Source organism: Lachnoclostridium sp. An131 (genome assembly GCF_002160825.1).
Lineage (GTDB): Bacteria > Bacillota > Clostridia > Lachnospirales > Lachnospiraceae > Laedolimicola.
In genome coordinates this window covers 1-57,671 of the sequence record NZ_NFLI01000008.1, presented here as the reverse complement: position 1 = coordinate 57,671, position 57,671 = coordinate 1, and the positions used below count along the sequence as shown (strand labels likewise).

The 57,671-nt window shown below is 51.9% G+C and carries 59 protein-coding genes, 1 tRNA gene and 1 riboswitch (1 of these 61 running past the window's edge); of the genes, 57 read left to right on the top strand and 3 right to left on the bottom strand.

Going from position 1 to position 57,671, the window contains the following annotated elements:
* Positions 1–789, bottom strand: partial view of a pyridoxal phosphate-dependent aminotransferase gene (locus B5E77_RS08005; protein ID WP_087164846.1) — the 5' portion only. Its footprint begins 306 nt before the window's first position; 789 of the gene's 1,095 nt are visible here — the first part of the coding sequence; it begins with the start codon at positions 787–789; its stop codon lies beyond the left edge, outside the window.
* 92 nt (positions 790–881) lie between these two features.
* On the opposite strand from B5E77_RS08005, the gene B5E77_RS08000 reads away from it, so the two are divergent.
* The 31 genes from B5E77_RS08000 to B5E77_RS07850 all read left to right on the top strand — a co-directional run bounded on the left by B5E77_RS08000 (position 882) and on the right by B5E77_RS07850 (position 31,222).
* Entirely contained in the window at positions 882–3,440 is a 2,559-nt protein-coding gene (locus tag B5E77_RS08000) for a DUF5717 family protein (RefSeq protein ID WP_087164845.1), read from the top strand.
* Positions 3,441–3,489: 49 nt separating this feature from the next.
* Positions 3,490–4,590 carry a DUF5716 family protein gene (locus tag B5E77_RS07995; RefSeq protein ID WP_143468602.1) on the top strand — a complete coding sequence of 367 codons (1,101 nt, stop codon included), beginning with the start codon at positions 3,490–3,492 and terminating at the stop codon, positions 4,588–4,590.
* 97 nt (positions 4,591–4,687) lie between these two features.
* Positions 4,688–5,476 (top strand): hypothetical protein, encoded by a 789-nt coding sequence (locus B5E77_RS07990; RefSeq protein WP_143468601.1) that lies wholly within the window; start codon positions 4,688–4,690, stop codon positions 5,474–5,476.
* Between the two features lie 204 nt (positions 5,477–5,680).
* Positions 5,681–6,601 carry a transporter substrate-binding domain-containing protein gene (locus B5E77_RS07985; protein ID WP_087164842.1) on the top strand — a complete coding sequence of 307 codons (921 nt, stop codon included), beginning with the start codon at positions 5,681–5,683 and terminating at the stop codon, positions 6,599–6,601.
* A gap of 9 nt (positions 6,602–6,610) precedes the next feature.
* Positions 6,611–7,294 carry an amino acid ABC transporter permease gene (locus tag B5E77_RS07980; RefSeq protein WP_087164841.1) on the top strand — a complete coding sequence of 228 codons (684 nt, stop codon included), beginning with the start codon at positions 6,611–6,613 and terminating at the stop codon, positions 7,292–7,294.
* Positions 7,295–7,310: 16 nt separating this feature from the next.
* Entirely contained in the window at positions 7,311–8,096 is a 786-nt protein-coding gene (locus tag B5E77_RS07975; protein WP_087164840.1) for an amino acid ABC transporter ATP-binding protein, read from the top strand.
* A gap of 125 nt (positions 8,097–8,221) precedes the next feature.
* Entirely contained in the window at positions 8,222–9,196 is a 975-nt protein-coding gene (miaA, locus tag B5E77_RS07970) for a tRNA (adenosine(37)-N6)-dimethylallyltransferase MiaA (RefSeq protein ID WP_087164839.1), read from the top strand.
* 27 nt (positions 9,197–9,223) lie between these two features.
* Positions 9,224–10,522 (top strand): methionine gamma-lyase family protein, encoded by a 1,299-nt coding sequence (locus tag B5E77_RS07965; RefSeq protein WP_087164838.1) that lies wholly within the window; start codon positions 9,224–9,226, stop codon positions 10,520–10,522.
* Complete coding sequence (locus B5E77_RS07960) at positions 10,426–11,859, top strand: aminoacetone oxidase family FAD-binding enzyme (RefSeq protein WP_330394651.1); 1,434 nt, start codon at positions 10,426–10,428, stop codon at positions 11,857–11,859. Before B5E77_RS07965 ends, B5E77_RS07960 begins: the two co-directional genes overlap by 97 nt.
* Positions 11,860–11,896: 37 nt before the next feature.
* Positions 11,897–13,531: an NAD(P)/FAD-dependent oxidoreductase gene (locus tag B5E77_RS07955; RefSeq protein WP_087164836.1), complete on the top strand. Its 1,635-nt coding sequence runs from the start codon at positions 11,897–11,899 to the stop codon at positions 13,529–13,531.
* 206 nt (positions 13,532–13,737) lie between these two features.
* The gene (locus tag B5E77_RS07950; protein ID WP_087164835.1) at positions 13,738–13,989 is read left to right on the top strand and encodes a DUF4321 domain-containing protein; all 252 of its coding nucleotides are present in this window, start codon (positions 13,738–13,740) and stop codon (positions 13,987–13,989) included.
* 89 nt (positions 13,990–14,078) lie between these two features.
* Positions 14,079–14,777 (top strand): RadC family protein, encoded by a 699-nt coding sequence (gene radC, locus B5E77_RS07945; RefSeq protein ID WP_330394644.1) that lies wholly within the window; start codon positions 14,079–14,081, stop codon positions 14,775–14,777.
* 75 nt (positions 14,778–14,852) lie between these two features.
* Positions 14,853–15,860 carry a rod shape-determining protein gene (locus tag B5E77_RS07940; protein WP_087164834.1) on the top strand — a complete coding sequence of 336 codons (1,008 nt, stop codon included), beginning with the start codon at positions 14,853–14,855 and terminating at the stop codon, positions 15,858–15,860.
* A 12-nt stretch (positions 15,861–15,872) separates the two neighbouring features.
* A complete protein-coding gene (gene mreC, locus B5E77_RS07935) occupies positions 15,873–16,730 on the top strand; it encodes a rod shape-determining protein MreC (protein WP_087164833.1) in 858 nt (285 codons plus the stop codon).
* 15 nt (positions 16,731–16,745) lie between these two features.
* On the top strand, positions 16,746–17,312 hold the full coding sequence (mreD, locus tag B5E77_RS07930; protein ID WP_087164951.1) for a rod shape-determining protein MreD: 567 nt from the start codon (positions 16,746–16,748) through the stop codon (positions 17,310–17,312).
* On the top strand, positions 17,309–20,212 hold the full coding sequence (locus B5E77_RS07925) for a penicillin-binding transpeptidase domain-containing protein (RefSeq protein ID WP_242963671.1): 2,904 nt from the start codon (positions 17,309–17,311) through the stop codon (positions 20,210–20,212). Before mreD ends, B5E77_RS07925 begins: the two co-directional genes overlap by 4 nt.
* A 12-nt stretch (positions 20,213–20,224) precedes the next feature.
* On the top strand, positions 20,225–20,923 hold the full coding sequence (locus B5E77_RS07920) for a septum site-determining protein MinC (protein WP_087164832.1): 699 nt from the start codon (positions 20,225–20,227) through the stop codon (positions 20,921–20,923).
* Between the two features lie 23 nt (positions 20,924–20,946).
* A complete protein-coding gene (minD, locus tag B5E77_RS07915; protein WP_087164831.1) occupies positions 20,947–21,732 on the top strand; it encodes a septum site-determining protein MinD in 786 nt (261 codons plus the stop codon).
* Between the two features lie 18 nt (positions 21,733–21,750).
* Complete coding sequence (gene minE / locus B5E77_RS07910) at positions 21,751–22,032, top strand: cell division topological specificity factor MinE (RefSeq protein WP_087164830.1); 282 nt, start codon at positions 21,751–21,753, stop codon at positions 22,030–22,032.
* Positions 22,033–22,065: 33 nt separating this feature from the next.
* Positions 22,066–23,172, top strand: a complete 1,107-nt coding sequence (locus tag B5E77_RS07905) for an FtsW/RodA/SpoVE family cell cycle protein (RefSeq protein WP_087164829.1) — start codon at positions 22,066–22,068, stop codon at positions 23,170–23,172.
* Positions 23,173–23,187: 15 nt separating this feature from the next.
* Complete coding sequence (mgsA, locus tag B5E77_RS07900; protein WP_087164828.1) at positions 23,188–23,583, top strand: methylglyoxal synthase; 396 nt, start codon at positions 23,188–23,190, stop codon at positions 23,581–23,583.
* 125 nt (positions 23,584–23,708) lie between these two features.
* Complete coding sequence (locus B5E77_RS07895; protein WP_087164827.1) at positions 23,709–24,128, top strand: twitching motility protein PilT; 420 nt, start codon at positions 23,709–23,711, stop codon at positions 24,126–24,128.
* Positions 24,129–24,260: 132 nt separating this feature from the next.
* Entirely contained in the window at positions 24,261–25,718 is a 1,458-nt protein-coding gene (locus tag B5E77_RS07890; protein ID WP_087164826.1) for an HlyD family efflux transporter periplasmic adaptor subunit, read from the top strand.
* 15 nt (positions 25,719–25,733) lie between these two features.
* Complete coding sequence (locus B5E77_RS07885) at positions 25,734–26,426, top strand: YggS family pyridoxal phosphate-dependent enzyme (RefSeq protein ID WP_087164825.1); 693 nt, start codon at positions 25,734–25,736, stop codon at positions 26,424–26,426.
* A 22-nt stretch (positions 26,427–26,448) separates the two neighbouring features.
* Positions 26,449–26,973: a cell division protein SepF gene (locus tag B5E77_RS07880; RefSeq protein WP_087164824.1), complete on the top strand. Its 525-nt coding sequence runs from the start codon at positions 26,449–26,451 to the stop codon at positions 26,971–26,973.
* A gap of 5 nt (positions 26,974–26,978) precedes the next feature.
* Entirely contained in the window at positions 26,979–27,734 is a 756-nt protein-coding gene (locus tag B5E77_RS07875) for a YlmH/Sll1252 family protein (protein WP_087164823.1), read from the top strand.
* Positions 27,735–27,752: 18 nt separating this feature from the next.
* Positions 27,753–28,853 (top strand): 3-dehydroquinate synthase, encoded by a 1,101-nt coding sequence (gene aroB / locus B5E77_RS07870; RefSeq protein WP_087164822.1) that lies wholly within the window; start codon positions 27,753–27,755, stop codon positions 28,851–28,853.
* Positions 28,854–28,857: 4 nt separating this feature from the next.
* On the top strand, positions 28,858–29,379 hold the full coding sequence (gene lspA / locus B5E77_RS07865; RefSeq protein ID WP_087164821.1) for a signal peptidase II: 522 nt from the start codon (positions 28,858–28,860) through the stop codon (positions 29,377–29,379).
* Entirely contained in the window at positions 29,372–30,313 is a 942-nt protein-coding gene (locus tag B5E77_RS07860; RefSeq protein WP_087164949.1) for an RluA family pseudouridine synthase, read from the top strand. Before lspA ends, B5E77_RS07860 begins: the two co-directional genes overlap by 8 nt.
* A gap of 67 nt (positions 30,314–30,380) precedes the next feature.
* The gene (locus B5E77_RS07855) at positions 30,381–31,055 is read left to right on the top strand and encodes a YczE/YyaS/YitT family protein (protein ID WP_087164820.1); all 675 of its coding nucleotides are present in this window, start codon (positions 30,381–30,383) and stop codon (positions 31,053–31,055) included.
* Positions 31,056–31,139: 84 nt separating this feature from the next.
* Positions 31,140–31,222 (top strand) — tRNA-Leu (locus tag B5E77_RS07850).
* Between the two features lie 12 nt (positions 31,223–31,234).
* Here B5E77_RS07850 and B5E77_RS07845 read toward each other — a convergent pair.
* Positions 31,235–31,807, bottom strand: a complete 573-nt coding sequence (locus B5E77_RS07845) for a hypothetical protein (protein ID WP_087164819.1) — start codon at positions 31,805–31,807, stop codon at positions 31,235–31,237.
* Positions 31,808–32,091: 284 nt separating this feature from the next.
* Here B5E77_RS07845 and B5E77_RS07840 point away from each other — a divergent pair, with 284 nt between their 5' ends.
* The 13 genes from B5E77_RS07840 (at position 32,092) to B5E77_RS07780 (ending at position 43,458) form a co-directional block, all read left to right on the top strand.
* Positions 32,092–32,676, top strand: a complete 585-nt coding sequence (locus B5E77_RS07840) for a DUF2625 family protein (protein WP_143468600.1) — start codon at positions 32,092–32,094, stop codon at positions 32,674–32,676.
* Between the two features lie 60 nt (positions 32,677–32,736).
* Positions 32,737–33,051 carry a hypothetical protein gene (locus B5E77_RS07835; RefSeq protein ID WP_087164817.1) on the top strand — a complete coding sequence of 105 codons (315 nt, stop codon included), beginning with the start codon at positions 32,737–32,739 and terminating at the stop codon, positions 33,049–33,051.
* Positions 33,048–33,755 carry a hypothetical protein gene (locus tag B5E77_RS07830; protein WP_087164816.1) on the top strand — a complete coding sequence of 236 codons (708 nt, stop codon included), beginning with the start codon at positions 33,048–33,050 and terminating at the stop codon, positions 33,753–33,755. The genes B5E77_RS07835 and B5E77_RS07830 overlap by 4 nt, the downstream gene beginning before the upstream one ends.
* Positions 33,756–33,816: 61 nt before the next feature.
* Positions 33,817–34,380: a hypothetical protein gene (locus B5E77_RS07825; protein WP_087164815.1), complete on the top strand. Its 564-nt coding sequence runs from the start codon at positions 33,817–33,819 to the stop codon at positions 34,378–34,380.
* Positions 34,377–36,092 (top strand): adenine deaminase, encoded by a 1,716-nt coding sequence (ade, locus tag B5E77_RS07820; protein ID WP_087164814.1) that lies wholly within the window; start codon positions 34,377–34,379, stop codon positions 36,090–36,092. Before B5E77_RS07825 ends, ade begins: the two co-directional genes overlap by 4 nt.
* A 115-nt stretch (positions 36,093–36,207) precedes the next feature.
* Positions 36,208–36,450: a hypothetical protein gene (locus B5E77_RS07815; protein ID WP_087164813.1), complete on the top strand. Its 243-nt coding sequence runs from the start codon at positions 36,208–36,210 to the stop codon at positions 36,448–36,450.
* A 189-nt stretch (positions 36,451–36,639) separates the two neighbouring features.
* Entirely contained in the window at positions 36,640–36,969 is a 330-nt protein-coding gene (locus B5E77_RS07810; RefSeq protein WP_087164812.1) for an anti-sigma factor family protein, read from the top strand.
* Complete coding sequence (gene polA, locus B5E77_RS07805) at positions 36,966–39,638, top strand: DNA polymerase I (protein WP_087164811.1); 2,673 nt, start codon at positions 36,966–36,968, stop codon at positions 39,636–39,638. Before B5E77_RS07810 ends, polA begins: the two co-directional genes overlap by 4 nt.
* The gene (gene coaE / locus B5E77_RS07800) at positions 39,625–40,272 is read left to right on the top strand and encodes a dephospho-CoA kinase (RefSeq protein WP_087164810.1); all 648 of its coding nucleotides are present in this window, start codon (positions 39,625–39,627) and stop codon (positions 40,270–40,272) included. Before polA ends, coaE begins: the two co-directional genes overlap by 14 nt.
* The gene (locus tag B5E77_RS07795) at positions 40,269–41,066 is read left to right on the top strand and encodes an MBL fold metallo-hydrolase (protein WP_087164809.1); all 798 of its coding nucleotides are present in this window, start codon (positions 40,269–40,271) and stop codon (positions 41,064–41,066) included. Before coaE ends, B5E77_RS07795 begins: the two co-directional genes overlap by 4 nt.
* A 40-nt stretch (positions 41,067–41,106) precedes the next feature.
* Positions 41,107–41,376, top strand: coding sequence for an ACT domain-containing protein (locus B5E77_RS07790; protein WP_087164808.1), 270 nt, complete (start codon positions 41,107–41,109; stop codon positions 41,374–41,376).
* Between the two features lie 46 nt (positions 41,377–41,422).
* A complete protein-coding gene (locus tag B5E77_RS07785; RefSeq protein WP_087164807.1) occupies positions 41,423–42,787 on the top strand; it encodes a PFL family protein in 1,365 nt (454 codons plus the stop codon).
* A 35-nt stretch (positions 42,788–42,822) separates the two neighbouring features.
* Positions 42,823–43,458: an HAD family hydrolase gene (locus B5E77_RS07780; RefSeq protein WP_087164806.1), complete on the top strand. Its 636-nt coding sequence runs from the start codon at positions 42,823–42,825 to the stop codon at positions 43,456–43,458.
* A gap of 70 nt (positions 43,459–43,528) precedes the next feature.
* Here the strand turns inward: B5E77_RS07780 and B5E77_RS07775 are convergent, their stop codons facing one another.
* Entirely contained in the window at positions 43,529–44,878 is a 1,350-nt protein-coding gene (locus B5E77_RS07775) for a tRNA(Met) cytidine acetate ligase (protein ID WP_087164805.1), read from the bottom strand.
* A gap of 186 nt (positions 44,879–45,064) precedes the next feature.
* On the opposite strand from B5E77_RS07775, the gene B5E77_RS07770 reads away from it, so the two are divergent.
* From B5E77_RS07770 to B5E77_RS07705, 13 genes are all read left to right on the top strand, one after another.
* Complete coding sequence (locus tag B5E77_RS07770; protein WP_087164804.1) at positions 45,065–45,559, top strand: hypothetical protein; 495 nt, start codon at positions 45,065–45,067, stop codon at positions 45,557–45,559.
* A gap of 124 nt (positions 45,560–45,683) precedes the next feature.
* Positions 45,684–45,926 (top strand): hypothetical protein, encoded by a 243-nt coding sequence (locus B5E77_RS07765; RefSeq protein WP_143468599.1) that lies wholly within the window; start codon positions 45,684–45,686, stop codon positions 45,924–45,926.
* Positions 45,927–45,960: 34 nt separating this feature from the next.
* Positions 45,961–46,659: an alpha/beta fold hydrolase gene (locus B5E77_RS07760; RefSeq protein ID WP_087164802.1), complete on the top strand. Its 699-nt coding sequence runs from the start codon at positions 45,961–45,963 to the stop codon at positions 46,657–46,659.
* Positions 46,660–47,139: 480 nt separating this feature from the next.
* The gene (locus tag B5E77_RS07750) at positions 47,140–48,051 is read left to right on the top strand and encodes a hypothetical protein (protein ID WP_143468598.1); all 912 of its coding nucleotides are present in this window, start codon (positions 47,140–47,142) and stop codon (positions 48,049–48,051) included.
* An 88-nt stretch (positions 48,052–48,139) separates the two neighbouring features.
* Entirely contained in the window at positions 48,140–49,159 is a 1,020-nt protein-coding gene (locus tag B5E77_RS07745; protein WP_143468597.1) for an RluA family pseudouridine synthase, read from the top strand.
* Between the two features lie 90 nt (positions 49,160–49,249).
* Complete coding sequence (locus B5E77_RS07740; RefSeq protein WP_087164798.1) at positions 49,250–51,280, top strand: DNA topoisomerase; 2,031 nt, start codon at positions 49,250–49,252, stop codon at positions 51,278–51,280.
* Positions 51,277–51,942, top strand: coding sequence for an acyltransferase (locus B5E77_RS07735; RefSeq protein WP_087164797.1), 666 nt, complete (start codon positions 51,277–51,279; stop codon positions 51,940–51,942). The genes B5E77_RS07740 and B5E77_RS07735 overlap by 4 nt, the downstream gene beginning before the upstream one ends.
* Entirely contained in the window at positions 51,939–52,685 is a 747-nt protein-coding gene (locus tag B5E77_RS07730) for a TraX family protein (protein ID WP_242963670.1), read from the top strand. The genes B5E77_RS07735 and B5E77_RS07730 overlap by 4 nt, the downstream gene beginning before the upstream one ends.
* A 108-nt stretch (positions 52,686–52,793) precedes the next feature.
* Positions 52,794–52,889: riboswitch (purine riboswitch) on the top strand.
* A gap of 124 nt (positions 52,890–53,013) precedes the next feature.
* The gene (locus B5E77_RS07725) at positions 53,014–54,420 is read left to right on the top strand and encodes an NAD(P)/FAD-dependent oxidoreductase (protein WP_087164947.1); all 1,407 of its coding nucleotides are present in this window, start codon (positions 53,014–53,016) and stop codon (positions 54,418–54,420) included.
* A 158-nt stretch (positions 54,421–54,578) separates the two neighbouring features.
* On the top strand, positions 54,579–55,271 hold the full coding sequence (locus B5E77_RS07720) for an iron-sulfur cluster assembly scaffold protein (RefSeq protein ID WP_087164796.1): 693 nt from the start codon (positions 54,579–54,581) through the stop codon (positions 55,269–55,271).
* A 16-nt stretch (positions 55,272–55,287) separates the two neighbouring features.
* On the top strand, positions 55,288–56,298 hold the full coding sequence (locus B5E77_RS07715) for a GGGtGRT protein (protein ID WP_087164795.1): 1,011 nt from the start codon (positions 55,288–55,290) through the stop codon (positions 56,296–56,298).
* Between the two features lie 169 nt (positions 56,299–56,467).
* Entirely contained in the window at positions 56,468–56,773 is a 306-nt protein-coding gene (locus tag B5E77_RS17785; RefSeq protein ID WP_442911328.1) for a DUF7724 family protein, read from the top strand.
* Positions 56,745–57,026 (top strand): hypothetical protein, encoded by a 282-nt coding sequence (locus B5E77_RS07705; RefSeq protein ID WP_242963679.1) that lies wholly within the window; start codon positions 56,745–56,747, stop codon positions 57,024–57,026. Before B5E77_RS17785 ends, B5E77_RS07705 begins: the two co-directional genes overlap by 29 nt.
* Positions 57,027–57,671: the final 645 nt, after the last annotated feature.

The following is a 57,671-nucleotide window of genomic DNA, read 5'->3' as shown; positions in this document are numbered from 1 at the left end:
CATCAGCTCGCCGGCTGCGGCGGCCAGGCTGCCCACGGTCCAGGGATCCTTGTGGGCATTGATATCCTTCAGAAGATCCATATTTCCGGTAATGGCATAGCCAAGGCGGAGGCCGGGGCTGGCAAAAAACTTTGAGACGCCTCTTAGGATCACCAGATTGTTGTAGTAGCGGGTCAGCGGAACAGAATCTATGGCGTCCATATCCGGCGCGAATTCTACATAGGTTTCGTCTACAATCACGAAAATATCATGGCGCTTGCATTCGTCCAGGATCCGCCTCATATCCTTCTGCGTGACAGAGGTGGAGGTGGGATTGTTCGGATTGCAGATCACAAGCAGATCAAGTGCCTCATTCAGGTGTCTTTTGAAATCCTCCACATCCAGGATGAAGTCATTTTCCTCCTTCAGCGGGTAATAAAGCGAGGTGCCTCCGCCCAGAGAAATCTCCCGCTCATATTCTGAATAGGTAGGGCCTAAAATCAGAGCCTTCTTTGGGTGCTCCATCTGAATAAACAGGGAAATAAGCTCTGTCGAACCGTTTCCCACGAGGATATTCCGGGTGGGAGCTCCTGTGTATTCCCCAATCCGGCTGCGGAGAGCCGTATATTCGCGATCGGGATAGGAGGTGATTACATCGATATGCTCAATGAGCGCGGAACGCATTTTAGGCGAGATGCCCAAGGGGTTCACATTGGCGCTGAAGCTTACAATGTCTTCCTTTCTGATTCCGTATAGTTCTTCTATTTTTTCCAGATCACTGCCATGGAAATGATCCTTGTGTTTTAACATTCCGAACCTCTTTTCTTGTACTTTATTTTAATTAATGCTATACTGAATTATATACAGATTTCAGAAAAAAGCAAGAGCGGGAGGGAGAAGTCATGAGAGCGAAGCTTGAACGGATTGCGGCTGGGAAAATTGAATTTGACAGACCTGTAGTGAGCCTTTCGGATTCTGTCATGACTCTTTCCTGCAGGCCTGGGGAGAAAGCGGAGGGCAGCTTTACGCTGACTGCGGATCGTCCGATCAAAGGAGTTGCCTATGCCTCTACAAGCCGTATGACGCTGGAGCATGCGAGCTTCCACAGCAGGGCGGCCCGCATCTTCTGCGCATTCGACGCGCGGGGCTTCTGGGGCGGAGAAGAGATAGAAGGGGAATTCTGCGTGGTTACAGAGGCCGGAGAGTTTCACATTCCCTATACAGTCCGGATAGAACCTCATCAAGAGACGGAAAAAGAGAGCTATGCTTACTTTATTTCTGCGGATCCCATCGAGCCTCTTCCGGAAAAGCCGGAAGAAGAGAAGGAAAAAGTGCGGACGGTCCTTGAGATTACAGGGAAGGCCGGGCGTGAGCTGACGCAGGAAGAGGCGGGCAGAATGGCAGCGCAGATTCTGCATGGCAGCCATCCGGTGGATTTGGAGTATGCGCGTCTTGAGGAGATATACCATAAATGCGGCAGCAAGGAGATGCTGGCAGACATCTGCGCTCACTTTATTCGAAACGGGCGCACCGATGAGAAAAGCTTCTTCTGGTATAAGCGGGGCGTCCAGTCGGAGCTTAAGATCACAAAGCTTTACGAATATTTTATGAAAGCGGTTCCTGAAAATTATTCGGAGCCCTTCCCGAAAAATCTGCTTCTGTATTTTCAGATGGAAAATACGCTGAACAGCTCGCAGAAGGCCTGCCTTTATGCGAATATTGTCCGGTTTCAGCCTCAGACTTCTGACATATACCGGGCTTACCGGGAGCAGATAGAGGCTTTTATGCTGGATGAGCTGATCAAGCGCCATCTGAGCGAGGATCTGGCTGTGATTTATGACAGGTTCCTTGTGGAGGAGCTTCTGACCATTGATTTTGCGGAGGCCCTGGCAGATATCATGTTCCTGCGCAGAATCCGGTGCAGGGATGGGAGAATCCGTCAGGTACAGGTATTGTATGAGCAGCTCCAGAAGAGGATTACCGTGCCGTTGTCGGGCGGTCAGGCCCTGATTCCGGTCTACACGCCGGGAGCGGTGATTCTGCTGGTGGATGAGAAGGGAAGCTGCTATACCTCCAGCGTGCCCTATACGCTGCAGCGCCTGATGAACGAGAAACGCTATGTGAAGCGCTGTCAGGAGCTGCTGCGGTACCACCAGGGTCTTTACCTCTATCTGTGCGACGGCACTTCCCGTTATCATGTGCTGACTGCGGAGAATATAGAGAACTATAAGCGGGTTCTGAAGATCAGCGGTTTTACAGCCAGATATAAGGAAAATGTCCGTCAGGAGATTCTGCAGTATTATTATGCCAACCATGATCTGGATGAGCTGGATCGGGAGTTTTTCGTATCAGAGACTGCCTGCATGACGCCGAAGGATCGGGCCAAATATACGGAGATTCTGATTCTGAGGGGTCTGTATGAGGAGGCCTGGAACATGGTCTGGCGCCACGGATATTCCATGGTCAGAAGTAAGCTCCTGATTAAGCTGGCGGCCTGGAAGATCCGTGAGAAGGATTACGAAGAGGATGAGTTTTTGGTAAAGCTCTGCCTTTTTATCTTCCAGAACCATAAGTACAACGAAAGCATTCTGGAGTACCTGTCCGGGTATTATGACGGCTCCGCAGAGGTGATGGAAGCCATCTGGAGAGCGGCGAGGGAATTTGAGCTGAATGTGTTTGACCTGGAAGAGCGCCTTCTGGGACAGATGCTTTTTACCGGCCAGCTCCGTGAAAGCGCGTTTGAGATTTTTTGTGATTACCACAGTCTGGGAGGAGACGGACTGGTGAGCCGCGCTTATCTCACCTGGCTGGCGTTTCAGGATTTTGTCCGGGGAGTGCCGGCGCCGGAAGGGACCTATGAATACCTGGAGAAGGCCATTGCCTGGGAGGAAAACCTGGCAGATGTGTGCGGGTTGGCATATCTTAAAGATTTGTCCGTTCGGAAGCACCTGAATGAGCACCAGAGGATCCGCGCGGAGCAGATGCTGGGCGATTACATACGCAGAAGGATGCGCTTTGGTTTTATGAAGACCTTGCTGGAGCGCCTGGGGCGGCCCTATCTGCTGGAAGACAAGTATTTTGTGGAGTATCGGACGAATCCGGCTCACAAGGTTGTCCTCCATTATGTGATTGAGACGCCAAGGGAGAAGAGCTGCAGTTATGTGGCGGAGCGCCTGTATCCTCTGGAACCGGGAATTTTTGTGAGAGAATTTACTCTGTTTTTCGGCGAACGGCTGACCTGGTTTATCACAGAGGTTCAGGATGACGGCACAGAGCTGTCTACGCCGGATCACAGTTATCTGGAGGAGGAAGAGGAAAGGCTGGCCACAGGAACCAAATATGCAGACATTTATGAGATGGCACGGGCTCTTTCCGAGCGGGATCTTCCGGAGCTGGAAAAGCAGATGATGGAATATGGAAAAAAGAATTTTATGGTAGAATCGCTCTTTTCATTGAAATAACAGCTTTCATTGAAATAAGGGCGAGGAAGGCGAAAGAGGAGGAATGGCAGTGGAACCCTTTGCAGTCGGTTTCGATTTGGGAAAGGAATATTCGCAGATCTGCTGCTGGAACACAAAAACAGAAGAGCCTGTCTCCATCTCCGTGATGGCGGGCGCAGAAAAATACAGGATTCCCACAGAAAGCCTGGAGCTGTTTCTGAAGAAGGCCATGCGTTTTTTGAAGCCCTTTGGAAAGGTTCATGAAGCGGAGGCAGTCGTGTTTTCCGTGCCGGAGGCTTCCGAGGAAAGGGTAGAGGAGATCCGCAGGACGGCCATGCAGATTATGGGAGTGCCTGAGAGCCGCATCTATGTGCAGACCAGGGAAGAGAGCTTCTGTTCCTATGTGCTGAGCCAGCCAAGGGAGATCTGGAGGCATCAGGCGGTGCTGTTTGTGTGTGAAGAGGAGCTTCTGAAGGCTACGGTGCTGCATGTCAATACAAGGACGCTGCCTTTTCTGGCGAGGACCGAGAGGCAGGAGGAATGGGAGCGTCCCATATCCGGCCTGGAGCCTGAGGAGAAGGATGAGATTTTGATCTCCATGGCCCGGGAGATCTTTTCCGAGCGTCCGGTATCTTCCGTCTTTCTGGTGGGGGAGGGGTTTGAGGAAAAGTGGTACGAACAGGCCCTGAGGGTTTTGTGCGGCGGCGGAAGAAGAGTGTTTGCCGGAAACAATCTTTTCGCGAAGGGAGCCTGCTGCCGGGCTATGCAGGAAGCGGGACCCGGCAGAGAAAAAACCTACGTGTTCCTGGGGGCAGATAAGATTTCCTACAATGTGGGGCTTCGCACGCCAGGGACGGGCAGGAATGCGGTCTACACGCTGCTGGACGCGGGAGAAAGCTGGTATGAGGCAAAGGCAGAGTGCGAAGCGCTCCTGTGCGGAGAGCCGGCGGTGGAATTTATTCTGAAGCCCATGCAGGGCGGCGAGACGCTGAAGGAGATACTTGCTCTTCCGGGCCTGCCGGATCGGCCTTCCCGGGCCTGCAGACTTAAGGTTTCAGCAGAATTTTTGAGCGTGGACCGGCTGCGGGTCCAGGTAAGCGATATGGGCTTTGGGGAGCTGTTCCCCTCCTCGGATCTGACCTGGTCGGAAGAAGTGGATCTGGGAGGCTGACAGAGGCTCAGAGAGCGGCTTGCGGAAAGACGGAAGGCGGGCGGAAAGGCTGGCCTTGCGGGAACGCCAGGCAGGAAGAAAGAAAGGAGACGTGCCCATGGGAGCGGTGATCATATGCAGAAAAGAGCTGGCGGAGACGCCGTATTATATCGAAAGCATGGGAATTCGGATTTATTCCATGGAGGAGCTGGCCTATTTCCTGTACGAAAATATCTATCTGGTAGATAAAAAAATGCTGGGAACGCGCCTCTGGGAGTGGCTGCGCACGGAGATGCAGAATCCTGAGCTGGCGGACAGGCTGCAGAAGGGGGCGGAAGCGGGAGGAAGCCTTCAGAATATGGTTTTGACCATTCTTCGAAGCGTGGAGTTCTATTCACAGGAGGAGCTGGCCCGGCTTACGGAAAAAATGAAGGTTCTGAACACCTATCAGGAGCAGGAGCGCTTAAAGCTCCGGGCGGACGAGTATTTTGTGGGCGGCAATTATCAGGCGGCCATCTATGAGTACCAGAAGATCCTGGATATCCGCCAGAGCGATCGTCTGGGCGTGGAATTTTACGCCCATGTATGGAACAACCTGGGCGTCTGCTGCTGCCGCCTGTTTCTGTTTGGAAGAGCCGCGCAGGCTTTTCGTACCTCCTGGCAGTACAAAAAGGATCCGGCTGTCCTGAAGGAATATGTCTGTGCCATGCGCCTGGGGCTTTCAGACGAGGACTTTGAAGAAGCCATGGAGCTTCAGAATATACGGGGAGAGCAGCTGGAGGAGCTGACAGAGGAATATGAACGGCTGGAGCAGGAGGCAGAAGAGCATCTCTTACAGCCTGCGGATCTGACAAAAAAGCTGTATGAGCTGGAGCGGGAATACGAGAAAAATACGAGATATGCGTAAGCTTTTCCTGGCGCTGGTTTACAAGGCGGAGGAGCCCTTTGTACACCGGCGCCATTTTTTCTTGACAGGTGTGGCGCCGTATGGTAAAATGCCAACGTGACTTTACTATGGTACAGTGACCAATTGGTAGAGAGAAAAAGCACAATACCTGCGGCCCGTTGCCAGCAGGAATAAACAGCCGCCCGGCGGCAGTGGGAGGAAAATATGAAAAAGAGAATGTTAAGCTTATTACTGTGTGGCTGTCTTGCAGCATCTGTGCTGGCAGGATGCGGTTCTTCCGGAGATGAGGTCGTGACGAATACGGATGCCCAGGATGCGGCTGAGGATGCAGAGGCAGACGCTGAGGACACTGCGGAAGCGGACACGGCAGAGGACACCTCTGACGCCGCCAGCGATATGGAATATGTGCTGGAAAAAGGAACGCTGGTAGTTGGAATTACAAATTTCGAGCCCATGGATTACATGGATGAGAGCGGTGAATGGGTTGGCTTTGACGCAGACCTGGCGAATGCGTTCGCTGAGAGCCTGGGTGTTGAGGCCGAGTTTGTTGAGATCGAGTGGGACAGCAAGATTCTGGAGCTGGACAGCAATGCCATCGACTGCGTATGGAACGGCATGACCCTGACAGACGAGGTGACGAGCTCCATGGAATGCACAGACGCATACCTGCACAATGCGCAGGTAGTTGTAGTGCCCGCTGATGTAGCTGAGGATTATCAGGATGTGGAAAGCCTTTCCGATCTGACCTTTGCCGTAGAGGCAGGCAGCGCGGGTGAGGCAGAGGTAAGCGCTCTTGGTCTTTCTTATACGCCGGTTTCCGCTCAGTCGGACGCTCTTCTTGAGGTGGCTTCCGGAACCTCTGACGCGGCAGTCATCGATCTTCTGATGGCGGCAGCTATGATTGGCGAGGGAACAGGCTATGAAAACCTTACCTATACCGTAAGCCTGAACAACGAGGAGTATGGCGTGGGCTTCCGTCAGGGATCCGACCTGGCAGCAGTTCTGAATGATTTCTTCGCAGCTGCATACGAGGATGGAACCATGCAGGCGACAGCAGAGAAATACGGCGTGCAGGCAGCTCTGATTGGAGCTGACGCTGCGGCTTCCGATACGGCAGAGGAGTAACTGGGCAGCATGGAACTGATAATGGAACAGATGCCGATAGTCATTCGTTCTCTGAACAGCGGCTTTCTGCAGACATTAAAATTGTTTTTCGTGACGCTTGTGGGCGCTGTGCCGCTGGGACTGGTGATAGCCTTCGGTTCCATGTCACGGTTCAAGCCTTTGAGCTGGCTGACCAAATTGATCGTCTGGATCATACGCGGTACGCCGCTTATGATCCAGCTTATGATTGTGTTCTATTTCCCGGGCCTGGTATTTCACAATCAGATCTGGAGAGGAACGGCAGGCCGTTTTGCGGCTGCAGCAGCAGCGTTTATCATCAATTACGCCTGTTATTTCTCGGTTATTTACCGGGGCGGCATTCAGGGAGTTCCGGCGGGCCAGGAGGAGGCCGGCCTGGTGCTTGGCATGACGAAGAGACAGATTTTCTTCAAGGTCAAGCTGCTTCAGATGATTAAGCGCATTGTTCCGCCTATGTCCAATGAGATCATCACTCTAGTCAAGGATACCTCTCTTGCCAACACGATTGCGCTGCAGGAGATTATCTGGGCCGGAGAATCCTTTGTGAAGGGCTCTCAGGGAATTTCGGGTGCAATCTGGCCGCTGTTCTTTACGGCTGTCTACTATCTGATTTTCAATGGCGTGCTCACGGTTCTTCTTGGACGCCTGGAGCGGAAGCTGGAATATTTCAGGTAAGGAGGCGCAAAAAGCAATGGCGATTCTGGAAGTAGAGCATATCAGTAAAAATTTTGAAGATACAGAGGTTTTAAAGGATATCGGCTTCTCGCTGGAGAAGGGAGAGGTGCTGTCGATCATCGGTTCCTCAGGAAGCGGAAAGACGACATTCTTACGCTGCCTGAACTTTCTGGAGCAGCCGGATACGGGCGTGATCCGTGTGAACGGCGAGGTTTTGTTTGACGCATCGGTACGCCAGACGCAGCAGGAGGCGGAGATTCGGAAAAAAAGGCTTCACTTCGGCCTGGTTTTTCAGTCCTTTAACCTGTTTCCGCAATATACGGCCCTGGGCAATGTGATGCTGGCCCGGGAGCTTCTGGCAAAGGAGCAGCCGGACTACAAGGCGCGGAAAAAAGAGATTCACCAGCAGATTGAGGAGGAAGCGAAAGCGCTTCTGGTTCAGATGGGGCTGGGGGACCGGATGGAAAATTATCCCCATCAGCTCTCCGGCGGACAGTGCCAGCGCGTGGCTATCGCCCGGGCTCTTGCCCTGAAGCCGGATATCCTCTGCTTTGACGAGCCGACCTCGGCCCTTGATCCGGAGCTGACCGGTGAGGTTCTGAAGGTCATCAAGGAGCTGGCGGATAAAAAGATGACGATGATCATCGTGACGCATGAGATGGCCTTTGCCCATGATGTTGCCAGCAAGGTGATTTTCATGGACGACGGGATGATCCTGGAGCAGGGAACGCCCCAGGAGGTCTTTGAAAATACCCGCGAAGAGAGGACAAAGCAGTTCCTGGCGCGGTATACAAACGGATAAGAAAAAAAGAAAGACGCTGTGCGGGCGGGGGAAACCTGTCTGCACGGCTTTTTTAATTTCTGGTTGAAATCCCGGACATTTAATACTAAAATAGAAAAGATTCAGCAGCGGAAAGGAGACAGGCCATGGAAGCGCAGAAAACAAGGATTTTTCATAAGGATCCCCTTATCATTCTCACAGGCCCTACGGCTGTGGGAAAGACAAAGCTTTCCATCGCTCTTGCGAAGGCTGTGGGCGGAGAAATTATTTCAGCAGATTCCATGCAGGTCTACCGCCGCATGGATATCGGCTCTGCAAAGGTGAGGCCGGAGGAGATGGAAGGCGTTCCCCATTATCTGATTAATGTACTGGATCCGGCGGAGGAGTTTCATGTGGTCCGCTTTCAGCAGATGGCGAAGGAAGCGCTTCGGAGAATCCGGGAGAACGGTCATATCCCCATAGTCGTGGGTGGAACCGGGTTTTATATTCAGGCGCTCCTTTATGATATTGACTTTACAGAGAATGAAGCGCAGACTGGCATACGTAAGGAGCTGGAGGAGCTGGCGGTCCGGGAGGGGCCAGAGGGCCTTCACGCATTACTTGCGGCAGCCGATCCGAAGGCAGCGGAGGAGATCCATGCCCACAATGTCAAGCGGGTGATAAGGGCGCTGGAGTTCTACCGTCTGACAGGAAAACGGATTTCTGAACACAATGAGGAACAAAGAGGCAAGGAATCGCCTTATCTTTTTGCGTATTTTGTACTGAATGAAGAGAGAGAGCGGCTTTATGAACGGATTGACGCCCGTGTGGATCAGATGATGAAGGAAGGGCTTCTTGAGGAAGTGGAAGCGCTGAAAGAGGAAGGGCTTTGCCGCGGCATGGTTTCCATGCAGGGGCTTGGCTATAAGGAGCTGCTGGGCTTTCTGGACGGAGAGTATTCCCTGGAGGAAGCAGTGAGGATTCTGAAGCGGGACACCCGGCATTTTGCAAAGCGCCAGCTGACCTGGTTCCGGCGAGAGCGGGATGTAATCTGGCTGGACAAGCAGAGATTTGCATATGACGACGCGGCTGTTTTGGAATACATGCTGGAAATATTGAGAGAAAAAGAAATTATTTTTTGAAATCAGAGAGAAGCGGAGGAAAAGAAGATGGAGGGACAGGCAGTGCAGACAGAGGAGATGTACCGGGAGCTGGGCATCCGGAAAGAAGTATATGAATTTGGACAGGCGATAGAGAAAAAGCTGAAGGAGAGATTTGAAGCGATAGACGAGACAGCGGAATATAATCAGCTGAAGGTCGTGGGCGCCATGCAGAAGGCCAGGGTGGAGGCTGCCTGCTTTGCGGCCACCAGCGGCTATGGCTATAATGATCTGGGCCGGGAAAAGCTGGAAGAGGTCTACGCGGCGGCCTTTCACGCAGAGGCGGCTTTGGTGCGCCCGCAGATAGCCTGCGGGACCCATGCGCTGGCGGTGGCCCTGTCGGGAAACCTGCGTCCGGGAGACGAGCTGCTCTCTCCGGTGGGCAAGCCCTACGACACGCTGGAGGAGGTCATCGGAATCCGTCCCTCCAACGGCTCCCTTGCAGAGTATGGCGTTTCCTACCGCCAGGCAGAGCTGAAGGAAGACGGCAGCTTTGATTATCCGGCTATCGAGGCTGCGCTGAATGAAAGAACGAGGCTGGTGACGATTCAGCGCTCCAAAGGGTATCAGACACGGCCGACGTTTTCGGTAAAGCAGATCGGAGAGCTGATTGCCTTTATAAAAGAGAAAAGGCCGGATGTGATCTGCATGGTAGATAACTGCTACGGTGAGTTCGTGGAGCGGATCGAGCCCACAGATGTAGGAGCAGATCTCTGCGTAGGCTCTCTTATCAAAAATCCGGGGGGCGGCCTGGCTCCCATAGGCGGTTATATTGTGGGAAAAGAAAGGTATGTGGAAAATGCGGCTTACCGCCTGACCTCGCCAGGCCTTGGCAAAGAGGTAGGCGCGTCCCTGGGCGTGATGCAGAGCTTTTACCAGGGATTTTTCCTGGCGCCTACTGTGACGGCGGCGGCCTTAAAGGGGGCTGTCTTTGCGGCGAATATCTATGAGAGTCTGGGCTTTCCTGTGATTCCAAATGGTACAGAGAGCCGTCATGATATCATCCAGGCTGTAACCTTCGGAAAACCGGAAGGGGTAATTGCCTTCTGCCAGGGAATTCAGGCGGCAGCCCCGGTAGACAGCTATGTGACGCCGGAGCCCTGGGCGATGCCGGGCTATGACAGCGACGTGATTATGGCAGCAGGGGCCTTTGTGCAGGGCTCTTCTATTGAGCTTTCGGCAGACGGACCGATTAAGCCGCCGTACGCCGTATATTTTCAGGGAGGTCTGACCTGGCCTCATGCGAAATTTGGAATCCTGATGTCTCTGCAGAAGCTTGCGGACGCAGGACTGGTACAGCTGTCATGAAGAGGGTACTTGTAATTGGAGGCGGAGCCTCAGGTCTTATGGCAGCCATAGCCGCCGCTGAGCAGGGCGCAAAGGTCACGCTTCTGGAGCGGAACCGGCAGGTGGGGAAAAAGCTTTTAGTCACAGGAAACGGCCGCTGCAATCTGACAAATCTTGATCAGGAGCTGTCGCATTACCGGGGCGGGGAACCGGGCTTTGCAGCTGCAGTGCTGCGGGAATTCAGTCTTCCGGAGACCTGGTACTTCTTTGAGAGGCTTGGCATCTGTATAAGAAACAGAAACGGTTATCTCTATCCCTACAGTGATCAGGCGTCCTCTGTAGCGGATGTGCTGCGTATGGAGGCGGAGCATCTGGGGGTGAAGCTGGCTCTGGGCAACCAGGTGCTGGAGCTTAGAGCTGTCGGAGAAATGGAAGGGAATAGCAGGACAGAGCGTTCTTCCGGCACGGTACAAAATTCCATGCCGCGGTTTGAAGCCCGTACGGAGAGCTGGACCTATGAGGGCGACGCCTGCGTCCTGGCGGCGGGCTCTGCCGCCGCCCCGGCCACAGGCTCGGACGGCAGCGGCTATGCGCTGGCAAAGAGCCTGGGACACCGGATCATAAAGCCGCTGCCGGCTCTGGTGGCGCTTCGCTGCCGGGAGCGCTTTTTTGAGCGCCTGGCAGGTCTTCGCATGGAGGCTTCCGTGCGGATCCTGGCAGACGGAAAAGAGCTGGCAAGAGACTGGGGAGAGGTACAGTTTACGAAGACCGGAATTTCCGGAATCCCGGTCTTTCAGGTGAGCCGCTATGCGGTACGTGCCCTCGACGAGGGCAGGAGGGTAGAGGCCAGACTGAATCTCCTTCCGCAGCTTGAAGGCGAAGCTTCTCCGATAGAGGGAAGCGCGGGAAAGCCCCGGGCCGCCGAGTGCGGCCCGGGCCTGGAGTACTTCTTTCAGAAGCGTCTGCAAAGCGGCGGATACAAAACCGGGGAGCAGTTTTTGACAGGGCTGTTTCCCGGGAAGATGAGCCTCTGTCTTCTGGAGCGTGCCGGAATCCCAAAGGGGAAGAGAGCGGCAGACTGGAGCAGGGAAGAGCTTCAGGGGCTTTTGCGGCTGATTCGGGATTTCCGGACGGAGATTACGGCAGGCGGAAGCTTTGAGCAGGCGCAGGTCTGCTCGGGCGGGGTGGACACGGCCCAGATTTGTCCGCAGACGATGGAGTCCAGGATCGTGCCAGGATTCTACCTGGCGGGTGAGGCGGTAGATATCGACGGAGCCTGCGGCGGCTACAATCTCCAGTGGGCCTGGAGCAGCGGGTATGTGGCAGGCCTCCATGCGGCTGGACAGGCTGCAACATAGCAGTAAAAGCTGACGGATGGAAAGAAAGGAGGAAGCTATGCTTCGGATCAGTCAAATGAAGCTTCCGGTGACACACACGGAGGCAGAGCTAAGGAAGCAGGCAGCCCGGGAGCTGCGGGTACCTGAGGAGCATATCCGGAATCTGCGCATCAGCCGGAAATCCATCGACGCGAGAAAAAAGCCGGTGATGTATGTCTATACGGTGGAGGTAGAGCTTGCGGAAGAAAAAAAGCTGATGAAGAGGCTGCGGAACCGGAACGTATCCCTGGTTCAGCCGAAAGCCTATGAATTTCCTCCGTCCGGAGGAGAACTGCTTTCCAGCCGTCCTGTGATCGTGGGAACGGGGCCGGCAGGACTTTTCTGTGGCCTGATGCTTGCGAGGGCTGGCTACAGGCCGCTGCTTCTGGAACGGGGTGAGACTGCCCGGAAGAGGAAAAAGACGGTGGACCGCTTCTGGGCGACCGGAGAGCTGGCGGCTGACTCCAATGTACAGTTTGGAGAGGGAGGAGCCGGCACCTTTTCAGATGGCAAGCTGAATACGCTGGTAAAGGATCCGAAGGGAAGGGGACGCCTGGTTCTTGAGACCTTTGTGCAGGCGGGGGCTCCGGAAGAGATTCTTTACTGGAACAAGCCCCATCTGGGGACAGATGTGCTGATTGGAGTCGTGGAGCGGATCCGGGAAGAAATCATTTCCCTCGGAGGAGAGGTACGCTTTGGCGCCAGGATGACAGACCTTCATGTAGAGCAGGGAGCCGTCCGGGGAATCTATGTCAGGACGAAGGGCTTGTCCGAAGGGGCGTCCGGGGCTTTTAAGGAGCAGGAGGAATTCCTTCCCTGCAGTGTCCTGGTTCTGGCCATCGGGCACAGCGCCAGGGATACCTTTGCGATGCTGGCGGAGAAGGGAATCCCTATGGAACAGAAGGCGTTCGCGGTGGGCGTGAGGGTGGAGCATCCTCAGGAGCTTATCAACGAGAGCCAGTACGGGAAGGAGTATCCGCGGGAGCTGCCTGCGGCTGCCTACAAGCTTACCCGGAAGACGGGAAGCGGCAGAGGAGTCTATTCCTTCTGCATGTGTCCGGGAGGCTGGGTCGTGGACGCCTCCTCGGAAGAGGGGCTTCTGGCGGTGAACGGCATGAGCTATCAGGCCCGGGACGGGCGCAATGCCAACAGCGCCATGATTGTGACGGTACGCCCGGAGGATTTTGGAGGAACTGACGTGCTGGCAGGCATGGAATTTCAGAGAAAGCTGGAGCGGGCAGCCTACCGGGCAGGCGGCGGGCATGTGCCGGTGCAGCTTCTGGCAGATTTTCGGAAAAACCAGAGGAGCATAAATCTGGGAGAGGTGGAGCCCTGTATCAAAGGAGCCTGGGAATTCGGCGACGTGCGGGGCATCTTCCCAAAGGAGCTCTCCATGGCTCTTGAGGAAGGAATTCTTGGCTGCGAACAGATCCTTCCGGGCTTCTCCAGGGGAGATGCGGTGCTTTCCGGCGTGGAAAGCCGGACCTCCTCTCCGGTACGCATTTTAAGGAGAGAGGACATGGAGAGTCCGGTAAAGGGGCTCTATCCCTGCGGAGAGGGAGCCGGCTATGCGGGGGGAATCACCTCGGCAGCCATGGATGGAATCAGGACAGCGGAGGCTGTCGCAGCCAGGTACCGCTGCCCCGGGATTTGACGGAGGCTGTCGAAGCCTGGCAGATCTTAAGAGAGTTTAAGGATTTCTTATCTATACAAGAAAGTTCCTTTGTGCTATGATATAATTTGATCTGATTTCCAGAGTCTTGCAGACAGGGAAGCTTATGTAAACCGAAATGCAGAGCTTTTCAGTGGAAATCAAGAAAGCCGTGAGGCTTGCGCATATTACGAAAGACGGAGGGTGACATGAGATCAAAGAACGGCTGGATACTGCTGCTCATGCTTTTGTCCGGCATTGTACTGGGAGGATTTCTCGGAATGCTGACAGAGAATGTATCAGGTCTTAGCTGGCTGAACTATGGACAGGGATTTGGCCTGGAGACGCCTATCGTCCTGGATCTGGGGCTTCTGGTTCTGACCTTTGGCCTGACGATCCGTATCTCGATAGCCAGTATTATCGGAGTAGTGCTTGCGATCATTATTTACAGAAAGCTGTAGAAAAGCGCAGCGGTTCAGTGCCTGAACTGCTGCAGAAGGGTTGTCAGAAGCAGAGGATCCGCTGCCTGGAGAGCAGAAAAGGAGGAGCTGTGAAGACAACGATGAAGGATTTATACAAAGAGGAGCGTCCTTATGAGAAGTGCCTGGCCTGCGGGCCGGAAGCGCTGTCTGACACGGAGCTTCTGGCCGTGATTTTACGGACCGGAACCGCCGGAGAGACGGTCTGCCAGCTGGCGGGACGTATCTTAAGCCTTCCGGACTATGAGGGGCTTCAGGGGCTCTGCAGGATTCCGGCGGAACGCCTGATGGAGTTCAAAGGCGTAGGAAAGGTCAAGGCTGTCCAGCTGAAGTGCCTGGCAGAGCTGGCAGCGCGCATGGCAAAGGCGTCTGCAGGCGAGAGGCTTTGCTTTGATACGCCGGCGACGATCGCCGATTATTTTATGGAAGAGCTTCGGCACAAGGAACAGGAGCATCTGATCGCGCTGTTTCTGAACACGAAAAACAAGCTTCTCCGGGAAAAGCTGATGTTTAAGGGGACTGTGAATGCCTCCATCATATCGCCAAGGGAGATCTTTCTCGAAGCGCTGGAGGTGCATGCTGTGCAGCTGGTTCTGGTACACAACCATCCGAGCGGCGATCCTGCGCCCAGCCTGGAGGATATCCGGGTCACGAAACGGATCAGCAAGGGAGGAGAGCTTCTGGGGATCCAGCTTTTGGATCATGTGATTATCGGCGATCGGTGTTATAGCTCTTTGAGAGAACGGGGAATACTGTCTGATATGGGGTGACTTCCGCATCTGCAGGCGGTAGCAGCCGGTTGATATTTGAATTTAAGGAACAGAAGAAAGAGAGGGAGACGTAAAATGTCCGCACAGAGCTTTGGCTGCGATTTTGGAACAAGCAGCATCAAGATTTACAGCAAGGAAAGCGATACCATTTATTGTGAGAAGAATATGGTAGCGATAGAAGAAAAGAAGGGAATGATCGCCTACGGGGACGAGGCCTTTGATATGCATGAGAAGGCCCCGGCCAATATCGAGGTTCTCTACCCCATGTCCTTTGGCACGGTGGCGAGCATTACCTATATGCAGCAGTTCCTGCGGGCCTTCCTGGAGGAGCGCACGAAGGGCAGCCTGAAGGGAGCGGAATTTATCGTAGCCCTGCCGACCGATGTACAGGAGCGTGATTTTACTATCCTGATCAAGGGAACGGGAATCAAGACAAGGAATGTAGAGCTGATAGATAAGCCGGTAGCGGCAGGCCTTGGCCTTGGCCTGGACGTCAGAGAGGCTCAGGGCGTGATGCTGGTGGATGTGGGAGCCGATACGACGGAGATCTCCATTCTTTCCCTCGGCGGAACCGTGACCAGCAAGCTCATTAAGAATGGAGGAAATAAGATCGACGAAGCCATCTCCAGCGCGATCCGCCGGGAGTATGGATATTTTATCGGGAACAAGACGGCTGAGATCCTGAAAAATGAGCTGGGCTACCAGCCGGGCGACGTCTCGACAAAGCGTGAGATCTGCGGACGCAACATGGCTCTTGGCCTTCCGGCCCTTTTGGAGATCACGGCTGATTTTGTGGCAAACGCCATCGAAGAGCAGCTGAAGTCTATCGTGGATGCCATCAAGATGATCCTGGAGCGCACGCCGCCCGAGCTTGGCGTAGATATCATCCGGAACGGTATTTTCCTGACCGGCGGAGTAGCAAACCTGAAAGGGCTGGACAGCCTGATTGCCGACGCTACCAATATTAAGGTGAATCTGGTGGATAAACCGGAGGAGTGTGTGGCGAGAGGCCTGGAGCGTGTGATTAAGGAGAAGGAATTCCGCAGCCTGACCTTTATCACAAAGGAGCAGGATTATAAATAATTTAGGTGAGATATGAAGAAAAAAAATCGTTTTTCGGTGCCGTCAAAATACATATTTGCGGCTCTGGCGCTTCTGTGCGTGGGGATGATGTTCGCGTCCTACTCCACAGGCTTTGCGGGCGAAACCCTGGGAAGAATTTCCGGCTATCTTTTTGTGCCCTTTGAAAGAGGGATCAATTTCGTGGGCGGCTGGGCCCGTGATAAGGCGGACAGCCTGGAGGATCTGGCGGACGCCCAGGCTAGAAATGAGGAGCTTCAGGCTCAGGTGGACGAGCTTACGCTGGAGAACAGCCGGCTGATGCAGAACCAGTACCGGCTGGAGGAGCTGGAGGAGCTTTACGCGCTGGATCAGACCTACAGCGAGTATAATAAGGTGGCTGCCAACATCATTGCCAGCGATGCGGGAAACTGGTTCAATACCTTTGTCATTGACAAGGGCTCTGCGGACGGCATCGCGGTGGACATGAATGTAATTGCGGGAAGCGGGCTTGTGGGCATCGTCACAAGAGTCGGGGATAATTGGGCGCAGGTCCGCTCTATCATTGATGATATGAGCAATGTAAGTGCGCAGGTTCTCTCCACCTCGGATCTCTGCTTTGTAAAGGGAGATCTGCAGCTGATGGAGTCGGGGCTGATCCAGCTTTCGCAGCTGCGCGATCCGGAGGGAGAGGCTTCGATAGGAGATACGGTGGTGACCTCTCATGTGAGTGACAAATACCATTCGGGAATTCTCATCGGCTACATCAACGAGCTGACGCTGGATTCTAACAATCTGACCCGCTCGGGAACGCTGACTCCGGCTGTGGATTTCGAGCATCTCCACTCCGTGCTGGTTATCACGGATTTGAAGCAGACCATAGAGGAGGAATAGACGGGAGTGAAAGGGATAAGACGTAAAGCGGTCATAGCGCTTTTGATTATCATATGCTTTATCTTGCAGTGCACCGTATTTCAGGCGCTGTCCCTGGCGGGAATTTCTCCAAATCTCCTTTTGATTGTCACTACCTCTCTGGGCTTTATGCGGGGAGAGAAGGAAGGAATGGCAGTCGGCTTTTTCTGCGGACTTCTGGCAGATATTTTCTTTGGCAGCCTGTTTGGATTCTATGCACTTTTGTATATGTTCCTGGGATACGGAAGCGGCCTGTTTCACATGATGTTTTACGACGAGGATATCAAGCTGCCGATGATCTGGATAGCGCTGTCGGAGCTGGTCTATGGCCTGAGCGTATATTTTTTCATGTTTCTTCTGCGAAGCAGGTTTGATTTTGGCTTTTATTTTGCACATATTATTCTCCCGGAGCTGGTTTACACGGTGGTTGTGACTCTGGTGATGTACCGGCTGATCCGGCGCCTGAACAGAATGCTGGAGCGGTGGGAGGAGCCGCCCTCGGAATATTCCGCGTTATCCGGAAAACCGGGCGGCACAGACAAGCATACGGAGGACTTTGAGTGAAACTGTTCAGAGAAATCAGAGACATTCTGTGGAATATCATAAAATCACGGACCTTTATTCTGAGTGCTGTTTTTATTCTGCTTTTTGGAATTCTTCTGCAGCGGGTCTTTTATCTGCAGATTGTAAAGGGCGCGGAATATCAGGAGTCTTTTTCTCTGCGTACGGAGAGAGAGGTATCGCTGGCCAGCACAAGAGGAAATATTTATGACAGAAATGGGGAGGTCCTGGCTTACAGTGAGCTGTCTTATTCGGTAACGATTCTGGACAACGGAAGCTATCCAGATACAAGGACAAAAAATGCGCAGCTCAATGAGACAATCTATAAGCTGATTAAGCTGATCGAGAAAAATGGGGACAGCGTGGTCAGCGATCTGGGCATTGTTCTTCAGAATGGAAGCTATGAATATTCTCTGTCGGGCACGTCGCTGATGCGTTTAAAGGCTGACGTTTATGGAGAGACTTCTATAAACAATCTGGATGCCAGCCAGGAGCTGGCTACTGCGGATGAGCTCATGGAATATATGTGCAGCGACGAGCGCTACGATATCAAGTCTTCCTATACGGAGGAGGAAAAGGAAAGGTACGGGATCTCTGTAGACGGCTATACGCCGGAGGAGCAGCTGCAGATCGCCACGATCCGGTTTGGAATCTCGGCAAACAGCTATAAGCGGTACGTGGCTACGACAGTGGCGACAGACGTCTCGGAGGAGACGGTTGCGGCCGTGCTTGAAAATCAGAATGAGCTGCAGGGAGCGGATATTGAGCAGAGCAGCCGGCGCGTCTATACGGACAGCATCTATTTTGCTCCGTTGATTGGCTACATTGGGAAGGCTTCCCAGGATGAGCTGGACAGCCTGCAGGAGGAGAATCCGGATTACGAGCTCAATGACATCGTGGGCAAGGCCGGAATCGAGCAGTATATGGAGACTGAGCTCCAGGGAACCAAAGGATATGAGAAAATGTACGTGGACAGTGTGGGCCGCGTGCTCGAGGTGACGGAGCAGCAGGATCCGGAGCCGGGAAATGATGTATATCTGACCATCGACAAGGATCTTCAGATTGCGGCTTATCAGATCCTGGAGCAGAAAATTGCGGGAATTCTGGTGTCAAAGATCCAGAATACCAAAGAGTATATTCAGGGAAATGACAGCGCTTCGGAAATCATGATTCCGATCTATGATGTATATTATGCGCTGATTGACAATTATATTATTGACATTACGCATTTTTCCGAGGATGACGCTACGGAGCTTGAGAAAAGCGTATACCAGAGATTCTTAAGCAAGCGGGAGCAGGCGGTAGCCGAGATTATGGCAGAGCTGAACAATGAAAACGCGGCAGCCTATCAGAATCTCTCCCAGGAAATGAAGAACTATATGAGCTATATTGTGTCTGATGTTCTGATGGGAGACAACCAGGTGCTTATGAGCGACGCGGTGGACACCTCCGATGAGACCTATATCGCCTGGACGACAGACGAGGTGATCAGTCTGCGCGAATACCTGCAGTATGCGATCTCCATGAACTGGATCGATGTGACCAAGATATCCGGAGACGATCCGTACCTGGATTCCCAGGAAATCTATCAGCTGGTCCTGGAATATATCCAGTCTGCTCTGATGGAGGATATGGAATTCGGCAAGATGCTTTACAAGTACATGCTGCTGGATGATCAGATGACCGGAAGAGAGGTCTGCCTTCTGCTGTATGACCAGGGAGTTCTGGAATATGACGAGGCGACAGTGGCCAGCCTGCAGTCAGGGTCTTTAAGCGCCTATAATTTTATGCTTGATAAGATCTCGAATCTGGAGATTACGCCGGCTCAGCTGGCTCTGGAGCCCTGCAGCGGCGGAATTATCGTGGTGGATGTAAATACGGGGGATACGCTGGCCTGCGTCACCTATCCCAGCTATGACAACAACCGCCTGACGAACGTGATGGATTCAGAGTATTACAACAGCCTGCGCCGGGATCTTTCCTCGCCCTTTGTCAACCGTGTGACGCAGGAAAATCTGGCGCCTGGTTCTACCTTTAAGCCGATTGTGGCGATTGCAGGCCTGGAGGAGGGCGTGATCACGCCGTCTACGGTCATCTATGGCGCAGGTCAGTTTACAGAGATTACGCCGTCGCCTACCTGCTGGATTTTCAACCAGTATGGAGGAGTTCACGGAAATGAAACGCTGCTGACGGCTATCCGCGATTCCTGCAACTATTATTTTTATGAGGTGGGCTACCGCCTGGCAGGAGGACGCACTGCAGGCGGCTACAACGTAGAGAAGGGCCTGGCGGTTCTTGAAAAATATGCGAGAATGTTCGGACTGGGAGAGAAATCCGGCCTGGAGATTTCCGAGTATGACCCTCAGATTTCCGATGAGGACGCAGTGCGTTCTGCTATCGGCCAGGGTACGAACGCGTTTTCCCTGTCTCATATCGGGCGTTATGTAGCAGCTCTGGCAAACCGGGGAAGCGTTTATAACCTGACGCTGCTTGACCGGGTGGAATCGGCAGACGGAGAGACGGTGGAGAGCTTTGAGCCTGAACTCTATAATCAGGTGGAGATTGCGGACAGCAGCTGGGACGCGGTGCAGGAAGGAATGAAGCTGGTGGCGGACGACACCACCTCCCTGAATGCCCTGAGCGAGTATGGCCTGGATGTGGCAGGAAAAACAGGTACGGCCCAGCAGAGCAGAAGCCATCCGAACCACGCGCTGTTTGTAAGCTATGCGCCGGCGGATGATCCGGAGATTGCGGTGGCTGTACGTATCGCCAATGGATATACTTCTGCAAACGCGGCGGAGGCTGCGGCAGATTTGTATAAATATTATTATAATCTTGTGGATGAGGAAGAGATCCTGACAGGAACTGCCAGCGGATCCTCAGGACAGAATATTGCAGATTAGGAGTGAAGAGGGATGTCGAATCAGTCGGTTGTCATAAAGAGCAATAAGCATGGACTGATTGTCGTTTTGGATGAAAAGACAGATTGGGAGACTCTGAAGAAGGATGTGGCTGAGAAATTCCGTACCTCGGCCAAATTCTTCGGGGACGCTCAGATGGCTCTGTGCTTTCAGGGAAGAGGCCTGTCTTTTGAAGAAGAGCTGGAGCTTTCCGATATTATATCAGCGAACTGCCAGATACAGGTGATGTGCATCGCAGATCAGAATGAGGCTGTGGAGCAGGCAATGAAGCAGGCGCTGGAGAGGCAGCAGGGAGAGGGCGGAGAACTGATGAATCTTCAGGATGGACGCTTTTACAAGGGGACCCTGCGATCCGGTCAGGTGCTGGAGTCTGAGACCAGCATCGTCATTCTGGGAGATGTGAACCCCGGCGCCAGAGTGGTGTCCAAAGGGAATGTAATCGTGCTGGGGACTCTGAAGGGAAATGTCTATGTGGGAGCCTCGGGAAATGAATCCGCCTTTGTGGCTGCGCTGGCGATGGATCCCATGCAGATCCGGATCGGCGATGTGATTGCAAGAAGCTCTGACAGCCGGCCTGTCCGGAATGTCCGCAGAAAGAAGGCGGATGACACGCCGAAAATTGCGTTTGTGGAGGAAGGAAATATTTATATAGAGCCTATCACAAAAGAGGTATTGAATGATATTAATTTATAGAAAAGGGTTTGGAGGAAAAAGCTATGAGTGAAGTGATTGTGATTACATCCGGGAAAGGCGGCGTGGGAAAGACGACCTCCACGGCGAACATCGGTACGGGCCTTGCAAAGCTCGGAAAAAGCGTCGTAATGATCGATACGGATATCGGACTTCGGAATCTGGATGTGGTGATGGGATTGGAAAACCGGATTGTCTACAATCTGGTTGACGTGGTAGAAGGAAACTGCCGTATGAAGCAGGCCCTGATCAAGGACAAGCGGTATTCCAACCTTTGTCTGCTGCCATCCGCGCAGACCAGAGATAAGACGGCTGTAAACCCCGAGCAGATGAAGAAGCTGATCGAAGAGCTGCGCCCGGAGTTTGATTACATACTGCTGGACTGCCCGGCAGGCATTGAGCAGGGCTTTAAAAATGCCATTGCCGCTGCTGACAGAGCCCTGATCGTCACGACGCCGGAGGTGTCGGCTATCCGTGACGCGGATCGTATTATCGGTCTGCTGGAGGCCAATGACATTCATCAAATCAACCTGATTGTAAACCGCCTGCGCATGGATATGGTAAAGCGCGGCGATATGATGTCCATTGAAGATGTGATTGACATTCTCGCCATCGATCTGATCGGCGCTGTGCCGGATGACGAGCACATTGTCATCGCTACAAACCAGGGAGAGCCTCTGGCAGGAGATTCTTCCCTGGCCGGAACCGCCTATATGAATATCTGTAAGCGGATTCTGGGTGAAGAAGTACCCCTGATGAATCTGGAAGCCAATAACGGCTTCTTTGCGAAGATTGCAAAGCTGTTTAAATAAGCGAAGGGGGAAATAATTATGGCTTTGATGGATTTTTTCCGGAAAAAGAGTTCCGGTGACGTGGCGAAGGACCGCCTGAAGCTGCTTCTGATCTCCGACCGGGCAAACTGCTCCCCCGAGGTCATGGAGCTGATTAAAAATGATATTATCAAGGTTATCTCAAAATATATGGAAATTGACTGTGATCATCTGGACATCCAGATCACGCAGACAGAGTCAGACGGCTCAAATGGCCGTGTACCCGCTCTGTGCGCCAATATTCCGATTAAGGATTTAAAGCATTCTTCGGAAAGGAGATAAAGAGATAGCCGGCGGGAAGAATAGAGGAGAATTATGTTAAGACAGTATCGGTTGAGGGATTACAGGTTCCGGCTTGTGTGTTATGTGTTTGCGATTACAATCATAGGAATTCTGGTCATAGGGAGCGCGGAAAAGTCTGTTCAGGATCAGCAGATTTTCGGGATGGTCCTTGGAACGGTGGCAATGGTTGTCATTTCGCTGATCGATTACAACTGGGTTCTGAAGTTTTACTGGCTGATCTATGCATTCAACCTGCTGCTGCTCCTTTTGGTGGAGACGCCCCTGGGAGATGGGGCCAACGGCGCGGTTCGGTGGCTGAACCTGGGGGGCTTCCGTTTTCAGCCCTCGGAGCTGTGTAAGCTCTGTCTGATTCTGTTTTTTGCGAAATTTTTTGAAAAATACAAGGATATCCTGAACACCTGGAAGATTCTCGGACTGTCAGCCCTGTTGTTTGGCCTTCCGGCCTTTCTTGTGGTAAACCAGCCAGACTTGTCTACAACGATCTCACTGTGCGTGATTTTTGTGACAGTGATTTTTGCGGCGGGCTTAAGCTGGAAGCTGATCGGAGGGGCGCTCGTTGTAGGAATTCCTGCAGTCGTGGTTTTCATCAGCCTGATAATGCAGCCTGACCAGACGATTGTGGAGGATTACCAGCGGCGGCGTATCCTGGCATGGCTGAACCCGGCCGTGTATGCGGACGAGGCTTATCAGCAGCAGAATTCGATTACCGCTATCGGATCGGGCCAGCTGGTGGGAAAGGGGCTGAATAACAACCTGGTTACCTCTGTGAAAAACGGCAGCTTTATCGCGGAGCCGCAGACGGATTTTATCTTTGCGGTGGCAGGGGAGGAGCTTGGATTTATCGGCTGCGCAACAATTATTTTACTATTGGCGCTGATTGTGTTAGAATGTATACAGATAGGCAGACGCTCCAGAGAGTTTTCGGGGACCCTGATCTGTTGTGGGGTTGCAGGTTATATCGGGTTTCAGAGCTTTGTCAATATCTGCGTGGCCACAGGGCTGATGCCCAATACGGGAATTCCGCTGCCCTTTGTCAGCTATGGAATGACTTCCCTGGTGACGCTTTTCATGTCAATCGGTTTTGTCCTGAATGTCGGCCTGCAGCCGAAAAAATATTAACTTGGGGGTGTTCATGTGAACATTGGACTAATCGCACACGACGCAAAGAAAAAACTGATGCAGAATTTCTGCATCGCTTACAGGGGGATCCTCTGCAAACATAATCTGTACGCGACCGGCACAACCGGACGGCTGATTGCTGAGGTGACAAATCTGAATGTACACAAGTACCTGGCCGGCCATCTGGGGGGCGAGCAGCAGCTGGCTGCGCAGATCGAGCACAATCAGATGGACTTGGTAATATTCCTGCGGGATCCGCAGAATCCGAAAAGTCATGAGCCTGACGTAAACAATGTGGTGCGGCTCTGTGATACCTACAATATTCCTCTGGCGACAAACCTGGCTACGGCGGAGCTTTTGATAAAAGCCCTGGATCGCGGCGATATGGAATGGAGAGAATTGTATAATTAGTCTAAAGCCGGGAAATAACAGTTGAGTTTTTTGGGCATATAGACTATAATATGGTTATCTGATAGGACGGCGGCGTCCGGGGGACGCTGCCTCAAAAATATACAGGACCCAAGGAGGACATGGCTATGGTACAATTGATTGTAGGAAGTAAAGGGGACGGAAAGACAAAGCATCTGCTGGACAGAGTAAACAGCCAGATTAAGACAGCGTCAGGAAATATCGTATATCTTGACAAGAGCACAAAGCATATGCATGAGCTGGACAATAAGGTACGGCTTATCAACGTAAAGGATTACCCCTTAAAAAACAGCGATGAATTTATCGGATTTATCTGTGGAATTATTTCCCAGGATTACGATTTGGAGCAGATGTATATAGACAGCTTTCTGAAGGTGGCGAACCTGGAGGGAGCGGATCTGACGGATTCCCTGACCCAGCTGAATCAGATCAGCGAGCAGTTTAAAGTCAATTTCTGTCTCAGTATTTCCGTGGAGGAGAAGGACCTGCCTGAATTTGCAAAAGAGCAGGTGATTATTTCCTGCTAAATTGTACATAACGGGGGCTGCCGCAAAAGAGAAGGCTTTGCGGCAGCCTTATCATTACACCGGAAAATTTGTCGGTTTTTCCGGGGATACCGAAATAACAGCGTAAAAACTGCGTATGGAGGAGTTGAGCCAGTGGCGGACGGAAGAAAAAAGAATAAAAAAATTGTCAGATACAGACGCCCGTTCAACATTGGCGTTGTATTTTTTGGATTTATCGCGGTGTATCTGATAGTCTGTGTCTATCTGTATTTTACTTCCGATCACATATCCGGTTACGAGGTGATTAAAGGAAATCTGGCCGCAGATTATCATTATACAGGAGTAGCTCTCCGCACTGAGCAGGTATATAGCGCGGAGAAGGCCGGGTATATCAATTATTATGCGGCGGAGGGAGAAAAGGTATCGGTGCTGTCCACAGTCTACACGGTGGACGAGAGCGGAAGAATGTCTGAGCTTCTGGAGGAGAGCGCCGGGGAGATAAGCCTGGGCGAGGAGGATTACAGCGAGATACGCTCCAGCATCAGCTCGTATCAGAGCAATTATTCGGATATGAATTTTGCGGAGGTATATGATTTTAAGGCGAACGTAGATTCTGCGATTCTGGATCTGGTGAATCAGAATATGATTGAGCAGCTGGACAGTGCGTCGGAAGACGCAGGAGAGCTGTTCACCAGATATAACGCAGCTACGGCGGGAGTCGTGGAATATTACATAGACGGACTGGAGGACGCTACATCAGAGTCTATTGATCCGGCCTGGTTTGACGAAGACGGGTACGAGCGTCAGGATCTGCGCACGGCGGATCTGGTGAGTGAGGGAGATCCGGTGTACAAGCTGGTGACGGAAGAGGACTGGCAGCTGGTATTCCCTCTGGATCAGGAGATGGAGAGCTATATTCTGGACGAGATGGAGGCTAACCAGACGACAGCCGACGACGGAACGGTGACGCAGAATACGACTTATATACAGATCCGTTTTGATAAGGATGACGAGATTGTCTGGCCTTCTGTAACCGTACAGTATGTGGACGGCCAGGCCTATGGGGTACTCACTTTTGTGAATTCCATGATCCGGTATGCCGGAGACCGGTATCTGGATTTTGAGATCCTCCGGGATGAGACGGTAGGCCTGAAGATACCCCAGTCGGCTGTGACAGAGAAGGATTTCTTCGTTATTGACGTTTCTTATATCACCAAGTCTGAGGACAAAACCGGTTTCATGAAAAAGACGGTATCGGAGGATGGTACAGAGTCGATGGAATTTGTAGATTCCACGATCTACTACCAGGACGACCAGTATGCTTATGTGAATCCGGAGGAGGAGGATTTCAGCACCTCCACGAAGCTTCTGGAAAGCGGAGACCTGCTGGTAAAAGAAGATTCTGCGGAATATTACCAGGTGGGCCAGACAGAGAAGCTGAAGGGCGTTTACAATATAAACAAGGGATATACGATCTTCCGTATCATTCAGGTTCTGTATGAGAATGAAGAGTACTGTATTGTAGAGGAAGGAACCAGCTACGGCCTGTCTGTCTACGACCATATTGTGCTGAATGCCAACACTGTCACAGAGGATCAGGTGATCTATTAGGAGGAGTATGAAAAAATGGTAGTTGAGAATCTTGCAAGGGTGGAAGAAAAAATCTGCGCGGCCTGTGAAAGAGCAGGGCGGAAGCGGGAAGAGGTGACGCTGATTGCAGTCAGCAAGACGAAGCCGGTGTCTATGATAGAGGAGCTGCTTCCGGGTGGAACGAGAGATTTCGGAGAGAATAAGGTGCAGGAGCTCTGCGGGAAATATGAACAGCTCCCGAAGGATATCCGCTGGCACCTGATTGGCCATCTGCAGCGGAACAAGGTCAAATATGTGGTGGACAAGGTCTGCCTGATCCATTCGGTGGACAGTCTGCGCCTGGCAGAGACCATCAGCGCGGAGGGCCTCAAAAAGGGGATCGCGGTTCCGGTACTGATAGAGGTCAATATTGCAGGGGAAGAGAGCAAGTTCGGCGTGAAGCCGGAAGAGGCAGAGGGCCTGATCCGGGAGATCGCAAAGCTGCCGTCGATCGCTGTCAAAGGACTGATGACGATTGCCCCTTATGTGGAAAATGCGGAGGATAACCGCGTACATTTTGCCAATTTAAAGAAATTATGTGTTGACATAAAAAACAAAAACATTGATAATGTATCTATGAATATTTTGTCCATGGGAATGACTGGAGATTATGAGGTCGCTATTGAGGAAGGCGCGACGATGATCCGCGTTGGGACAGGAATTTTCGGAAAACGAGACTATACTATATAAAAGATAGATTGGAGATTTGCATATGAGTGTAATCGATAAATTTCTGGATGTCATGAAGCTCGGAGGAGACGAGTACGACGACGAGTACGATGATTACGATGACGATTATGATGACTATGACGATGAGAAGCCTCGAAAGAAAATCTTCAAGAGGAGAAGAGATGAGGACGAGGACGACTATGAGGAGGAAACCCCGGCAAAAGCGAAGCCCCAGAAGGTGACTCCGATCCGGCAGGCCTCCAGAAAGCAGGGCAGCGGAATGGAAGTATGCGTGATTAAACCAAACAGTTTTGAGGATTCCCAGGAGGTTACCGAGACGCTTCTCAGCAACCGTACGGTTGTATTGAATTTTGAAGGGCTGGACGTGGATGTGGCTCAGAGGATTATTGATTTCACATCCGGCTCCTGCTTTGCCATTGGCGGAAAGCTTCGTAAGGTAACCGCATCTATCTTTATCGTCACGCCGAAGAACGTGGATATTTCCGGTGATCTGCAGGACATTTTAAGCGGCGCCATCGATATTCCGTCGGTGTACAGTAAGTTCTAGCAGCCATGACGAAGGAAGAGCAGCAGCTGGAAAAGCGGTTTCTGGAGCTGGGAGAGCTGGCGTATCAGAGAGGGACCGCTGTATATTCCGATTTTCTGAATTTGAATGAACTGAATATTTTTCAGGAGACCCGGCCGAAGCTTTCTTACCTTGTCACAGAGAGCTTTGGCGGATATGAATTAGCGGAGCGTCAGATCGCGGTATTCCGGCCTGAGGCTCCCCTGTTTTGTACAGAACCGCCGATCTCCTGTCTTAAGCTTGCTCCTCTTCAGGAAAAGTTTGCGGAGGAGCTCACACACAGAGATTACCTGGGAGCTGTGCTGAATCTGGGACTGGACAGAAGCTGCCTCGGTGATATTCTTGTGGAGGAGAAGCAGGCGTATCTGTTCTGTCTGACGCGCATGGCGTCCTTCATCTGCGACAATCTGACCAGGGTAAGGCATACGACAGTGTCTGTTGTTCCTGTAGAAGCAGAAAATTTTCATTATGAGCCAAAATATAAAGAAATTACGGGTACTGTGGCCTCGGTACGTCTGGACCGGCTTCTTTCTCTGGCGTTTGGAGCCTCCAGAAGCAGCCTGACCGGGCTGATTGAGGGCGGCCGGGTCTTTGTGAACGGGAAGCTTGTCACATCCAACGGATATCAGCCCCGGGAAGGAGATCTGGTGTCTGTGCGCGGAATGGGGCGCTTTCGGTTTCAGGGAGGCGGCGGACAATCAAAAAAGGGGCGGGAGTATGTGACACTCCTGCGCTATATTTGAGGAAGGATGAAAACTCGTATGGAAAAAGAGGGACAGACTCTTCCGGTTCGGAGAGACGGAGCGTTCTGCTATTCGATCCGGCTGGAGGAGGATTTTGAAAAGCTTTCCGAATGTGTGTCGGAGCTTTCCGTAAAAGGCAGAAGGGTCTGTATTGTGACAGACAGCCATGTGGGCCCGCTTTATGCGGACGAGGTCCGAAGAAGGCTGTCAGAAGCGTTTAGAACCGTAACGGTCTATACGATCGAAGCGGGAGAAAAATATAAGACGCTGGATACTGTGCGCGGGCTTTATGAGCATCTGATTCTGGAGCACTTTGATCGGAAGGATATGCTGGCAGCTCTGGGCGGCGGCGTCATCGGCGATCTGACCGGCTTTGCCGCGGCGACGTATCTGCGGGGAATCGGCTTTATCCAGATTCCTACTACACTGTTGTCCCAGGTGGACAGCAGCATCGGCGGCAAGACAGGGGTGGATTTTGACAGCTATAAAAACATGGTCGGAGCCTTTCACATGCCACGGCTGGTATATATGAATCTTTCTGTGCTGAAGACTCTTCCCGAGCGGCAGTTCACATCAGGGATGGCGGAGATTCTGAAGCATGGGCTGATAAAAAATGCGGAATATTTTCAGTGGCTGATCGATCACCGGCAGGAGATTCTGGAAAGAAGGATGAATGCACTGATGCCGATGATCCTGGAAAGCTGCCGGATCAAGCGGGATGTCGTGGAGAAGGATCCTACAGAGCAGGGAGAAAGAGCGCTCCTGAATTTCGGACATACGATAGGGCATGCCGTAGAGAAGCTGAAGGACTTTCAGATGTATCACGGGGAATGCGTAGCCGCAGGCTGTGCGGCGGCGGCCTACCTTTCCTGGAAGCGGGGCCTTTTGGACGAGGCGGCGGTCTTAAGGATTTGTGAAGCGCTGAAAAGCTTTTCCCTTCCTGTGAAGGTGAGCGGCATTGACCCTGCGCAGGTGCTCCGCACTACAAAGTCAGACAAGAAGATGGATGCGGGCAGCATCCGGTTTATTCTGCTCAGGCAGACAGGAGACGCTTTTGTGGATCAGTCGGTGACAGAGGAAGAGCTCCTGGACGCGATAAATTGGATTACAGAGGATTGATACGATGACAAGACAGAAATACAATCTGATTGGAATTCTGGCGGCGATCGTTCTGATTGCCCTGGATCAGTGGACGAAGCATCTGGCGGTACTGCGTTTGAAGGGACAGAGCCCCATTGTTCTTTGGGATGGAGTCTTTGAGCTTCATTACCTGGAGAACAGGGGGGCAGCCTTTGGCATCCTTCAGGGACAGAAGGCCGTCTTTCTGGTATGTACGCTCCTTATCCTTATCCTGATTGTTTTTTTCTACAACCGTCTCCCGGCGGGAAAAAGATTTTTTATGATGCGGCTGGTGGCGGTTTTCCTGGCAGCAGGAGCTGTCGGGAATCTCATCGACCGGATGCGCTATTCCTACGTAGTGGATTTTCTGTATTTTAAGCTGATTGATTTCCCGGTATTCAACGTGGCGGACTGCTATGTGACGGTGGGAGCGGTGCTGCTGGCTGTTCTGATCCTTTTCGTATATAAGGAAGAGGAGCTGGGATTTTTAAGCCTGAAGAGGCAGGGTGGGAAAAAAGATGCCTGAGATTTCGGAACGGATAGAGACGCAGGTCTATGAAGTGGATACGGCAGGAGCAGGCCGGCGTCTGGATCAATATCTGTCTGAATGCGAACCGGAGCTTACCCGTTCTTATCTGCAGAAGCTGATTCGTGACGGCAGCGTACTGCTTGAGGGAAGACCGGCAAAAGCCGGAGTGAAGCTTTCGCAGGGAATGAAGATTGAGCTGACGCTCCCAGAGGCGAAGGAGCTGGAGATTCTGCCGGAGGAGCTGCCGCTTGATATTCTTTACGAGGACAGAGACGTCATTCTGGTAAATAAACCAAAGGGGATGGTTGTGCACCCTTCGGCGGGCCATCATACAGGCACGCTTGTAAATGCGCTCCTGTTTCACTGCCAGGGAGAGCTGTCCGGAATCAATGGAATTCTGCGCCCCGGCATCGTGCACCGGATAGACAGGGATACCACAGGAGTTTTGATTGCCTGCAAAAATGACCGCGCTCACAACGCGCTGGCCGGACAGCTGAAGGAGCATACGATCACCCGGCGCTACCGTGCCCTGGTCTGCGGCAATCTGAAGGAGGACGAGGGAACGGTAGACGCGCCCATCGGCCGCCATCCGGTGGAACGAAAAAAAATGGCTGTCGTGCGCTCGGGAGGAAAGCAGGCGGTCACCCATTACCGGGTCCTGGAACGCTTTGGAGCTTACACCTATATCGAATGCCGGCTGGAGACAGGACGCACGCACCAGATCCGTGTCCACATGGCCAGCATCGGGCATCCGCTTCTCGGGGACGAGGTCTACGGCCGCGGAAAAAATCCCTTCCATCTGGAGGGACAGACGCTCCATGCGATGGTTCTTGGCTTTGTACATCCCTCCACAGGCGAATATATGGAGTTTGAGGCTCCGCTCCCGGAATATTTCGAGGAGCTTTTAAGAAAGCTTCGAAGGACTGTGTGAGAGCACGGTACAGGGAGCAGTTGTTTTCTGAGTCGAAAAATTATGAACTGGAAAGAGAGAATGCGTCATGAAAAAGGACCGTGTAAAAGAAGAACGGACAAAATTTTCAGCGGATACCTCCGGCAGGAGTCCTGCAGACTGGGCCAGAGCGCTGCTTGTCCTTTTGCTTGGACTGACCATTGCCCACCTGGGCGTAACGCTTTTTCTTTTATCAGAGCTGGGGACGGATACGTTTACAGTATTTATTCAGGGACTTTCCGTATTGTCCGGCCTGACAGTCGGCACAGTCCATGTGATTGTGCTCTGTATTCTGATGGTTGTAATGCTTCTGACGACAAAGGGCTATGTAAAGCCGGGCACTGTGGTCTGTGCGTTTTGCGGCGGCCCGATTATAGATCTCTTTACCTGGCTGCTGGGCGGATATATCAGTGGAGAGTCTGTCATGGGCGTGCGGATTGTAAGCATGCTGGCCGGCTGTGTGATCCTTGCGCTGGGAATGTCCATTGTGATCAACAGCAATGCCGGTACGGGGCCCAATGATCTGGTGGCGGTCATTCTGTCGGATAAAATAGAGAGAGTAGAATTCCGCTGGATTCGTGTGGCCTGTGATTTGTTTTTTGTGGCGCTGGGTTTTCTGCTCGGTGGCACAGTCGGCGCGGGAACGATCGCGGCGGCTTTTCTTACAGGTCCTCTGGTGCAGTTCTGGCTGCCGGTTACCAGGAAATGGTTTTCGATCAGGTAGAAGGTGCAGAAAAAATCTGCTTGCCATTTCAGGCCGCCTGTGCTAGAATATAAAAGCGCTGCAGGTGACTGCAGAGAGCAAAGGGCCGGCGTGTCGGAATGGCAGACGAGGCAGACTCAAAATCTGTTGCGGGCAACCGCGTATGGGTTCAAGTCCCATCGCCGGCAGTTTTGATAAATTTATTTCACAGATTCCTCCAGCTTCTTCAGAGCTGGAATCTGGTGCTCTGGTATGATTGCAAAATCGCAATTGCTGAATCCATCAAATAAATCTATTAACTCTATCTTATACCTTCTCAATTCGGCCGCTGCTGTATTGGCCATTAATACATCATAATTGATTGCTTCGTTTATCCCCATTTCTCTTAGCTCGTGTTTATAGTGTTCGATCATGTCATTTTCGTTTAAAGGAGCCTCAAATGCATGGATTTTCAGCATTTTGATAATTGCCTGGGCAAATTCTTCAATGGGAGTCTCAGCATCCAGGCGGAATACAAAGCCTTCTTTCAGCAGTTCTTCCAGCCATTCATCATAAAAAACATAGAATTCATCCAGGCTTGAATCTATCGTTAAGTGTTTTATTTTGTCTGTTTTTATTTCATATTTTCCATTTGTTATGATTTCATTTATGCTGTAATATATGTCAGGCGATGTTTTTCCCTGCTCGAATACAAGATCATATCCGTCGTAATCACAGGGAATTTCAAATAATTTAAAAAACGGATCTATTTCTTTTTTTCTGAATAATTTCATATTCCTGTCTCCAAATCTTATACAATTATGTAATTATATTTGCTGTTCCTATTCAAATATATCACCGTTTGAGTTAAAATAATTCTAACGGATGACGAAGATAGTATATCATAGACAGCGTCCTGTTAAAAGGAGAAAGTACAGTAAAATGCAGCAGTGAAATCGGATGAATTTTGCTGATAAAGCGAGTGGAATCAATTATTTTGCCCAAACAGGGTATTTCCATGGTTTGGGTGGTATGATAAAATTAGGGGCAAGAGCAATCATGTGATACAGGGGGCCGTTTGGATAGCAGGATGGAATGGAACAGAGTGAAAAATGAGCTGTTAAGCTCGGTAAATCAGGTTGAGATTTTCGAAAAAGAGATCACTACAGATAGAAATGATACAAGGATAGAGGCGATTCGAAATAATACGGACTCTATCGTGATCAATAAATATTTAAGGCTGTTAGGGGCAGGAAAGAGTCCCTATGAAAATGTTCATTTATTCAATCAGGAAGCCGAAAAAGCATTTGGAGAGAAAAATGACATTGTGGCGTATGATGCTTTTGGCGGTCTTTTCGCTGTCAAAGGAACCATTCAGTATTTTGCGCCTGACACCCTTGAATGGGAAAATACAGAGAAGGATGGCGATGATTTTGTACGCTGGCTGGCAAGCGGAAGCTTAAGGGGATTCTATTCCTGTTTTCTTTGGGATAAGAGCGAAGAGGTGATAAACCGCCTGCAGCTGGGCCAGGGAATTCTGATGTATCCCTTTTTATGGGCGAAGGAATGTGACATTGATGCTGCGGATAAGAAGCTGGTCCCGTACAGGGAGCTGTTGGAGCTGAATGGCGAATTTTATAAAAGCTTTCAAGAGCTGAAATAAACGGGGAGTTTACAGTTATGCATAAAGAGATTGAAGGTGTAATTACAGAGATTTATATAAATGGAAATTAAAGAGCTTTTTGCTTCATGCTGGTGCAGGGAGCTCGAATTTATTTCAGATTTGGTAAACTCCGTAGAAAAAATGTGCACGAATGTAATGCATCATGATTCGGCTGGAGAACCTTCGGCAGATATTGTATTTCAGTTCAGAAGGTTTGTGAAGGAGAATTTTAAGGTCCAATATAGTTCTGTCCTTTCTATCAGTAAGCTGTGCGGTTTTTATTATCTCCAGCATGAATTTTCTGTAGATAATCAAGATGTGGACGGACTATTTCCGGAACTGGATGGATTTGGGGAGGGGAAAGCTGCGAAGTGAAGATTACAGGCGACAGAGGACAAGTGCAGATTGAAGACGAGGGAAATATCGCGAGATTTTACGGGGAGCTTTGCAGCAACGGCTTTTATGCGGACGCCGGGTCTATCCTCTGGCTTAAGAAAAAGGGGGAAGCGACGGAAGAGGACAGGCTTAACCTGATCCATAAGGTCATAAGGCATCAGCAAAACGACAGCTTTAAAATATTGTTTTCTGATGATGAGGGACGCCTGCTGTTTGAAGAGGAGCTTGGGCTGAAAATACAGGCCGGTTGGCCAAAGCTCGGTTATTATGTGCTCATGGCTGCAGTGCTTGTTGGCCTGTGGCTCCCGATCCTGCTGATGGAAATATTGGATCTGGCCGATCCGTTGTTTCGTATAACGTTCGAGCTCCCCAGTGTCGTACTTACAGGGCTGATTCTTATTTTCGGATTTGGGATAGGGCGGTTCAGGATTACGGCTGAAGGGAACAGGATTACCGTCAGGCCTGCGGCAGGAAGGAAATACAGCTTTTCTGTATCCGAGATTACGAAGATTGTCCGCAGAACGGATGCGGCAGATATTTGGGACGTACGGAAAATAACAATAGATACAGAGTCAAAACGGGTATCGGTAAATTCGTTTATGGCGGGGATAGAGGAGCTGGACGCTTATCTTATCAAACATGTTGGTTCAGAAAAAATCATTACGAAAGGATTTGGAAAATGAATCAAATGCACCAAATAGTGGCTGGTGTTTTGCGTGCTCCACGGGCAGGCAGGAGGCAAACATGAGAGTGATTCGTCTGGGCAGAGAAAATCTGGATGTTGAGCTGTCAGGTACTGCATACCGGATTTGCGGTGCAATTGGAGGGGGCACTGGTTTTTCTGCCTTCGCAGAAGAAATCTATAAGATAGAGGAAAGAGAGCAGTCCGTACCTGTGGGAGAAAGGCCTGTATTGTCCGAACTGGACGGCCAGGAGAAGCTGTGGGTCAGGGAAAAGGTCTGCGAGGAATGGGAAAGGACAAATCCGGGCTACGATATTGCTTTTTACGATGAAGAGGGGAACCTGCTGTGCAGGGCGGATCATAAAATGCGGGTACTGACCGTCTCGCGTTCCTGTCTGGAAATCCATATGGATGGGACAATCGTGCGCTTTGACGGGGACCTGGGGAGAAGAGGATTTACTGCGCTGGCAGCCTCCATGACATGGCTGTGCCCGGATGAACGGAAGGCGCAGGAGGGGGAATTTGAGACCTATGTCAAAAAATTTAAGGCAGGGTACAGGGCCCTGCCCAGGAAAAGCCGGCTGCGCATTATTTTTGCAGATGATAAAGGAGGAAGACAGGGATGAGGACACTTTTGAAAAACGGGACAGTCGTCAATGTATTTACCGGGGAAATAGAAAAGGCGCAGGTCCTGTTGGAAAATGAGAGAATTATTGGCGTGGGAGACTATTGCAGTCAGGATGCGGACGCCGAGGAGGATCTTACCGGAACATATATCTGCCCGGGCTTTATCGACGGTCATATCCATATAGAAAGCAGTATGCTGCTTCCAGTGGAATTTGCGAAGGCGGCCCTTCCTCACGGGACGACGGCGGTCGTGGCAGATCCTCATGAAATTGCAAATGTATGCGGCGCCGAAGGCATTCAGTTTATGCTGGAGGCCAGTGAAGGCCTGCCGCTGACGGTATATATCATGATTCCCTCTTGTGTGCCGGCCACGGAATTTGACGAATCGGGTGCCAGCCTTGGAGCGGAAGAGATCCGGCCATTTTACGGGCATCCCAGAGTGCTGGGACTTGGGGAGGTCATGAGCTATCATGCAGTCGCAGATGGGGATGAGAAGCTCCAGAAAAAGATAAATGACGCCCTGGAACGGGGACTTATCGTGAACGGGCATGCGCCTCTTCTGACTGGCAGAAAGCTTGACCGGTATATTGCTGCCGGTGTGGGAGACGATCACGAATGCTCTTCGGCGGAAGAGGCCATGGAGCGCATTCGAAAAGGGCAGCGCGTTTTGATTCGGGAGGGAACGGCGGCCCGAAACCTGAAAGAGCTTCTTCCGCTGTTTGAGGAGCCTTTTGCGGGGCGCTGCCTTCTGGTGACGGATGACAAGCATCCTGCAGATCTTCTGGAACGCGGGCATATCGACGATATCATCCGCCAGGCTGCAGCTATGGGAAAGGATCCGGTTACGGGAATCCGGATGGCGACGATTCAGGCGGCAGAATATTTCGGGCTCCGGCGCGTGGGGGCCGTAGCCCCGGGATACCAGGCAGATTTGCTTGTGCTCAATGATTTGGAGCGTGTGGCGGTTCGGGACGTCTATAAGGCGGGGCGCAAGGTGGTTTCCGAGGGAAGGGTTCTGCCATTTTCAGAGCCTGAGGTCTCTCCGGAGCGGTGGGAGGCAGTAAAAAGCTCCTTCCACGTAAAAGAGCTTTCGGCGGCAGATTTCCGGGTGGACGTCCATGGAAAGCACGGCTGCAGGGTCATTGGGCTTGTGAAGGGAGAGCTGCTGACAGAGGAGCGAATTCGGGAGATAGATTTTGATTCCGGGAACGGAATTGATACAGAACGGGATATCCTGAAAATCGCAGTGATAGAGCGGCACCGGAACACCGGGCATATCGGTCTTGGCTTTATAGAAGGCACAGGCGTCCGCTGCGGGGCACTTGCCTCTTCTGTCTCCCACGACTCCCACAATCTGATTGTGATCGGAGCAGACGAGGGAGACATGGCGTTTGCGGCGAATCACATCCGCAGTCTGGGAGGCGGCATGGCTGTGGTAAGGGATGGAAGAGTGGTTGAAGAGATGCCCCTTCCTTATGCCGGGCTTATGACGGGAAGGGCTGCAGCGCAGGCGGCTGCGGAGAATGAACGGGTCCGGGCAGGCGCACACGCGCTGGGTGTGCCGGCGGACAGAGAATTGTTCATGACCATGTCCTTTATCAGCCTTCCCGTGATTCCGCATCTGAAGCTTACGACGATGGGGCTGGTGGATGTGGACAGGCAAAGGCTGGTTCCCCTGTCTGTGGGGCAGACGGCAGACGGGCAGCAGTAAGGTCCTGAGAAAGACCTTGCCGGCTTGCTGTATAAAATACAATCTGGAAATTCTGGAATAAGTCTTCCAGCTTCTGTATATAATGGAAATAGCATAAATACAGGAGGACAAGACTATGGCACGACCCAGAACAAAAGCAAGAAAATCCTATGAGGAGCTTCTGGAAGAAAACGCGGAAAGGATTCGAAAGCATACAGAAGCCCTGCAGTCTCTTGAGAAGGAGCGCAAGGAGCTCCAGGCAGCAAAGCGGGATGAGGAAATTCAGGAGCTTTATCAGTACATGCAGGCAAACGGTCTTTCCGCCCAGGAGGTTTTGGAGAGCCTCAAGGAAGCGCGGCCGGAGGAGATCGCTTCTTAAGGCCCTGTAAGGCTTTGAAGCAGCCGGCGGCTCTTTGATACCTGCGGGCCGCCTGGCGCCTCCGAACCACTTTGGCGCCATTCCACAAAGCAGGGTTGTACTTTTTCGCGGGGGTATGGTATAATACCGGCAGGTATTATACCGCGCCGCATGGCAGCGCAGGAAAGCTTTTGGGAAAGGAGGAGCCTCATGACCTGCAAGGAAGCAGAACAGATGGTCATGCCATATATCAACGATGAGCTGACAGACAAGGAGCTGGAGGCTTTTCTTGACCATGTCTACAGCTGTAAATCCTGTTATGAGGAGCTGGAAATCTATTATACTCTGTATGCGGGGCTTGCGCAGCTGGATGGAGAGAACGAGGGGCAGGACATGCATAATCTTCTGCAGGAGGCCCTGTATGCCTCGGATCAGAGAGTCCGGGGAAGAAAGCTTTTCAATATCTATTATGTGTTCTCTCAGGTGTTGGCTATGGCGGCGCTGACCGCAATGATTGTGACGGAGATTTTGAAATTATGAGTGAAAAAATTCTGCTGGTGGATGGACACAGCATTATCAACCGGGCGTTCTATGGCGTAACGGATCTGACGAATTCCGAGGGCCTTCATACGAACGCTATTTTTGGGTTTTTAAATACACTTTTTAAGGTGCTGGATGAGGAAAAGCCGGACTATCTGACGGTGGCCTTCGATGTAAAGGCGCCGACCTTCCGCCATAAGCTGTACGACGCTTATAAAGGGACGAGAAAGCCTATGCCGGAAGAGCTGCATGAGCAGGTGCCTGTCCTGAAGGATGTGCTGCATGCCATGGGGATTCAGACCATGGAAAAGGCAGGCCTGGAGGCGGACGATCTTCTGGGAACTGTGGCGAAGCGCAGTGAAAAAAAGGGCATGGAGGTAACGGTGCTCTCCGGCGACCGGGATCTTCTGCAGCTTGCGACAGAGCATATCCGAATCCGCCTTCCCAAGACGAAGGGCGGAGTCACGGAGACGGAAAACTATCATACGCAGGATGTGATCGACCGCTATCAGGTGACACCGCTGCAGATCATTGAGCTGAAAGCGCTGATGGGAGATTCGGCGGATAATATCCCGGGTGTGCCAGGAATTGGGGAAAAGACCGCTACCAATTTGATTGTTCAGTATGGAAGCATTGAGAATGCCTACGCCCATGTGGAAGAGATTAAGCCAAACCGGGCTAAGGAGGCGCTGCGCGCCCATTATGACATGGCTCAGATGAGCAAGACCCTGGCTACTATCGATATTGACTGTGATTATGATTATGACTGGGAGGCGGCCCGCCTCGGGGATATTTATACGGCGGAAGCATACCAGCTGTTAAAGAAGCTGGAATTCAGAAATATGCTTTCCCGTTTTTCTGTGGAGGCCCCTGCCAACGAGAGGATAGAGAAAAATTTCCGGATGCTGCCGGAGCTGGGAGAGGCAGAGAATCTCCTGACACGGGCAGAGGGCGTAAAGCGCCTGGCCTTTGCGCTGCTTAGGGAGGAAGGGCATGTGCTGGCGCTTTCCCTGACTCTTTCGGAGGAGGAGACGTATCTGATTCCGGTACAGGGATTTCTGACGGAAGGATGGCTTTTGGAGCGTCTGGTCCGGATCCTTGAGGGAGCGGATGAAATCGCCTGTCTGCGGCTGAAGGAAGAGCTTTCCTGCCTGGATGCGGCTATGGAAGAGGAGGGAATTTCCCTGGGGCCGGATACGGAGACCGCGTTCCGGGATGCGGAGATCGCGGCGTATCTTCTGAATCCCTTAAAGGACAGCTATTCCGTCGAGGAGCTGGCAAAGGAGTGTCTGCAGCTTGCGATTCCCTCCCGGGCAGAGCTGTTTGGAAAAGAAAGCCTTGCTCAGGCCATGGAAGAAAAGCCGAAGGATTTTCTGTCCTATGGCGGCTACTCCAGCTATGTGCTTTATCAGTCTATGCCAGTCCTTAAGGAGCGTCTGCAAAAGGCCGGCATGGAAAAGCTGTATCAGGAGATGGAGATGCCCCTCGTTTTTACGCTGTACCGTATGGAGCGGGCCGGCGTCCGTGTGGATGCGGAAGCGCTGAAGGCCTACGGGGACGAGCTGGGTGTGCGGATCGGAGAGCTGGAGACGAAGATTTACGAGGAGGCAGGAGAAACCTTTAACATCAATTCTCCCAAGCAGCTCGGCGTGATCCTCTTTGACAAAATGGGGATGAAGGGCGGCAAAAAAACGAAGACCGGATATTCTACCTCGGCGGACGTGCTGGAGAAGCTGGCTCCGGAGCATCCGATTGTGGCAGATATTCTGGAATACCGCCAGCTTGCCAAGCTGAAATCCACCTACGCGGACGGTCTTGCCGCATATATCGGGAAGGACGGGCGGATTCACACGACCTTTCAGCAGACGATTACGGCTACGGGGCGCTTAAGCAGCGTGGAGCCGAACCTGCAGAATATTCCCATCCGGATGGAGCTTGGAAGAAGGATCCGGAAGGTATTTATTCCAAAGGAGGGAAGCATCCTTGTGGATGCGGACTATTCCCAGATCGAGCTCAGAGTGCTGGCGCACATGTCGGGGGACGAAAACCTGATTCAGGCGTACCGGGAAGCCCAGGATATCCACAGGCTGACGGCCTCCCAGGTATTTCATGTGCCCTTCGACGAGGTGACGCCTCTTCAGAGAAGAAACGCGAAGGCAGTGAATTTCGGAATCGTATATGGAATCAGCTCCTTCGGGCTTTCTCAGGATTTGAGTATCACAAGAAAGGAAGCCCAGGAATATATTCAAAAATATTTTGAGACATATCCGAAGATTAAGGAATTTCTGGACGGCTGCGTGGATAAGGCAAAGAAGGACGGCTATGCGGAGACCATGTTTGGCCGCAGAAGGCCGGTGCCGGAGCTCAAATCCTCGAATTTCATGCAGAGATCCTTTGGAGAGCGTGTGGCGATGAATGCGCCTATCCAGGGCACGGCGGCAGATATCATCAAGCTGGCGATGAACCGGGTGGACAGGCGGCTTCGGCAGGCTGGCCTGAAGTCGCAGCTGCTTCTGCAGGTTCACGATGAGCTCCTGGTGGAGGCAGAGGAAGCGGAGCTTTCTCAGGTGAGAGAGATCCTTGCAGAGGAAATGCAGGGGGCAGCGGAGCTTTCGGTGCCGCTGGAGATCGATATGAAGCAGGGGATGAACTGGTATGAGGCCCACTGACGCAAAGATGGCTGTGATCGGAATCACAGGAGGCATAGGCGCAGGGAAAAGTACAGTCTTAAATGTCCTCTCAGCCCTTCCGGGCGTGCGCGTGGAGGAGGCTGACCGGGTGGGACACCTTGTAATGGAGCCCGGAACGGAGGGCTTTCAAAAAATCCGGGAGCATTTTGGAGCGCAGGTGTTGGATAGGGATGGCCGGATAGACCGGCGCACCCTGGCTGAAATTGTATTTTCGGACAGGCAGGAGCTTGCCTGGCTGAACAGCGTGATTCACCCGGCAGTGAAGGAATGGTTCCGCCGGGAGATCCGACTGGAACGGGAAAGAGGAAGGCTCCGGCTGTTTATCATAGAAGCGGCGCTTTTGATCGAGGATCATTATGAAGAGCTCTGCGAAGAATTCTGGTACATCGATACAAAGGCGGAGCTGCGGAGAGAACGGCTGAAAGCATCCAGGGGCTATTCCGATGAGAAGATAGACTCCGTGTTCCGCAGTCAGCTGACAGACGCTGTGTTCCGGCAGCACTGCCAGGAGACGGTGGACAACAGCGGGACTCCGGAGGAGACGGCGGCCCGGGTGAGGGCGCTGCTTTTGAAAAAAGGACTATACGAAGGAAAAGGAGATACAGATAAATGAGAATGTGCAGTATCGCCAGCGGAAGCAGCGGAAACTGTATCTATGTGGGTTCAGACAATCATCATATTCTGATTGACGCAGGGATCAGCGGAAAGCGCGTGGAAGCGGGGCTTCGTGAGCTGGAGCTTTCCGGAAAGGATATCGACGGGATTCTTCTGACCCATGAGCATTCCGATCACATCAAGGGGCTGGGCGTACTGGCCCGCAAATATGGGGTTCCGATTTACGCCACACCCGGGACGGCGGGCGCTGTGAAAGCCATGAGCGGCCTTGGAAGGATTGACGACAGCCTGTTTGTGGAAATCCACGCAGATCAGGATTTCCAGATAGGGGATTTGAAGGTTTCCCCTTTTCATATTTCCCATGACGCGGCGGAGCCGGTGGCCTACCGGATTGCCTGCGGAGAGAAAAAAATGGCTGTAGCTACGGATTTGGGAGTTTATACGGATTATACGGTTGAGCACCTGAAGGGGCTGGACGTACTTCTTCTGGAGGCCAACCATGATATACATATGCTGCAGGTGGGAGCTTATCCCTATTATCTGAAGCAGCGAATTTCCGGCGATTTGGGACATCTCTCCAATGAAACGGCGGGAAAGCTTCTGTGCGAGGTGCTTCATGATGATTTAAAGGCAATCGTGCTGGGACATCTGAGTAAGGAAAACAACTATGCGGAGCTGGCCTATGAGACGGTGAAGCTGGAAATTACACTGGGAGACACGCCCTATCAGCCGGGCGATTTTCCACTGAGCGTGGCAAGCAGGGACGAGAGATCGGCCTGCATCGCGATATAAAGAGATAAAAGAAACATCCAAACCAATAAGGAGGAGCGTTATGAAAAGAACTGTTATTACCGTAGTAGGAAAGGACGCAGTAGGGATCATTGCCAAGGTGTGCACCTACCTTGCCCAGAATGGAGTCAATATCCTGGATATTTCCCAGACCATTGTCCAGGGCTTTTTCAATATGATGATGATTGTGGATACAGGAAATGTGAAATCCTTTGAAAATCTCTCCCATGAGCTGGAGCAGATCGGTGATGAGATCGGCGTGGTGATCAAATGCCAGCACGAGGAAATCTTTGACCGGATGCACCGGATTTAATGCCTGATTCCCGAAAGCAGCGGGGATGAAACGGAAAGGAGAGGCCATGATTAATTTATATGAGGTAAGAGAAACGAATCAGATGATTGAGCAGGACAACCTCGATGTGCGCACTATCACGCTGGGGATCAGCCTGATGGATTGCATGGATGCGGATCTGAAAAGGCTCAATCAGAAAATCTATGATAAGATTACGGCAGTGGCAAAGGATCTGGTGCAGACAGGAAAGGCCATTGAGAGCGACTATGGAATTCCGATTGTAAATAAGCGGATTTCTGTAACTCCGATTGCACTTGTAGGCGAAGCGGCCTGTAAGTCCCCGGAGGATTACGTGACGCTTGCCAGAACCCTGGACCGGGCGGCAAAGGAGGTAGGCGTCAATTTCATCGGCGGCTATTCTGCGCTGGTATCCAAGGGGATGACAAAGGGAGAGGAGAATCTGATCCGCTCCATTCCGGCTGCCCTTGCAAATACTGACAGGGTCTGCAGTTCTGTCAACGTAGGCTCCACAAAGACAGGCATCAACATGGATGCGGTACGCCTGATGGGCGAAATGATCGTAAAGACGGCGGAGTATACGAAGGAAAAGGATTCCCTGGGCTGCGCGAAGCTGGTAGTGTTCTGCAACGCCCCGGATGACAATCCGTTTATGGCAGGCGCTTTTCACGGCGTCACCGAGGCAGACGCTATTATCAACGTGGGCGTCAGCGGCCCGGGCGTAGTCAAGCATGCACTGACTAAGGTACGGGGAGAGAGCTTTGAGGTGCTCTGTGAGACCATCAAAAAGACAGCCTTCAAGGTTACCCGCGTAGGCCAGCTGGTAGCGCAGGAAGCCTCCAGGCGCCTTGGCATTCCCTTTGGCATCGTGGACCTTTCCCTTGCGCCGACTCCGGCCATCGGAGACAGCGTAGCTGAGATTCTGGAAGAGATCGGCCTGGAGCGCTGCGGCGCGCCGGGTACGACGGCAGCCCTGGCCATGCTGAATGACCAGGTAAAGAAGGGCGGCGTTATGGCTTCCTCTTATGTGGGCGGCTTAAGCGGAGCGTTTATCCCGGTCAGCGAGGATCAGGGAATGATTGACGCGGTGAAGGCGGGAGCCCTGACCCTGGAAAAGCTGGAGGCTATGACCTGTGTCTGCTCGGTTGGCCTGGATATGATTGCGATCCCGGGCGATACGAAGCCCAGTACGATTTCCGGTATTATCGCGGATGAGATGGCGATCGGCATGGTCAACCAGAAAACCACGGCTGTCCGCCTGATTCCTGTGATTGGAAAGGGCGTCGGAGAGATGGTGGAATTCGGCGGTCTCCTCGGTTATGCGCCGATCATGCCTGTGAATCAGTTCTCCTGCGAGGCCTTTGTAAGCCGGACAGGACGGATTCCTGCCCCGATTCATTCCTTTAAGAATTAAGCGCCGGATAGAGACAGCACAGCACGGAGGATAAAATGAAGACATACAAGCATCTTGTCTTTGACATAGACGGTACAATTATAGATTCTGCGGATATCAATATGATCTCGCTGCAGGAGGCAGTAAAGGAGCTGCGGGGAGAGACGATGCCGCTGGAGGACCTGTATTTTTCCTTTGGGATTCCGGGCATCCGCGCGATGGAAATTCTGGGATTTCCGGATCCGGCGGAGGCCCTAAGGGTCTGGCTCCGGCATTATGCAGCCTGCTCAGAGAGGCTGGGCATGCCCCTGTTTCCCGGAATGCGTGAGGTTTTGGAGAAGCTTCACAGAGAAGGCGTTTCCCTGGGGATCATTACCTCAAAGCTTCGGGAGGAATACGACGATCACTTTGGAAGACGGGGGCTTCTGGAGCTGTTTCCCTGTGCGGTGACTGCCAGCGATACGCCAAAAGGAAAGCCCTATCCGGATCCCATGCTGGAGTATCTGAGGCGTACCGGGGCCAGTCCGGAAGAGGTGATTTACTTTGGAGATACAGCCTACGATATGGACTGCGCCAGAGCCGCAGGCGTCGATCAGGCGCTGGTGCTCTGGGGCTGCCTGAATCCTGAAGGCATCGAGGCCACCTGGCGGCTGGAACGGATAGAAGAAATTCCACGCTTTGCCGGATTGTAAGGAGCCATTTTTCATCAGCCTTCTCAAATGCTATAAGAACATTCGCCATGGAGTGCCCGGAGGGAGGCAGTTACCATGCTGCCTCGTGTGCATCCTCCGAATGATAAGGTATTACGACAGGGGAGCGGGTATACTCGTGAATCAGGGCCGAACCGTTTTGCCCTGCTTTGGCAGCCTCATATATGTGAGCCGCAAATACATCCTGATCAAAAAGGGCAAGCTGCTCCTGGGAAAGAATACGGGAGGCGTCCGCCGTTTTCACAAGAAGCGGCGAGGCGCTTCCCTTTTTGATAGCAGCAAGCAGAGGCTGAGAAGCCTCGCGGAAGCCGAGGACACGCAGATACACGGGCCAGCCGGCCGCCTTCCTGGCGTCCAGATCTGCCTGCTTTAAATTCAGCAGGATATGGCAGAGAGCGCGGGTGATGCGTGTGTGAGTGATTTGGCGGGTCTTCAGAAGATCTGCAAACTCCTCAGCGTCTGTGAACTGAAAGCGGCAGTTTTCGATCCGTGCCGCCAGATCTTCGCCCACATCCTGAAAGGCAGCCAGTTCAGCCCGGGGCAGCGACAGCAGGCGGTAGAGCAGGATGGAGGAAAAATCATTCAGCCGAAGCGGACGGTGCGCTGCCAGAGCCTTTGTTAAAAGCAGCTGTGAGGCAGGCGGAAGCTGGGCGCAGACAGAAGCCGGGAGAATTCCGGGAGCCTCAGCGTCAGGAGAAACAGGCTGGCGGCAGGCTTCATATATGGCGTGGCGAATCGCAGAGGCAGAAGCCATCTTTGCATTCAGCGACAGATCATGATAGCCGGCAGAGCACCGGCGGAGCGTCAGGGGACGGATGGAGCTTTTCCTGCGGATCAGGGCGCGACAGTATTCGACGCCGAGAATATTATTGGGATCGTCGAGAGGGGAGGAAGCCCGGCGGCAGTCTGCGTCGCTGGCCTGGCAGGGCAGAATCCGCTCTGTGAAATTCCGGTACTCCTCTGCGGCACGGCTTCTGGCTGCCGGAAAGCTCATCCCCTGGCGCAGATAGCCCTGAAGAAGCTCCCGGTACGCAGGCGGCTCCTCTTCAAAAAGCCTGGCGTAGGACAGAAGCGTGTCCAGATCGCCCGATTCGCTCCCGAAGCAGAGGACATCCACGCAGCCAAGCGCTTCCAGTATGGAAACCGCGCCCTGGGCGAAAGCCTCGGCGCTGCCCGCAGCGTAGGAGATGGGCAGCTCGATTACCAGATCGGCGCCTGACCGCAGAGCCATTTCAGCCCGTATATATTTGTCTGTGACAGCGGGATATCCTCTCTGCACGAAATCGCCGCTCATCACGATGACGGCATAGTCTGCGCCTGCAAGCTCCTTTGCCTTTTGAAGCTGATAGGCGTGTCCTTTGTGGAAAGGATTGTATTCTGCAATGATTCCGACGGTTTTCATAGGGCTGCTCCTTTAAAATGATTTTATATATCTTACCACAGAGGAGGAATGTAGGGCAAGGAGGCAGCAGGCCTTTGCAGATGATTTCAAATTGCGGGATGAAAATAGATTAGAGGACTTCTGGAGATTTCCAGCTGACGGGAAATATGGTATAATAAAAAAACCAAGAAACCGGAGGACAATAGTATGCTGGAAGAATTAAGAGAACAGATGCTTGCAGAACAGGCGGAACAGATTGCGAGACTGCAGCTTAGAAATGAGATCAGGACAGCAGGGCTTATCATATGGGGCGTGCTTCTGCTTGGCTGGGTGATTTTCTGTTTTGTAAAGCTGATGAAAGATTTACATAATTCGGAATCCATGAAATCCGGGGAGATTGCGTTTACCTGTGAGACATGCGGCGCGTCGTTTCAGGTTTCCGCAGATTCTCTGGCCCGGCACCCGTTTACGCCGGTGAAGACAGTTCGCACAGGCAGGACAATCCGCCAGTCCCGAAGGCTGTCCTGTCCTTATTGCAGGAAGAAAACGTGGTGCAGGCAGGACATGGCACAGTCGTACCAGATTGGCATGGGCAGCCTTGGAGAAGCTGCGGGGAAAAATCTTTTCCGCTTTCTGATTGGAGCCCTGGTTCTGTCGGCGGCGGGAGGCGTCTTTTTCCTGGCTCTCAATATTATTTTTTGATGACGGTTTCCACCTGCATGGTGGATGGAGAGGGGGAGCTAAATTGGGCAATCTGTATATAGGAATTTTCTTTTTGTGCTTCTCTCTTTTTCTGAGATTCTATTCTCCAAAAGAAAGAGGGAATATGCTGGGGTATAAGTCACCTCAGCTGAGAACGCGCAGGCGGGTATGGTTCTGGTCCAACAGGTGCTTCGGAAATCTGGCGCTGGCAGGCTCTGCGGTGTATTTGACAGTCAGCACAGCTTTTCTGGCGGCGGGGAAAACAGAGTGGCTGGATGAAGTAAACCGGTATATCATTCCGTATCTCCTGCTCAGTATAGTAGTTACGGAAATCTATACGTTTATCCGGGTACGCAGGAAGGAATGAGAGGACAGCCCCTGCGGGAAAGGAACGAAAAAGAATGGATATTTGTCTGCACTACAGGGAAGAGGGAACAGGATTTCCGCTGATTTTGCTGCACGGAAACGGAGAAAATGGAACGTATTTTGAGCATCAGCTGGCGTATTTTTCAGGGAAATTCCGGGTGATAGCCGTGGATACCAGAGGGCACGGGCAGTCTCCGAGAGGAACGGCAGCCTTTACCATCAGTCAGTTTGCCGATGATCTGAACGATTTTTTGGAGCAGATGGAGATTCCACAGGCGGTACTCCTTGGATTTTCCGATGGGGCAAATATTGCCATGCGGTTTGCGCTCCGGTACCAGGACAAGGTAAAGGCCCTCATCCTGAATGGAGGAAACCTGGATGCGGGAGGAGTAAAAAGATCGGTGCAGCTCCCGATTGAAATAGGGTATCATATGACAAGGCTGTTTTCCGGCATATCGGCAAAAGCCCGAAGGAATCACGAGATGCTTGCTCTGATGGTAGACGATCCCAATATAGAGCCGTCAGAATTGGGGGCGGTTCATGTCCCGGCGCTTGTGATTGCAGGGACAGAGGATATGATAAAGGAAGAAGAAACCAGGCGGATTGCAGCGCATATTCCCGGCGCAAGGCTGAAATTTATCAAGGGTGATCACTTTATCGCGGCAAAGGCGTATGAGAAGTTTAATGAAGCGGTGGATGAATTCCTGAGCAGCCTGACGTATGAGAGAAGATGAAAATGGGAATGAGTAAGCGGCTGGTACAGGACAGGAAAGGTGGGCGCAGGCAAGAAGATGCTTTGGAGAAAAGCCTTTTTTATCTTCCCTTGTACGCAGAGCTTAACTCGGAAAATCTGGCTGTATCGGACATGACTCCAGAAGAAGCGCCCCGGTGGATTGCGTGTTTGGAAAAGGAGTAAATGTTATTGTGGAAAAATCTCCCGAAGGGGAGATGTAAAAGAAAAATGTAAATTTATGGTTGACATGACGAGACCTGTCTGTTATCTTCAAGATAAGTGAAAAATCTTCTGGCTGTCTCAGGAGCATTAGCTCCGGCAGCTGGAATTTCTGGCAGTTCGCCGACATTTTCACAGGAAAAAATTAATAGAGTTAAGCGGATGCCGGAAAATGAAGGCAAGTGAGGACAGCCTGCCTTTCCATAATACAATACGGAAGCCTTTGTTTTCCGGTGCAATCCGCTGGAAAGTGAGGCAAGGCATGAAGGAAAGCAAAAGGAAGAACCGGAAAAGAAGCCTGGAGGATCTGAATGTTATCGATGATTTTTTGATGAACGCGGCTGCATCTGAGCCGGAGGGAGGGGCCGAGTTCTGCCGGCTGCTTCTTTCTACACTTCTGGAGCGAAAGATTGGAAAGGTGCAGGTAAATGTGCAGAAAATGATTCCTGCCTATACGCCGGGGCTCCGCGGGATCCGTATGGATGTAGAGGTTGTGGAGGAGATGGAACCGGTGCTTCAGGTTTATGACATTGAGCCATGCATGTATGAGACAAAGACGGAAAATCTGGCGAAGCATAACCGTTTTTATCAGGGACGGATTGACGGACGTTATCTGCAGAGCGGAGAATGGGATTTTTCGAAGCTGCCGAATCTGTATGTGATTATGATTCTTCCCTATGACCCCTTTGGAAAGGATTATATGATGTATCAGATTCAGAGTAGGTGCAAAGAGGTGCCGGAGCTTGATTATCCGGACGGGTTAATGTATATTTATTTTAATACCAGAGGGACAAAGGGAGGAAGTCCGGAGATTCGGAAGATGCTGGATTACCTTCAGAAAAGTACGGCAGAGAATGTAACAGGAGAGACCCTGCAGAAGATTCACCAGCATGTTGTGAAGGTGAAGGAGCAGCCGGAGGTGAGGGAAGAGTATATGCTGTTGGAAGAAAAAATGTATTATGAGAGGAAAGCAGCAGCCAGAGAAGCAGATTTGAAACGGAGAAAGGAAGATATTCTGGAGCTGTTGGAAGACTATGGGAAAATACCGGAGGAGCTTCGCGAGATAATCGAAGCAGAAGGAGAGACGGAGGTGCTGACACGCTGGCATAAGCTTGCAGCCCGCTGCGGAAGTCTTTCTGTCTTTGAAAAGCGGATGTGGGAAGGGAGCGAGTAAGAAGGGATATAATGAAAACGCAGATGGAAAGGTTTTTCAGCCCTGCCGGCTCTGCGCCTCATTGCTTGGGAAAGGAGTAAATGGTATCGTGGAAAAAAGAATTTCCCGGAGAGTAAGCGCAGAGGAGGAAGGAATGTCCCTGGGACAGTTTCTGCGTTCCTGCATGTCCTTGAGCAAAAAGGAGATCAGCCGGGCCAAGTTCCTGGAAAATGGCATCTGTGTAGACGGAGTAAGGAGAAAGGTCACGGCAGTTTTGGAGGCGGGAGAATTCGTGGAGGTACAGCTTGAGACAGGAGAAAGGACTTCGCTCCAGCTTGGAGCTTCGGACAAAGAGCTGGAGGTCCTCTATGAGGATGAGGATGTGATAGTTCTGAATAAGCCCGCGGGCCTGTCTGTCCACCCTGCGGGGAGGGGGACCTTTCACGGAGATACGCTGGCGAACCGTCTGGCCTTTTATTTGCGTGAAAAAGGAGAGGACTGCGTGATCCGGATTCTTGGACGGCTGGATAAGGACACTTCCGGCGTAGTCCTGGCGGCAAAAAGCCGGACAGCATCTGCCCGGCTGGAGCAGCAGAGAGAGGCGGGAATACTGAAAAAGACTTATCTGGCTGTGGTACAGGGCGTACCGCAGGAGAGCGAAGGGGAGATCCGCGTTTCCCTGGGACCGGATCCGGAAGACAGAACACGAATGCGCGTATGTCAGGATGGGAAAACGGCGCAGACATACTATCAGGTTTTGAAGACATTTCATGGCGGAAGAGAGAATGGAATAGAGGACGGAAGAGAAGCCGGGGAGAGGGCAGGGAAAGAGGAAGAAAGGGCAGTCTGCTCCCTTGTCCGTCTTTGCCTGGCTACAGGCCGGACCCATCAGATACGGGTACATATGGCGTATATCGGCTGTTCTCTTCTTGGGGATCCGCTGTATGGAAGCGGCAGCGCTGCCGCAGGCAGCGGCTCCCCGGAGGCAGAGAGGAGAGCTCTGATAGGTCGTACAGCTCTCCATGCGTCGGAGCTTGTATTCTGTCAGCCCTTTACCGGGAGAAGGCTTCGGGTTTCGGCGCCGCTTCCGAAAGACATTGCCAGGATCCTGAATTTTGTGGTAGAATAAATCCGGCTGCTGTTCCGGGGGAAAACGTGTGCGGCGGGTTGCCGCAGAGCGGAGCAGAAAACGGAACAGCCTGCAGCGAAGAGAGGATTTATGGGAAAATCATTATATATAGCGGAGAAGCCCAGCGTGGCCCAGGAATTTGCCAAAGCGCTGAAGCTGAACACCTCCCGCCGGGACGGATACCTGGAAGGGGAGGACAGCATTGTGACCTGGTGTGTGGGGCACCTGGTGACTATGAGCTATCCGGAAGCATACGATGAGAAATTAAAAAAATGGAGCCTGCAGACTCTGCCGTTTCTGCCGGAGGAATTTAAATATGAGGTCATTCCCTCTGTAAAGAAGCAGTTTGAGATTGTGAAAGGGCTGCTGAACAGGCCGGACGTGGAGACGATCTATGTCTGCACGGACTCCGGGCGGGAAGGAGAGTACATTTACCGGCTGGTAGAGCAGATGGCGGGCGTCCGGGGAAAAAAGCGCCGGCGCGTCTGGATTGATTCTCAGACGGAAGAAGAGATTCTGCGCGGCATCCGGGAGGCGAAGGACCTGTCCGAATATGACAATCTGGCCAGCGCGGCTTACTTAAGAGCTAAGGAAGATTATCTGATGGGAATCAATTTTTCCCGTCTTTTGACCCTGAAATATGGGAATACGATTTCCAGTTACCTGAATACAAAATATACTGTGATCTCTGTGGGCCGTGTGATGACCTGCGTGCTGGGCATGGTGGTCCGGCGGGAAAGGGAGATCCGGGAGTTTGTAAAGACGCCGTTTTACCGGGTGCTGGGCGATTTCGGACTTCACGGAAGAAGGTTCGAGGGAGAATGGCGGGCTGTATCCGGCTCGGCCTTTTGTGAGCCGCACAGGCTGTATAAGGAGAACGGTTTTAAGAAAAAGGAGGATGCGGAAGGCCTTATCCGTTTTCTGGAGGAGGAAAAGCCCCCGCAGGCCAGGCTGTTTTCTGTGGAGAGAAAGAAGGAAAAGAAAAATCCGCCCCTTCTTTTTAACCTGGCGGAGCTGCAGAACGAGTGCTCCCGGCGGTTTAAGCTGAGTCCTGACGAGACCCTGCGGGTGGTTCAGGAGCTCTACGAAAAAAAGCTGGTCACCTACCCGAGAACGGACGCCAGAGTGCTTTCTACGGCGGTGGCAAAGGAAATCGGAAAAAATCTTTCGGGACTTAAGTCTTATGGAAAGGTATCGCAGTTTGCGTCGGAGGTTCTGGCGGGAACATCCTGGAAGGGAATTGCAAAGACCCGGTATGTCAACGATAAGCAGATTACAGACCACTATGCAATTATTCCTACCGGGCAGGGGCTGGGAGCTTTGAAAAGTCTGGCGCCTGTATCTGAGCAGATTTATGAGGTGATCGCGCGCAGATTTCTGGGGATTTTTTATCCGGCGGCAGAATATCAGAAGGTACAGCTGGTGACAGAGGTACGGGAAGAGCGTTTCTTTTCCAGCTTCCGTGTGCTGCTGAAGGAAGGCTATCTGCGGGTACAGCCCCAGGCTCCTGACAGCTCCAAAAAGAAGAGCGAGGAGGATGAGACTGAGGACGTACGCGTGGACGCGGAATTTCTGGAGCTTCTGAAGGGGTTGAAAAAGGGAGATTCCGTGGAAGCCTCCGGTTTTCGGATCAAGGAAGGCGAGACCTCGCCGCCGAAGCGCTACAATTCCGGATCTATGATTCTGGCTATGGAGAACGCGGGACAGCTCATTGAGGATGAAGAGCTGCGGGCCCAGATCAAGGGCAGCGGAATCGGAACCAGCGCCACCCGTGCGGAGATTCTGAAAAAGCTGGTGAACAATCAGTACATAGCTCTGAATAAAAAGACGCAGATTATCACGCCTACCCTTCTCGGGGAAATGATTTACGATGTGGTTCGGGCTTCCATTTACAGCCTTCTGAATCCGGAGCTCACGGCGAGCTGGGAAAAGGGGCTGACCCAGATGGCGGAGGGAACCATCACCGAGGAGGTCTACATGCAGAAGCTTGAGAAGTTTATCACCGACAAGACTACAAATGTGCTGAACGCAGATTACCGGAGGGCCTTATGTCCCTGCTTTGACGCGTCGGCTAAATTTTATAAAAATAATAACAAGAAAAAGGAGCAGGAAAAGAAATGAAAGAACTGGAAGTAAAGGAACTCTATACCCTGTCTGAGACTCTGGCCGCGCCGCTTCTGTCCAAGGTTACCTATCCGTGGGAAGCGCTGCCGGAGATTGGAGCCTTTATTCTGGAGCTTGGCAAGAGCTTAAGCGAGGAGGAATATGAGAAGCGCGGAGAAAATATCTGGATCGCACGTTCTGCGAAGGTAGCGCCTACGGCTTCCATCACAGGCCCCTGTATTATCGGAAAGAATACGGAGGTACGCCACTGCGCGTTCATCCGTGGAAACGCACTGGTGGGCGACGGAGCGGTCGTCGGCAATTCCACGGAGCTGAAAAATGTGATCCTGTTTAACAAGGTTCAGGTACCGCACTATAATTACGTGGGAGATTCCATTCTTGGCTATAAATCCCATATGGGTGCAGGCTCCATTACTTCTAACGTCAAGTCGGATAAGCTGCTGGTTAAGGTGCATACACCGGAGGGAGATATTGAGACGGGAATCAAGAAGTTCGGCGCCATGATCGGCGACGAGGTGGAGGTAGGCTGCGGTTCCGTCCTGAATCCGGGAACTGTCATTGGAAGAAATTCAAATATTTATCCGCTTTCCTCCGTAAGAGGCGTCGTTCCTGCGAACTCTATCTACAAAAAGCAGGGCGAAGTAGCAGAGAAGAGATGAGCCAGAGAGAGGCGTCGATGCCTTTTTCCGGGGGCGCCTTAAAATGGATTGCGATTTTTACCATGCTGGCAGATCATATTGGGGCCTGCCTGCTGGAGATTTTTGTGCTGAATTATTATGGGAGCTCTCCGCTGGCCGGACAGGTGGATAACCTGTATTTCTGGGCGAGCCTGGATGCAGTTCTGCGCAGAATCGGAAGGATAGCATTTCCGATCTTCTGCTTTCTTCTGGTGGAAGGAGCGCTTCACACACGCAATTCCCGGAAATATCTGCTGCGGCTTTTGGCCTTTGCGGTGGTATCGGAGATTCCCTTTGATCTGGCCCTGCATAACACACCGTTTTTCTGGGGAACACAGAATGTATTTTTCACCCTGTTTCTTGGCCTGCTGGTGATTCTGGTGTTTCAGAGGTACCCGGCAGACGCCTGGAAGGGAATGCTGGCGCTGGTGGTGCTGGCTTCTGCTGCGGAGCTGTGCGGTACGGATTATGGAGCGGTTGGCGTAGCTGTGATTGTGGTCATGTACCTTCTGCGGGATCGGCTCCTGGCTGCCGCCAGTCTCTCGCTGGTTCTGCTTGTGCTGCTTTCCCGGCTGGAGCTTTATTGTATTCCGGCGTTTCTGGCAATCGCGCTTTACAATGGAAAGAGGGGGCGCCAGCCCAAATATTTTTTCTATGTGTTTTATCCGGTGCATCTGCTGCTCCTGTGGGCCATAGGGAACTATGTGCTGCCGGTATGGATGTAGGAGGGCTGCCAGGCTGCAGAACAGCCGGATCAGGCGCCTGCACAACAGTGGGATTCGACGGCTGAAGAGCAGTATAAATTTCCTTGACAACCGGGCTGGCATCCGCTAAGATAATAAAGGTTTTGGACTTATATAAATTCATAATAGGTTGAATGTTTCTACCAGCTGCCGTAACAGTTGACTATAAGCCGCCCTGTCAGGGGAAGCTATATACTGTTTCAGCAGCTGGTTTTTTCTGGCGGAAAAGCAGCTCCGCGCCGCGCGGAAAACGGCGGGCGGCGCAGCAGGAGCGCATGCTGCCGGCGCAGATGAGAAGGAGGTATTTTATATGAGAAAAACAGATGTATTGATTATTGGAGCGGGGCCTGCGGGAATCTTTACGGCCCTGGAGCTTCTGAAAAACGGAAGCAGGAAAAGCATCACGATTGTGGAAAAGGGAAGACCGGTGGAAAAGCGGTCCTGTCCCAAGACAAGGACGAAAAAATGTGTAAACTGCAAGCCCTACTGCAATATTACAACGGGATTTTCCGGCGCAGGCGCATTTTCCGATGGAAAGCTGTCCCTAAGCTATGAGGTGGGCGGCGATCTGCCCTCCCTGATTGGCGAGGACTTTGCCCAGGAAATGATCCATTATACGGACAAAATTTATCTGGAATTTGGCGCGGACACGAAGGTGGAGGGCGTCGGCAATGAAAAAGAGGTAAAGGACATCCGGAAGCGGGCCATCCAGGCTGGCCTGAAGCTCGTAGACTGCCCGATCCGCCATCTGGGAACAGAGAAGGCGCAGGAAATCTATTACCGGATAGAGCAGTATCTGCTGGAAAAAGGGGTGGAAATCCTTTTTGGCTGCCACTGCCGGGATCTGATTGTAGAGGATGAGGTCTGTAAAGGGGCGGTCCTGGAGGACGCCGCGAAGCAGACAGACGAGCAGGTGATTTATGCAGAGCATGTGATTGTGGCTACCGGAAGAAAGGGAGCTGACTGGCTGGAAAAGCTCTGCGAGCAGCATGATATCGCCCATGTGCCCGGGACCGTGGACATCGGTGTGCGCGTGGAGGTCCGCAATGAGATCATGGAGGATGTGAACAACATTCTCTATGAATCAAAGCTCATCGGCTATCCGCTGCCGTTTAAAAACAAGGTTCGTACCTTCTGCCAGAATCCGGGCGGCTTTGTGAGCCAGGAAAACTACGACAACGATCTGGCAGTGGTGAACGGCCACTCCTACAAGGACCTGAAATCCCAGAATACCAACCTGGCGATCCTGTGCTCCCACAATTTTACCTATCCGTTCAACCAGCCTATTGCCTATGCACAGAAGGTAGGGGAGCTGACAAATATGCTGGGGGATGGAAAAATTCTGGTGCAGCGCTACGGAGACATCCTGGGCGGCAAGCGTACCTGGCAGAAGGAGCTCTCCCAGTCCAACGTCCGTCCCACGCTGCCGGATGCGGTGGCAGGAGATATTACGGCGGCCATGCCTTACCGGGCCATGACGAATATTATCAACTTTATTCAGGCTGTCGATCATGTGGTGCCGGGCTTTGCGGCCAATGAGACGCTTCTCTATTCGCCGGAGCTGAAATTCTACAGCAACCGCATCAAGATGACGCCGGATTTTGTGACGAATATCAAAGGACTTTACTGCCTTGGTGATTCCAGCGGCTGGACCAGAGGGCTGATGATGGCCTCTGTTATGGGCGTTCTGATGGGCAGAAGGCTTTCCGGAGAGTAGTGGCGGATATCCCGTATTTTTCGGATGAGATTTCCAGTTCGCCGAAAAAAACACTGGACGAATTCCAGATATTATGAGAAAATATAATCAAATGCGACAAGCCGGGATCTAAGCCGCCCCGGCGTCGCTGATTAACTTAATTTGAAAGGAGTTTTATAATGATTTATTCACATGAAGTTGAAAAAATGTGTCCGGTAGCTCAGGGCGTAAATCATGGCGCTGCTCCGATTCCGGAAGAAGCAAAGTGGGTACAGGCAAAAGAGATCAAAGACATTTCCGGCCTGACACACGGCGTAGGCTGGTGCGCTCCGCAGCAGGGAGCCTGCAAGCTGACTCTGAATGTGAAGGAAGGCGTCATTCAGGAAGCGCTGGTTGAGACCCTCGGCTGCTCCGGTATGACACACTCCGCAGCTATGGCTGCAGAGATTCTTCCGGGAAGAACACTTCTGGAGGCTTTGAATACCGACCTCGTATGTGATGCAATCAACACAGCTATGAGAGAGCTGTTCCTTCAGATCGTATACGGACGTTCCCAGTCTGCATTTTCTGAGGACGGACTTCCGATCGGCGCAGGCCTGGAGGACCTTGGAAAGGGACTTAGAAGCCAGGTTGGAACCATGTATGGAACTCTGAAAAAAGGACCTCGTTACCTGGAGATGGCAGAAGGCTATGTAACTGGCATCGCGCTGGACGAAGACGATCAGATCATCGGATACAAGTTTGTAAACCTTGGAAAGATGACCGACTTCATCAAGAAGGGCGACGACCCGAACACTGCATGGGAGAAGGCCCAGGGACAGTACGGACGTGTAGATGACGCTGTAAAGATCATCGACCCGAGACAGGAATAATCGAGGAGGTAAGAAAATGGCTTTATTTGAATCATATGAAAGAAGAATTGACAAAATCAATCAGGTTTTGAACAGCTATGGCATTGCTTCCATCGAGGAAGCTGAGAAGATCACAAAGGATGCCGGACTGGATGTATACAACCAGATCAAGGGCATTCAGCCGATCTGCTTTGAGAACGCATGCTGGGCTTACATCGTAGGTGCCGCTATCGCAATCAAGAAGGACTGCCGCAAGGCTTCCGAGGCTGCTGCAGCCATCGGAGAGGGCCTTCAGGCTTTCTGTATTCCGGGTTCTGTAGCAGACCAGCGTAAGGTAGGTCTGGGACATGGAAACCTTGGAAAGATGCTTCTGGAAGAGGATACCGAGTGCTTCTGCTTCCTGGCAGGCCATGAGTCCTTCGCAGCCGCTGAGGGCGCTATCGGTATCGCAGAGAAGGCAAACAAGGTTCGCCAGAAACCGCTGCGCGTTATCCTGAACGGTCTTGGAAAGGACGCTGCTCAGATCATCGCACGTATCAATGGATTTACATATGTAGAGACACAGTATGACTACTACACCGGCGAGCTGAAGGAGGTATTCCGCAAGGCATACTCCAACGGACCCCGTGCAAAGGTAAACTGCTACGGCGCAAACGACGTACGTGAAGGTGTTGCCATCATGTGGAAGGAGAACGTAGACGTTTCCATCACCGGAAACTCCACGAACCCGACCCGTTTCCAGCATCCGGTAGCAGGCACCTACAAGAAGGAGCGCATCGAGGCTGGCAAGAAGTACTTCTCCGTTGCTTCCGGCGGCGGTACAGGACGTACTCTGCATCCGGACAACATGGCAGCAGGACCGGCTTCCTACGGAATGACCGATACTCTGGGCCGTATGCACTCCGACGCTCAGTTCGCAGGCTCCTCCTCCGTTCCGGCTCACGTAGAGATGATGGGTCTGATCGGCGCAGGAAATAACCCGATGGTTGGTATGACTGTAGCTGTGGCTGTTTCCATTGAGGAAGCTGCTAAGGAAGGCAAGTTCTAAGGATATCCATTTGTTTATAAACGGATAAGTTGAGAGGGCGCTGTGATCCAAGAGATTACGGCGCTTTCTTTATGCTGAAATGTGGTTAATCCTGGGCTAAAGCAGTTTCGGTTGAAAATATTTTTTGTAAATTATAATTGAGTTACATAAGATATGCCTTGGAGGTGATGTGCGCGTGGCAATCAGTAATGAAGCTGTTTTGAGCAGTGAAAAAAATTTTACTGTCTTTCGATTTGACGGACATATAATCCGTTTCAGGGCGCCGTATTCTCTGGAACGATATACAAAAGTGAAGGAATGGGATCAGGGATATCTTGTTGTAATGGCAAAATACAGACACAAGGATAAAGAAGAGGAAGAGTACATCGATCTGGTTCCGATTCTGGAAAATTTATATTTTGATTCCAGGGCTTTTTTAGCTCCAATCAAGAAAGTGAGGCTGGCAGATGACGGATGTGAAGAAAGTGGCGGATGAAGCGGATACTATCTGTATTTTACATCCCACTGTGTTATCGAATGTATGCACCGTTCACGCAAGCGATAGGAAATTAACCGAATCAGGCTCAGCGAAATTTTTTGTCCGAGAAAATGGAGACACTGTTTTACAGAGCAGAGGCATTCTGAATGACAGAGAAATCCGCATTATACAGGGATTTATAAAGCAGAATTATCAGGAAATGCACTTAAAGTGGGCGGAGTATAGCGCAGAAGGATTTTACAACAAATAATGAGAGTCATTTTAATCACCGTCCTTATGCTTTGAATTATTATTTCTATCTTCCTTCATACTTTTATCCAATTCAGCTTGACGGTCGTGAGTTGATATCTGGTTTTGATGCAAGAAGGGCAAGGAATGGGTTTAGTTTTAGCGGATAGTGACTTGGATAAAAGAGAATGGGAGTGAAATTTCAACCCTTGGGATTTTTTGGATCTTGGAAAAACTAATGGAACATTCTGACAATCTATGATACGATTTCTTCGTTACCTCCCCAAATCTGGTGACAGAAAGGGGGTGTGCAACGTGGAATTCCTCATATCTCTTATTATCGCTGTCATGGCGGGTGTGATTAGCCATCTCATCTGAAATGGCTGGACAACGATAAAAAAGACAGGTAACCAGCCTATGGCTTAAGCCACCATAAAAAACGGCATAGAAAACCCCGGAGGTTGCGTCTCCGGGGTTTTTGTCGGTGTCCAACATGGATACCTCATATCTCTTAGCCTACTGGCATTATAGCATATGCAGTTTTTAAATGCAAGATTCGTTTTAGCTTCAATTTAGCTTCAATTTTAGCTGTAAGTGTTCCATAGGTCATATATTTTGTAAATCAAAGTGAGACATGCCAATCTCATACACGTCCGGGAAGCACATG

Bases quoted from the DNA above. Each gene is read 5' to 3' on its own strand.
- B5E77_RS08000 (WP_087164845.1), top strand. From the start codon at position 882: ATGAGAGCGAAGCTTGAACGGATTGCGGCTGGGAAAATTGAATTTGAC.
- B5E77_RS07990 (WP_143468601.1), top strand. From the start codon at position 4,688: ATGGGAGCGGTGATCATATGCAGAAAAGAGCTGGCGGAGACGCCGTAT.
- B5E77_RS07985 (WP_087164842.1), top strand. From the start codon at position 5,681: ATGAAAAAGAGAATGTTAAGCTTATTACTGTGTGGCTGTCTTGCAGCA.
- B5E77_RS07980 (WP_087164841.1), top strand. From the start codon at position 6,611: ATGGAACTGATAATGGAACAGATGCCGATAGTCATTCGTTCTCTGAAC.
- B5E77_RS07975 (WP_087164840.1), top strand. From the start codon at position 7,311: ATGGCGATTCTGGAAGTAGAGCATATCAGTAAAAATTTTGAAGATACA.
- miaA (WP_087164839.1), top strand. From the start codon at position 8,222: ATGGAAGCGCAGAAAACAAGGATTTTTCATAAGGATCCCCTTATCATT.
- B5E77_RS07965 (WP_087164838.1), top strand. From the start codon at position 9,224: ATGGAGGGACAGGCAGTGCAGACAGAGGAGATGTACCGGGAGCTGGGC.
- B5E77_RS07955 (WP_087164836.1), top strand. From the start codon at position 11,897: ATGCTTCGGATCAGTCAAATGAAGCTTCCGGTGACACACACGGAGGCA.
- B5E77_RS07950 (WP_087164835.1), top strand. From the start codon at position 13,738: ATGAGATCAAAGAACGGCTGGATACTGCTGCTCATGCTTTTGTCCGGC.
- B5E77_RS07940 (WP_087164834.1), top strand. From the start codon at position 14,853: ATGTCCGCACAGAGCTTTGGCTGCGATTTTGGAACAAGCAGCATCAAG.
- mreC (WP_087164833.1), top strand. From the start codon at position 15,873: ATGAAGAAAAAAAATCGTTTTTCGGTGCCGTCAAAATACATATTTGCG.
- B5E77_RS07920 (WP_087164832.1), top strand. From the start codon at position 20,225: ATGTCGAATCAGTCGGTTGTCATAAAGAGCAATAAGCATGGACTGATT.
- minD (WP_087164831.1), top strand. From the start codon at position 20,947: ATGAGTGAAGTGATTGTGATTACATCCGGGAAAGGCGGCGTGGGAAAG.
- minE (WP_087164830.1), top strand. From the start codon at position 21,751: ATGGCTTTGATGGATTTTTTCCGGAAAAAGAGTTCCGGTGACGTGGCG.
- B5E77_RS07905 (WP_087164829.1), top strand. From the start codon at position 22,066: ATGTTAAGACAGTATCGGTTGAGGGATTACAGGTTCCGGCTTGTGTGT.
- B5E77_RS07895 (WP_087164827.1), top strand. From the start codon at position 23,709: ATGGTACAATTGATTGTAGGAAGTAAAGGGGACGGAAAGACAAAGCAT.
- B5E77_RS07885 (WP_087164825.1), top strand. From the start codon at position 25,734: ATGGTAGTTGAGAATCTTGCAAGGGTGGAAGAAAAAATCTGCGCGGCC.
- B5E77_RS07880 (WP_087164824.1), top strand. From the start codon at position 26,449: ATGAGTGTAATCGATAAATTTCTGGATGTCATGAAGCTCGGAGGAGAC.
- B5E77_RS07875 (WP_087164823.1), top strand. From the start codon at position 26,979: ATGACGAAGGAAGAGCAGCAGCTGGAAAAGCGGTTTCTGGAGCTGGGA.
- aroB (WP_087164822.1), top strand. From the start codon at position 27,753: ATGGAAAAAGAGGGACAGACTCTTCCGGTTCGGAGAGACGGAGCGTTC.
- lspA (WP_087164821.1), top strand. From the start codon at position 28,858: ATGACAAGACAGAAATACAATCTGATTGGAATTCTGGCGGCGATCGTT.
- B5E77_RS07860 (WP_087164949.1), top strand. From the start codon at position 29,372: ATGCCTGAGATTTCGGAACGGATAGAGACGCAGGTCTATGAAGTGGAT.
- B5E77_RS07855 (WP_087164820.1), top strand. From the start codon at position 30,381: ATGAAAAAGGACCGTGTAAAAGAAGAACGGACAAAATTTTCAGCGGAT.
- B5E77_RS07845 (WP_087164819.1), bottom strand. From the start codon at position 31,807: ATGAAATTATTCAGAAAAAAAGAAATAGATCCGTTTTTTAAATTATTT.
- B5E77_RS07835 (WP_087164817.1), top strand. From the start codon at position 32,737: ATGGAAATTAAAGAGCTTTTTGCTTCATGCTGGTGCAGGGAGCTCGAA.
- B5E77_RS07825 (WP_087164815.1), top strand. From the start codon at position 33,817: ATGAGAGTGATTCGTCTGGGCAGAGAAAATCTGGATGTTGAGCTGTCA.
- ade (WP_087164814.1), top strand. From the start codon at position 34,377: ATGAGGACACTTTTGAAAAACGGGACAGTCGTCAATGTATTTACCGGG.
- B5E77_RS07815 (WP_087164813.1), top strand. From the start codon at position 36,208: ATGGCACGACCCAGAACAAAAGCAAGAAAATCCTATGAGGAGCTTCTG.
- B5E77_RS07810 (WP_087164812.1), top strand. From the start codon at position 36,640: ATGACCTGCAAGGAAGCAGAACAGATGGTCATGCCATATATCAACGAT.
- polA (WP_087164811.1), top strand. From the start codon at position 36,966: ATGAGTGAAAAAATTCTGCTGGTGGATGGACACAGCATTATCAACCGG.
- coaE (WP_087164810.1), top strand. From the start codon at position 39,625: ATGAGGCCCACTGACGCAAAGATGGCTGTGATCGGAATCACAGGAGGC.
- B5E77_RS07795 (WP_087164809.1), top strand. From the start codon at position 40,269: ATGAGAATGTGCAGTATCGCCAGCGGAAGCAGCGGAAACTGTATCTAT.
- B5E77_RS07790 (WP_087164808.1), top strand. From the start codon at position 41,107: ATGAAAAGAACTGTTATTACCGTAGTAGGAAAGGACGCAGTAGGGATC.
- B5E77_RS07785 (WP_087164807.1), top strand. From the start codon at position 41,423: ATGATTAATTTATATGAGGTAAGAGAAACGAATCAGATGATTGAGCAG.
- B5E77_RS07780 (WP_087164806.1), top strand. From the start codon at position 42,823: ATGAAGACATACAAGCATCTTGTCTTTGACATAGACGGTACAATTATA.
- B5E77_RS07775 (WP_087164805.1), bottom strand. From the start codon at position 44,878: ATGAAAACCGTCGGAATCATTGCAGAATACAATCCTTTCCACAAAGGA.
- B5E77_RS07770 (WP_087164804.1), top strand. From the start codon at position 45,065: ATGCTGGAAGAATTAAGAGAACAGATGCTTGCAGAACAGGCGGAACAG.
- B5E77_RS07765 (WP_143468599.1), top strand. From the start codon at position 45,684: ATGCTGGGGTATAAGTCACCTCAGCTGAGAACGCGCAGGCGGGTATGG.
- B5E77_RS07760 (WP_087164802.1), top strand. From the start codon at position 45,961: ATGGATATTTGTCTGCACTACAGGGAAGAGGGAACAGGATTTCCGCTG.
- B5E77_RS07750 (WP_143468598.1), top strand. From the start codon at position 47,140: ATGAAGGAAAGCAAAAGGAAGAACCGGAAAAGAAGCCTGGAGGATCTG.
- B5E77_RS07740 (WP_087164798.1), top strand. From the start codon at position 49,250: ATGGGAAAATCATTATATATAGCGGAGAAGCCCAGCGTGGCCCAGGAA.
- B5E77_RS07735 (WP_087164797.1), top strand. From the start codon at position 51,277: ATGAAAGAACTGGAAGTAAAGGAACTCTATACCCTGTCTGAGACTCTG.
- B5E77_RS07730 (WP_242963670.1), top strand. From the start codon at position 51,939: ATGAGCCAGAGAGAGGCGTCGATGCCTTTTTCCGGGGGCGCCTTAAAA.
- B5E77_RS07725 (WP_087164947.1), top strand. From the start codon at position 53,014: ATGAGAAAAACAGATGTATTGATTATTGGAGCGGGGCCTGCGGGAATC.
- B5E77_RS07720 (WP_087164796.1), top strand. From the start codon at position 54,579: ATGATTTATTCACATGAAGTTGAAAAAATGTGTCCGGTAGCTCAGGGC.
- B5E77_RS07715 (WP_087164795.1), top strand. From the start codon at position 55,288: ATGGCTTTATTTGAATCATATGAAAGAAGAATTGACAAAATCAATCAG.
- B5E77_RS07705 (WP_242963679.1), top strand. From the start codon at position 56,745: ATGACGGATGTGAAGAAAGTGGCGGATGAAGCGGATACTATCTGTATT.